At 35.8% G+C, this 57,671-nt stretch carries 48 protein-coding genes and 1 riboswitch (2 of these 49 running past the window's edge); of the genes, 7 read left to right on the forward strand and 41 right to left on the reverse strand.

Annotated features, from left to right (window positions below; genetic code table 11):
- From T323_RS0105450 to T323_RS0105535, 18 genes are all read right to left on the reverse strand, one after another.
- Positions 1-63 carry the 5' portion of a LegC family aminotransferase gene (locus T323_RS0105450; RefSeq protein WP_026672367.1) on the reverse strand. Its footprint begins 1,107 nt before the window's first position, so the window shows 63 of its 1,170 coding nt (coding positions 1-63); it begins with the start codon at positions 61-63; its stop codon lies beyond the left edge, outside the window.
- 10 nt (positions 64-73) lie between these two features.
- Positions 74-1,054, reverse strand: a complete 981-nt coding sequence (locus T323_RS0105455) for an NAD-dependent 4,6-dehydratase LegB (RefSeq protein WP_026672368.1) — start codon at positions 1,052-1,054, stop codon at positions 74-76.
- Between the two features lie 49 nt (positions 1,055-1,103).
- Entirely contained in the window at positions 1,104-1,457 is a 354-nt protein-coding gene (locus T323_RS26050; protein WP_051556387.1) for a DUF8042 domain-containing protein, read from the reverse strand.
- Positions 1,458-1,475: 18 nt separating this feature from the next.
- Positions 1,476-3,395 carry a motility associated factor glycosyltransferase family protein gene (locus T323_RS0105465; RefSeq protein ID WP_026672369.1) on the reverse strand — a complete coding sequence of 640 codons (1,920 nt, stop codon included), beginning with the start codon at positions 3,393-3,395 and terminating at the stop codon, positions 1,476-1,478.
- Positions 3,396-3,475: 80 nt separating this feature from the next.
- Entirely contained in the window at positions 3,476-4,633 is a 1,158-nt protein-coding gene (locus tag T323_RS0105470) for a flagellin N-terminal helical domain-containing protein (RefSeq protein WP_026672370.1), read from the reverse strand.
- 231 nt (positions 4,634-4,864) lie between these two features.
- Positions 4,865-5,104 (reverse strand): carbon storage regulator CsrA, encoded by a 240-nt coding sequence (gene csrA / locus T323_RS0105475; RefSeq protein ID WP_026672371.1) that lies wholly within the window; start codon positions 5,102-5,104, stop codon positions 4,865-4,867.
- On the reverse strand, positions 5,104-5,553 hold the full coding sequence (gene fliW, locus T323_RS0105480) for a flagellar assembly protein FliW (protein WP_026672372.1): 450 nt from the start codon (positions 5,551-5,553) through the stop codon (positions 5,104-5,106). Before fliW ends, csrA begins: the two co-directional genes overlap by 1 nt.
- Before the next feature lie 72 nt (positions 5,554-5,625).
- Positions 5,626-6,207 carry a DUF6470 family protein gene (locus T323_RS0105485; RefSeq protein ID WP_026672373.1) on the reverse strand — a complete coding sequence of 194 codons (582 nt, stop codon included), beginning with the start codon at positions 6,205-6,207 and terminating at the stop codon, positions 5,626-5,628.
- A 19-nt stretch (positions 6,208-6,226) separates the two neighbouring features.
- The gene (gene flgL / locus T323_RS0105490) at positions 6,227-7,318 is read right to left on the reverse strand and encodes a flagellar hook-associated protein FlgL (RefSeq protein ID WP_026672374.1); all 1,092 of its coding nucleotides are present in this window, start codon (positions 7,316-7,318) and stop codon (positions 6,227-6,229) included.
- A gap of 21 nt (positions 7,319-7,339) precedes the next feature.
- Positions 7,340-8,950, reverse strand: a complete 1,611-nt coding sequence (gene flgK / locus T323_RS0105495; protein ID WP_026672375.1) for a flagellar hook-associated protein FlgK — start codon at positions 8,948-8,950, stop codon at positions 7,340-7,342.
- Between the two features lie 25 nt (positions 8,951-8,975).
- A complete protein-coding gene (locus T323_RS0105500; protein WP_026672376.1) occupies positions 8,976-9,473 on the reverse strand; it encodes a flagellar protein FlgN in 498 nt (165 codons plus the stop codon).
- An 18-nt stretch (positions 9,474-9,491) separates the two neighbouring features.
- Positions 9,492-9,749, reverse strand: a complete 258-nt coding sequence (flgM, locus tag T323_RS0105505) for a flagellar biosynthesis anti-sigma factor FlgM (protein WP_026672377.1) — start codon at positions 9,747-9,749, stop codon at positions 9,492-9,494.
- 79 nt (positions 9,750-9,828) lie between these two features.
- Positions 9,829-10,257, reverse strand: coding sequence for a TIGR03826 family flagellar region protein (locus T323_RS0105510; protein ID WP_026672378.1), 429 nt, complete (start codon positions 10,255-10,257; stop codon positions 9,829-9,831).
- 16 nt (positions 10,258-10,273) lie between these two features.
- Entirely contained in the window at positions 10,274-10,987 is a 714-nt protein-coding gene (locus tag T323_RS0105515) for a ComFC family protein (RefSeq protein ID WP_026672379.1), read from the reverse strand.
- A 3-nt stretch (positions 10,988-10,990) separates the two neighbouring features.
- The gene (locus T323_RS0105520; protein ID WP_026672380.1) at positions 10,991-12,463 is read right to left on the reverse strand and encodes an ATP-dependent helicase ComFA; all 1,473 of its coding nucleotides are present in this window, start codon (positions 12,461-12,463) and stop codon (positions 10,991-10,993) included.
- A 314-nt stretch (positions 12,464-12,777) separates the two neighbouring features.
- Entirely contained in the window at positions 12,778-13,626 is an 849-nt protein-coding gene (fakB, locus tag T323_RS0105525; protein WP_026672381.1) for a DegV family protein, read from the reverse strand.
- 198 nt (positions 13,627-13,824) lie between these two features.
- Positions 13,825-14,526, reverse strand: coding sequence for a response regulator (locus tag T323_RS0105530; RefSeq protein ID WP_026672382.1), 702 nt, complete (start codon positions 14,524-14,526; stop codon positions 13,825-13,827).
- A gap of 82 nt (positions 14,527-14,608) precedes the next feature.
- Entirely contained in the window at positions 14,609-15,739 is a 1,131-nt protein-coding gene (locus T323_RS0105535; protein ID WP_026672383.1) for a sensor histidine kinase, read from the reverse strand.
- Between the two features lie 241 nt (positions 15,740-15,980).
- On the opposite strand from T323_RS0105535, the gene T323_RS0105540 reads away from it, so the two are divergent.
- Together T323_RS0105540 and T323_RS0105545 are read left to right on the forward strand one after the other, a co-directional pair.
- Positions 15,981-16,613 carry a YigZ family protein gene (locus T323_RS0105540; RefSeq protein ID WP_026672384.1) on the forward strand — a complete coding sequence of 211 codons (633 nt, stop codon included), beginning with the start codon at positions 15,981-15,983 and terminating at the stop codon, positions 16,611-16,613.
- 171 nt (positions 16,614-16,784) lie between these two features.
- Complete coding sequence (locus T323_RS0105545) at positions 16,785-17,807, forward strand: LCP family glycopolymer transferase (protein WP_026672385.1); 1,023 nt, start codon at positions 16,785-16,787, stop codon at positions 17,805-17,807.
- A 47-nt stretch (positions 17,808-17,854) separates the two neighbouring features.
- Here the strand turns inward: T323_RS0105545 and T323_RS0105550 are convergent, their stop codons facing one another.
- The 11 genes from T323_RS0105550 to T323_RS0105600 all read right to left on the reverse strand — a co-directional run bounded on the left by T323_RS0105550 (position 17,855) and on the right by T323_RS0105600 (position 41,040).
- Positions 17,855-18,958, reverse strand: a complete 1,104-nt coding sequence (locus T323_RS0105550; protein ID WP_051556388.1) for a glycosyltransferase family 4 protein — start codon at positions 18,956-18,958, stop codon at positions 17,855-17,857.
- A gap of 900 nt (positions 18,959-19,858) precedes the next feature.
- Entirely contained in the window at positions 19,859-20,797 is a 939-nt protein-coding gene (locus T323_RS0105555; protein WP_026672387.1) for a GDP-mannose 4,6-dehydratase, read from the reverse strand.
- Between the two features lie 23 nt (positions 20,798-20,820).
- Complete coding sequence (locus T323_RS0105560) at positions 20,821-22,203, reverse strand: sugar transferase (protein ID WP_026672388.1); 1,383 nt, start codon at positions 22,201-22,203, stop codon at positions 20,821-20,823.
- Positions 22,204-23,384: 1,181 nt separating this feature from the next.
- Positions 23,385-27,050, reverse strand: coding sequence for an N-acetylglucosaminidase (locus T323_RS27820; protein WP_169737874.1), 3,666 nt, complete (start codon positions 27,048-27,050; stop codon positions 23,385-23,387).
- A gap of 231 nt (positions 27,051-27,281) precedes the next feature.
- On the reverse strand, positions 27,282-30,158 hold the full coding sequence (locus T323_RS27825; protein ID WP_051556390.1) for a M14 family metallopeptidase: 2,877 nt from the start codon (positions 30,156-30,158) through the stop codon (positions 27,282-27,284).
- A gap of 287 nt (positions 30,159-30,445) precedes the next feature.
- Positions 30,446-32,809 (reverse strand): glycosyltransferase family A protein, encoded by a 2,364-nt coding sequence (locus tag T323_RS26065; RefSeq protein WP_169737875.1) that lies wholly within the window; start codon positions 32,807-32,809, stop codon positions 30,446-30,448.
- 230 nt (positions 32,810-33,039) lie between these two features.
- Entirely contained in the window at positions 33,040-36,585 is a 3,546-nt protein-coding gene (locus T323_RS0105580; protein WP_026672389.1) for a glycosyltransferase, read from the reverse strand.
- A gap of 28 nt (positions 36,586-36,613) precedes the next feature.
- Positions 36,614-38,158: an ABC transporter ATP-binding protein gene (locus tag T323_RS0105585; RefSeq protein ID WP_026672390.1), complete on the reverse strand. Its 1,545-nt coding sequence runs from the start codon at positions 38,156-38,158 to the stop codon at positions 36,614-36,616.
- 33 nt (positions 38,159-38,191) lie between these two features.
- A complete protein-coding gene (locus tag T323_RS0105590) occupies positions 38,192-38,974 on the reverse strand; it encodes an ABC transporter permease (protein ID WP_026672391.1) in 783 nt (260 codons plus the stop codon).
- 144 nt (positions 38,975-39,118) lie between these two features.
- The gene (locus tag T323_RS0105595) at positions 39,119-39,916 is read right to left on the reverse strand and encodes a glycosyltransferase family 2 protein (RefSeq protein WP_245613689.1); all 798 of its coding nucleotides are present in this window, start codon (positions 39,914-39,916) and stop codon (positions 39,119-39,121) included.
- Positions 39,916-41,040: a glycosyltransferase gene (locus tag T323_RS0105600; protein ID WP_035177823.1), complete on the reverse strand. Its 1,125-nt coding sequence runs from the start codon at positions 41,038-41,040 to the stop codon at positions 39,916-39,918. Before T323_RS0105600 ends, T323_RS0105595 begins: the two co-directional genes overlap by 1 nt.
- A gap of 196 nt (positions 41,041-41,236) precedes the next feature.
- On the opposite strand from T323_RS0105600, the gene T323_RS27830 reads away from it, so the two are divergent.
- Positions 41,237-43,210 (forward strand): S8 family peptidase, encoded by a 1,974-nt coding sequence (locus T323_RS27830; protein ID WP_051556392.1) that lies wholly within the window; start codon positions 41,237-41,239, stop codon positions 43,208-43,210.
- Between the two features lie 47 nt (positions 43,211-43,257).
- Here T323_RS27830 and T323_RS0105610 read toward each other — a convergent pair whose 3' ends face one another.
- The 3 genes from T323_RS0105610 to T323_RS0105620 all read right to left on the reverse strand — a co-directional run bounded on the left by T323_RS0105610 (position 43,258) and on the right by T323_RS0105620 (position 45,586).
- On the reverse strand, positions 43,258-44,130 hold the full coding sequence (locus tag T323_RS0105610) for a glycosyltransferase (protein WP_026672394.1): 873 nt from the start codon (positions 44,128-44,130) through the stop codon (positions 43,258-43,260).
- Positions 44,131-44,305: 175 nt separating this feature from the next.
- Positions 44,306-45,142 carry a glycosyltransferase gene (locus T323_RS0105615; protein WP_026672395.1) on the reverse strand — a complete coding sequence of 279 codons (837 nt, stop codon included), beginning with the start codon at positions 45,140-45,142 and terminating at the stop codon, positions 44,306-44,308.
- A 195-nt stretch (positions 45,143-45,337) separates the two neighbouring features.
- The gene (locus T323_RS0105620) at positions 45,338-45,586 is read right to left on the reverse strand and encodes a glycosyltransferase (RefSeq protein ID WP_026672396.1); all 249 of its coding nucleotides are present in this window, start codon (positions 45,584-45,586) and stop codon (positions 45,338-45,340) included.
- 210 nt (positions 45,587-45,796) lie between these two features.
- Between T323_RS0105620 and T323_RS0105625 the strand changes: the two genes are divergently transcribed.
- The 3 genes from T323_RS0105625 to T323_RS0105635 all read left to right on the forward strand — a co-directional run bounded on the left by T323_RS0105625 (position 45,797) and on the right by T323_RS0105635 (position 49,514).
- The gene (locus T323_RS0105625; protein ID WP_026672397.1) at positions 45,797-47,758 is read left to right on the forward strand and encodes an InlB B-repeat-containing protein; all 1,962 of its coding nucleotides are present in this window, start codon (positions 45,797-45,799) and stop codon (positions 47,756-47,758) included.
- A gap of 138 nt (positions 47,759-47,896) precedes the next feature.
- Positions 47,897-48,676, forward strand: coding sequence for an SGNH/GDSL hydrolase family protein (locus T323_RS27835; RefSeq protein WP_026672398.1), 780 nt, complete (start codon positions 47,897-47,899; stop codon positions 48,674-48,676).
- Positions 48,677-49,055: 379 nt separating this feature from the next.
- Entirely contained in the window at positions 49,056-49,514 is a 459-nt protein-coding gene (locus tag T323_RS0105635; RefSeq protein ID WP_051556393.1) for a hypothetical protein, read from the forward strand.
- A 58-nt stretch (positions 49,515-49,572) separates the two neighbouring features.
- On the opposite strand, the gene T323_RS0105640 is transcribed toward T323_RS0105635, so the two are convergent.
- Together T323_RS0105640 and T323_RS28725 are read right to left on the reverse strand one after the other, a co-directional pair.
- Positions 49,573-50,463 carry a hypothetical protein gene (locus T323_RS0105640; RefSeq protein WP_026672400.1) on the reverse strand — a complete coding sequence of 297 codons (891 nt, stop codon included), beginning with the start codon at positions 50,461-50,463 and terminating at the stop codon, positions 49,573-49,575.
- A gap of 762 nt (positions 50,464-51,225) precedes the next feature.
- Positions 51,226-51,393 (reverse strand): hypothetical protein, encoded by a 168-nt coding sequence (locus T323_RS28725; RefSeq protein ID WP_156942399.1) that lies wholly within the window; start codon positions 51,391-51,393, stop codon positions 51,226-51,228.
- A 41-nt stretch (positions 51,394-51,434) separates the two neighbouring features.
- Positions 51,435-51,519: riboswitch (cyclic di-GMP riboswitch) on the reverse strand.
- 192 nt (positions 51,520-51,711) lie between these two features.
- Between T323_RS28725 and gloA2 the strand changes: the two genes are divergently transcribed.
- Positions 51,712-52,098: an SMU1112c/YaeR family gloxylase I-like metalloprotein gene (gloA2, locus tag T323_RS0105655; RefSeq protein ID WP_026672401.1), complete on the forward strand. Its 387-nt coding sequence runs from the start codon at positions 51,712-51,714 to the stop codon at positions 52,096-52,098.
- A gap of 45 nt (positions 52,099-52,143) precedes the next feature.
- Here gloA2 and T323_RS0105660 read toward each other — a convergent pair whose 3' ends face one another.
- The 7 genes from T323_RS0105660 to T323_RS0105680 all read right to left on the reverse strand — a co-directional run.
- Positions 52,144-53,652, reverse strand: a complete 1,509-nt coding sequence (locus tag T323_RS0105660) for a DUF5050 domain-containing protein (RefSeq protein WP_026672402.1) — start codon at positions 53,650-53,652, stop codon at positions 52,144-52,146.
- Positions 53,653-53,718: 66 nt separating this feature from the next.
- A complete protein-coding gene (locus T323_RS0105665; protein ID WP_026672403.1) occupies positions 53,719-54,513 on the reverse strand; it encodes a hypothetical protein in 795 nt (264 codons plus the stop codon).
- Positions 54,514-54,846: 333 nt separating this feature from the next.
- Positions 54,847-55,512, reverse strand: coding sequence for a plasmid pRiA4b ORF-3 family protein (locus T323_RS27840; RefSeq protein ID WP_051556394.1), 666 nt, complete (start codon positions 55,510-55,512; stop codon positions 54,847-54,849).
- Positions 55,484-55,834: a DUF6933 domain-containing protein gene (locus tag T323_RS27845; protein ID WP_051556395.1), complete on the reverse strand. Its 351-nt coding sequence runs from the start codon at positions 55,832-55,834 to the stop codon at positions 55,484-55,486. Before T323_RS27845 ends, T323_RS27840 begins: the two co-directional genes overlap by 29 nt.
- Complete coding sequence (locus T323_RS28730; protein WP_156942400.1) at positions 55,827-55,976, reverse strand: DUF6933 domain-containing protein; 150 nt, start codon at positions 55,974-55,976, stop codon at positions 55,827-55,829. Before T323_RS28730 ends, T323_RS27845 begins: the two co-directional genes overlap by 8 nt.
- 245 nt (positions 55,977-56,221) lie before the next feature.
- A complete protein-coding gene (locus T323_RS0105675) occupies positions 56,222-57,217 on the reverse strand; it encodes a plasmid pRiA4b ORF-3 family protein (protein ID WP_026672404.1) in 996 nt (331 codons plus the stop codon).
- A 272-nt stretch (positions 57,218-57,489) separates the two neighbouring features.
- A protein-coding gene (locus T323_RS0105680) for an HAAS domain-containing protein (RefSeq protein WP_026672405.1) crosses the window boundary here: on the reverse strand, positions 57,490-57,671 show its final stretch. The gene runs 577 nt beyond the window's last position; 182 of the gene's 759 nt are visible here — the last part of the coding sequence; its start codon lies off the right edge, out of view — the gene reads right to left on this strand; it ends in the stop codon at positions 57,490-57,492.

Below are 57,671 nucleotides of genomic sequence, written 5' to 3' on the forward strand. Positions count from 1 at the left end.
TACATATTCAAGCTCTCTCCCTTTTAAATTAGGAACTGAAAGCGGGATAAACTTTTGACTCATTTTGACACTCCTAAATATTATAAATATCGGATTTGTATTTATCTAAATTTTGCTTAAAGAATTCGATAGTCTCAGCTATCCCTTGCTCAAACGTATAACTCGGTTTCCAATTTGTCATTTTTTTAATTTTTGTATTTGACCCTAATAACCTATTCACTTCACTATTTTCTGGTCTTAACCTTTGCTCATCACAAACAATTGCTGCATTTGGATTTATTTGCTTAATTAATTCTTCAGCTAATTGTCCAATTGATATTTCTTCTTGCGTTGCAATATTGATTTCTTCCCCTATTGTTTGTTGAGCTTTTGAGATTTCTATAAAGCCATCCGCTGTATCTTTTACATAGTTAAAGTCTCTAGTAGGTGTTAATGATCCTAGCTCAATTTCTTCTTTTCCAGATAGTAACTGAGTAATAATCGTCGGTATTACAGCACGGGCTGATTGACGTGGCCCATACGTATTAAATGGTCTTACAATCGTAATAGGCATATCAAAACTTCGGTAAAATGATTCAGCTAGTCGATCTGCTCCTATTTTTGTTGCAGAATATGGCGATTGACCTTGGTAAGGATGCTTCTCATCGATTGGTACATATTGTGCTGTACCATAAACTTCAGATGTTGACGTAATCAAAACTCTTTTTGTATTAAATTCTCGGGCTGCCTGAAGCACGTTTAAAGTCCCTTTAATATTTGTATCAACATAGGTGTCTGGTGAATGGTAACTAAATGGAATAGCAATCAAAGCTGCCAGGTGATAAACCTCTTCCATATCCTTTAAAGATGTTTTAACTCCATTTGGATCCCTTATATCTCCTGTAAACACTTCAACTTCATTCATAATTTCTTTTGGAACAGTCTCTAACCATCCCCAAGAATTGAACGAGTTATAATACACAAATGCTCTTACTTGCTTTCCTTGCTTTACTAACTGTTCCGTTAAATGACTTCCGATAAATCCATCTGCACCTGTAACCAAAACCTTTGACATCTAAACCACCCTTACCATTTAAAGATTACTTACTTATATGATATTCCTACTAATTTGAAAAATTTGCCGCTCTCCACATCTCAATCTTTTCGGCAATTTCATATTGCATTATATCTGATAGCAAAATATAATCTGTATGTTCAAGCGCTTCATTTATTTCATTTAAAATTTTATTCATCGATTCAATTTCTAATTTTTCTTTCTGTAAACTCTCTGTTAACACAGAAGCTTTTAACAACCATTCTAACCCATCGATAATTGCTGGTAACAAATTTATACCTTCTTCATATTTCGAAGCTGCAAACTTTTCAATAAAAGTACCTATGCCGTTATGCAGTGTCTTACTATATTCTTTTGCAGATTCAAATGTTTCTTTCAACAACTCTTCTCTAGTTTGTTCCATCCCTGTTATTCCCCCATTTTAATCTTCAAACATTTCATTCATTAAAGGTGTATCAATCGATTTCACTTTACCAGTTGTTAAAATCTCAATTCCCCGGATGTATTCTTCCTTAATTTTATCTAGTGTGTTTTTCAACTCATCTGCTTTATTTCCACTTCCTTTTAAAAGCGAAATGAAAGAACCTACATCTTCAATATGGCTGTATTTATGAACAATTTGTCTAAATCTCGCCTGCATAGCTTGAGTGATAAACGATACATTGTCATTCATAATATAAGATTTTTCAAGCTTTGTTATCCCAGAAACTAGAACTTTAAAATTCTTCTCGGTTATTAAATCATCTTTATTTTTTAGCTGTACATATTTGGTGTGTAGTTTTTCAAAACTTGATAACACACTTGATATTATTTTTTCAATTTCGTCCAATTGCTTTAATTCGCTTTGAAAAAATGCAAGGGCTCCTTTCTTTACTTCATCCAGATTTTGAGTAGGTCTGACAGATTCCATCACTTGTCTAAACTCGGGTTTTTCATCTAAGTCGTTCATATAAGTTTCGATAACCTCTTGTAATGGTATTGGTGTTGCCCCTTCTATATTGGCACCACCCTCAGTAGCATTGATATAAGTTATTCCTGGGTTTGTAGCGATTACTTCTTCAAACCATCTACGGAAAGTATCCCAAATTGAGGTTGTCAATACTTTATCTTTTTTATTATAAGACAATATTTCATATTTTATTTGGTTTACATCGTCATCCACGGTATTGTTCTCATGTTGGGTACTTTTTGCATGAGACTTCCCATCATTTCCATAAGCTAAGTCTTGCCCAATCATCACAATAGGATTACACCCTAGTAAAATGGCCGTTGCAAAACTTAAATGTGCACAACTTAACCCATTAGGAAAATTATTCAATGTTGGTATATGCTCGCTCGCTAATTGCTCAAACCGTAATTCTTTTTTACTACACACCACTTTAGTTCCAGGGTATTCCTGAAAAATTTTCGGATAAGCAACTACTTGCGATAACAAACAAGTTTTTTCATCATATAAATGTGTTTTATCTTTAAAAAAGTAATTATAAATAATCTTTGGTCTTTCCATTACAGAAGTAACATCCGAGATTATTCCTTTTTTCAATAGTTTCTCATAAGCTGAATCTGCACAAAAGATTAGTGCTTTATCTTTTACTTGATGGAGTAAATCGACATTTTTATCTAGAGATGGACCAGATGCTACACAAATCGCCGGCCTTCCTTCATAATATTTTCTTGCTTCTCTTAGTTGTGGATTGTCAAACGTGTATAAAACATTAGAAAAAAAGTGATTTATGCCTAATAACGTATCTTCTACACTATTACCAATTCGCATTGTTCTTGAAACAATTGCTTCCCGAAACTCTTTTAAAATACTCTTTAAATACTCTTGTTCATACAAACGATTAATATATGTTAATTGAATTAACTCTGCATTTACTGAAGAATACACGACTAAACGGTCAGAATATAATTGCAATTGTTTATTAATATCCTCAATGCTTCCACCCATTAAATATACATCATTAGATTGGAGAATTTCTTGATTTCCCTCTATATTTAACGTTTGTATAAGCAAGTCTAGATTAGGTTCAATAACAACAACCTTTGCCGCTTTAATCTTCTTTTTTAATAAATACTTCACTTCACTTCCTGCACCGATACCTAATATAATAAATAGGCGACTTTTTAAATCTATATTATGAAAATGCTTTACAACATCATTGTGTGCATTGTATTTGCTATGTGAATAAAATAATTTCCCTTCATTATCAACAAGACGATACACCGTTATGTTATCTTTTGAAATTACCGTTTCAATTTCCCTGGTAACTTTATGGCTACTTATTTTTTCATACAAAAAATAATTTTTTTCTTTTACTAATTCAAGTATGTTTTTCATCATATACCACCAATCACCAATTGTATTTAGAATTGACAAAAGCGACCAAGTTGGCCGCTTTTGCAATTTCACTATCTATATTATCCTAATAATTGAAGAACTGATTGAGGTTTTTGGTTAGCTTGTGCAAGCATAGCTTGAGAAGCTTGACCTAAGATGTTAGCACGAGTCATTTCCATTACCTCACGAGCCATATCAACGTCACGTACACGAGACTCAGCTGCTTGTAAGTTCTCAGACGCATTGTCTAAGTTAGCAATTGTGTGCTCTAAACGGTTTTGGTATGCACCAAGTTGAGAACGTTGTGCAGATACTTTTTCAATTGCATTGTTGATTGTTGTTACAGCTGTAGAAGCTTTGTCATGAGCTTTAATATCTAATGGGTCGCCAGAAGTTGAGCGTAAACCTAGTGCGTCAGCTTTCATGTCATTAATTCCAACTTGGATTGATTGTCCACTGTTTGCACCGATTTGGAAGTTAAGTGCAGATGAAATGCTTGTTTGAGCAGCTTCTGCTTTTTTGAAGCTTAGTGTCACACTCTCACCAACAGCCATATTCTGTAAACCACTAATTGTTAATGTACCCGCCCCAGAAAGAACACCGCCTAAGGTAGCAGCCGCTGAAGTAAGAGCGTTTAACGTTATTCCTGATTGAGCTGGGTCACTTAATTTAAACAATGTACCTGCAGATGCATCATTTATTCTTGTAATTGTGATTGTTCCAGTAGTAGCTGCAGCAGAAACATTACCTAAATTAATAGTAGCTTTTGAGTTGTTTTGCACATCTACGCTACCATCGATTTTCTTAGCAAGACCTTTTTTGTCGCCATTTAATAATTTTTGAGTATTGAACTCAGTAGTGTTAGCGATACGATCGATTTCACTTGTTAACTGATCGATTTCTTTTTGAAGCTCTTCACGGTCAGTTTCAGTGTTCGTGTCGTTTGAAGATTGAACAGCTAGTTCACGCATACGTTGAAGGATAGAGTGTGTTTCGTTTAAAGCACCCTCAGCTGTTTGAATTAAAGAGATACCGTCTTGAGCATTACGAGAAGCTTGGTCTAAACCACGGATTTGTCCACGCATTTTTTCAGAGATTGCTAAACCTGCAGCGTCATCTCCTGCACGGTTAATACGAAGACCTGAAGATAATTTCTCCATTGCCTTAGAACCCGCTGTGTTGTTAACTCCCATTTGACGGAAAGTGTTTAATGCTGAAATATTGTTGTTGATAATCATTGATATTTCCTCCTTGAAATTAGATGTTTTTTTTAACCACATCCATGTGGTTATTTAGTATGTTCAGCAGGTCTGCTACCCGGCCGTGGTAACAACCCCTGCCTTACACTAGTTATATCGTCATGGAAGCGAAGAGTTTAATAGTTTTTATAAATTTTTTATACTTTTTTTAATAGAAATTTTTAACATAAAATCATATACCGTACAAAAAACAGCGGAAAGCCCTTAGTATCAGGCTTTTCCGCTGTTTTGATTTCCTCCTAACAATTGTTGAATTGCATCTAAAGAAACATTTCCAGCTTGGCTATTTTCTTGTTGGATTGATAAATATACTTCTTTTCGATGAATTTCTATATGTTTCGGTGCCTTTATTCCTACTTTCACTTGTTCGCCTTCAACAGACAGGATTGTCATTTCAATGTCATCACCAATTTTTATCACTTGGTTTGTTTTTCTTGTTAAAACGAGCATCATTTTTCCTCCTTTGCTGTTGTTAACAAAGGAAACAGTAAATGTTTCGTTGTATAATCGCTATCTGACAATACAATTTGCTTCCCTTTATTTTGTTTTAAATTGATAACAATCGGTCCTTGAAGGTTCGCTGTCGTTTCATTAAAGGGAGCATGTACCGTAAGTAAAACAAAAATCGCAGCATCGCCTTCTGATTCAAGTTCTAATTGTTCAATTGTCGATTCCGATAATTGAACTTTATAATCACTGTAAAAGCTAAACGGATCTGCTATAACAAAAGCACAATCAACAGTATGTAGCGATTGTAATGTTAAAAATTTTGAATCCTCACTAAAAGGAAGGACAATAAATTCATGTTCCTCTTCAAACGCTGGCAAGCCTTTTTCAAACGTAATAATATGTTGCTTGTCCACTTCTACTTCTCCTAAAAACTTTGTATTTATTTTCATTTTTTTCACCACTCACTTTTATTTTTATTTATTGTAACAAAAAAAGTCACTAAAACACAGTTAGTGACTTTTTTACATTCCTCTATTCACATGTTGACCTACTACACTAAAAGAAATTGATTCTTTTTGTTTCAGATAAACCCCCGTTTTCCAATCAGCCACTTGATACTTCGGCTTATTTGTCTTTACTTGTATATCAAACCGATTAGGAGAATGATATATGTTAAGATCAGAAGGGATATAGGAAAACTTTACCTTTTCTGTTCCTTTTGGAACTTGCGTATATTTAAAGTCAAAATCAAAAATCTTACCGTGTTCCACAGCAAGTCGTGGAATCACATTAGAACCATTTTCTATTTTCATCATGGCATCACCATCGCGCATTTTTTTTGCCATGTATTCATAAATTTTTGACGTTGTTTGTTGTGCATGCTCTGTCGCTTTTCGTAAAGGACTTTTGAGCCCTGCATCTGCAAATGCTTCAGTTTGATCAATAAATAATTGTGATGCCGTTCGGCTAATTGAAATATTCTCAACCGCATTACCCTTGATGTTCATATTGGCAGATTCTTGTGTGATTTTCATTGGAGGGGTATAGGATTTAAGGCCAATTTTTGCATCTTTCGTTGATATATCCAAATATGGTACAGTCATTTACCCTTCCCCCATTAAGCTATCTTAAGAAATCTAATAACGTCGGTTGCATGATACGTGCCCCCGCTGATAATGCTGCACGGTGAACACTTTCTTGTGTAATGAGCTCCATAATAACCCGCTCGATATCAATATCTTCATTGTCCGACATGACACGTCTCGCTACAATTTCCTGCTCCATGACACGTTGATCAATCATTTCAACCCGGTTAACACGTGCCCCTAGCTCTGCTCGTTCAGAGACGACATTATCAATCGATTTATCTAGTTTGTTTAAAAACCCGCTTAATTCTTCTGAAGATATATTCGGGTTATTTAAATCAGTGACAAGTTTATTTAAATCTGCAAACATTTCCGCAGAAAATACATTTTGCGGTCGGATGTTAACAGGCATATGAATCCCTTTCATCACTTCAATCGCAACATTTTCATTATTTGTTGATAATGCCGCTTTTCTTGATAAGATGACTTCGTTATGCTGAAGAGTTTCTGGTGCATTATCCCCTTGTTGATAGTTTAAAGCAAACTCAGGTCCTTCCCCTACAGTAATCGTTTCATCCCCATTAACAAACGCCGTGCCGTTAAACGTAAATTGTTTATTATTATGATTAATCACAAAGTCTTGTTGTGCTGCTGTATTAAAATTACCAAATGGAATATTAATATTATTTAAATCAACCGGTTTATTTGTTGTGTTTGTACCGTTAAAAATATACTTCCCATTTACACTCGTATTTGCTAATGAAGCAATATGTTCATTGATTTGTTGGACTTCTTTTGCAATATTTGCTCGCTGAGAGGCATCATACGTGTCATTTGATGCTTGAACAACAAGCTCACGAACGCGGTGTAGCGCTTGTGTCACTTTATCCAACCCAGAATCAGCATTATCCATCCAAGAGTACACTTCACTTAAATTCCGTTTAAATTGCTCAACTTCTACTACTTCTGTACGGTAACGCATTCCTTTCATCGCAACCACTGGGTCTTGTGAAGCTCTCGTAATTTTTTTCTGAGAAGCTAATTGATCCTGAAGTCTTCCAAGGCGTTCATATCCTTGATTAATATGGCGTAGCGTGTTTTGCGATAACATTGATTGTGTGATTCTCATCTATTCATTCACCCTACCTTATTATCTTCCTACAATACCCATTCCGTTAATAATACGGTCTAGCATTTCATCGACTAACGTAATGTTTCTTGCTGCGGCGTTATATGCATGTTGAAACTGAATCATATTTGTTAACTCTTCATCTAACGATACACTGCTAACGGAATCTTTACGCATTTGAATACTTGTTAATAATGTTTGCGAATTCCCTTGGCGTCTCGCAGCTTCAGCTGTATCAACTGCCATTTCACCAATAACACTTCGGTAAAACCCTTGGATATTTGTTGTAGCTCCATTTATGTTAAAACGTACATCTTTCATATTGGCCAACAATACTGCATTACTTCCATCACCAGCAAAAGCTTCATTTCTAACTTGACCATTTACCGGAGCACCTGATGCTGCGATATTATCAGGTGATTGGCGAATTTCATCAGAAACTCGAATTCTTGAAGCATATCCTTCGACATTTACAACCGCTCCGTTGTTTGTATCACTAAAAAATTGATAGCCGACATGTTGGCCACTATTAATCTCTGAAAGACTCCAGCCAGATTCATGGATTTTATTAAATTCTGATGCAAAAGTAAAAGCCATTATATCCAAATCACTTAACATTTCAGGGTAAATCCCTTTTACGACTAAATTGCCATCTGCTCCTGGTACCGCATAGCCATACGCTTCAATTAATCCTTTTAATTTCCCAAATGTCTTAAACTCATCACCATTGAATTCTTCATGTAGTGTAACAATTTCATTTCTATCGTTTAACTCACCGACTTGAATTTTATCGACGACACCATTCGTTTGTGTAACATTGATTCCATTCACTAGATTCGGGTCACTACCATTTACTAATGGAGGATTAATACGATTGCCACTGTTATCTACTAAATAAACGGTCATACGTCCTTCAGCAACGGGACTTGCTTTTCCACCGCTTCTTACATTCTCAGTTTGTACACTTACTAATCCGGACAAGCGGTCTACTAATCTATCACGCTCATCATACAAATCATTTGGTACATACCCATGTGGTTCTGTTTCACCAATTTTTTTATTTAAATCATTAATTTGTTGTAATAATGAATTGACTTCATTTTGCACTTCGCCAATTTCATGACCGATATCACGACGAAGGGCCGATAAGGAGTCATGTGCATAACGGAATGTATCTGCTACCGCTTCCCCACGTTGAACAACAACAGATCTAGCTCCAGCATCTTCTGGGTTAACCGCTAAATCTTGAAGGGATTGCCAAAAGCGGTCAATTGTATTCGCTAACCCATGTTCAGATGGTTCATTCATAATGTCTTCCATTCGTTGTAATGACTCAAAACGGCCAGCCCAATAGCCAAACTTAGATGATTCTTCACGAAATTGCAAATCTAAAAATGACTCTCTCACCCGTTGAACAGATCCCGCTTGTACCCCAGTCCCTAACTGCCCAGGCATCATCGGACTATTTACAGATGGTGTTGGAAATCCTTGTGTTTGTTCAAAATTTACCCGTTGTCTCGTATAGCCAGGTGTATTGGCATTGGCTATATTATGTCCTGTCGTATGAAGGGCATATTGTTGTGTTGTCATTGCACGGCGTGCCGTTTCTAATGCATGAAAAGTTGATGTCACTCTTTATTCCTCCACTCATTTTCGATTATGCTCTTGAATCAAAGATAGAACGGCTCGCTCCGCCTTCATACTGATTCGATTTTGGACGTTTGTAATTTACATCTTCATCTTGTTGCGGTGATAACATATCAAGGGAAAGGTTCACAAACCGCAACGAATCTTGAATTAATTGTTGGTTAAGTTCATTTTCTGCTTTTAATCCTTCAATTTCTTCCAATAATTCTTGTTGCAGTTTTTCCAACACCTCTTGTTCTTCTGGAGATGTCATTTGAATTAACTGTGCCATCGTTACGCCTTCTGTTACCAATCCCTTGCTATGCAAATACTGCTCAACAACAAACAATCGGTCTTGCTCTAATTTTTTTAGCTGTTGAATGACAACTGCCTCTTTTTTAATAAGCTGGTCAAGAGCCGGCATATCACCTTTTTTTAACACTTCGGCTTTTTCTTTTGCTAGTTTCCGAAACGCTTGATGTACCGAGAGTAATTCTTGCAACACTTCAGCAATGTTCTTTGTTGACATACCGGTTCCTCCTTTTGCTTATTTCACCCAAAAATCAACGAATTTACTTGCTACTTTTTTCGGGTCAACATGATAGTCACCTGAAGCAAGTTGTTCTTTAATTTGTTTCACTTTCTCTTCTCTTTCTAGTTCAATTCTTGAGCCTTTTTGCATCTCAATCGCTTCTTTCGAAATCTCTAGCTTGTCTGATTTTTTTGTTGCTTCGACAGCGGCTTGTTTTTCAATTTGTTTTTTATATGGATTGTTGTGTACGGGTTGAAAAGGATTAATTTTCATGAGTATCACCTCGTCTATGCCTTTTTTTCATTTTCCTCTTATTGATATTATCGGCTAAAACTTAGGAAATGTTAACTTTTTATTTGTTAAGCCGGTCATTTAATGCTTCATATGTCCGATATTTCGCATTTTCTTGTTGACGATTTCGTTCACGAACATCTTTCTCTGTTTGTTCAAGCTTTAATCCATCATTAATCGATTTTTTGCAACCCGAACAAATTTTTCCTTCTTTAATCATTGTGCCACAAGTTGAACAAGGATATGAAAGGTTTGGAAAGTGGTTCACTTTTAAACGACCTTCACGGATAAATCGATAAATATATTCTGCCTCTACATCCGTCGCTTGTGTAATTTCAACAACAGATGCCATCCGATTTTCTTTTTTTCGAATGTACGTATACACCGTTTGAAACATGACTTCAACTTCTTTATAACACTTATCACAAACAGAACGAAAAGCTTTCACAAATACATTTCCACATTTTGGACAATTCTCGATATTATTCATGTCTTTCTCCCCTTCTTTATCCTCTTGCTATCGTTATGGAACGAATGGAGTTTGCTCCATAATGCTTTAACACTTTTCCAGCTTGTCTTACGGTTGAACCCGTTGTATATATATCATCTACAATAATAATATCGGCACTATGAATCAAAGTTTCCACTCCTTTTTTTATGGTAAATGGTGTTGTTTTTCCTAGTCGTTCATTTCTCGACTTCTTACTTTGCTTTTCTTCATCAATCAAGCGTTCAAGCAAGCGATGGCATTCCGGTAAAATACGTGCCACTTCTTCTGCTTGATTAAATCCGCGCTCCCATAATCGTTCTTGACTTAAAGGGATAAAGGTGATGATATCGGCTTGAAAGTGTTTATCATACATGCTTTGTATACCATGATGAAACAATGTCGCTAATTCAACATCACCACGATATTTATAACGGGCAATGACTTCTTTTAAAAACTCGTTATATTCATACAAAGAGCGGTTTTGTTGTAATACCCCCGACCATACTGCAGATTCATCCCAACGTTCGCAGTCATGGCAAAGATTCTCTTTGTAGTAACGTTCCTCTAACGTTGTAAGCATCCGTCCACATACTGTACAGATGTCGCCGCTTATCTTGTTAAGCTTGTTTACACAAGCAGAACAAAGCTGTTCTTCCTCCCCTAACCCACAAACTGTACTCCAGCTGACCTGTTGCAGAAATGGGGTATCACAATAGAGGCAGTAATTCATTTTCTATTCTCCTTTATTCATATATTCGATATGTTTTTTTGCCGCCACCATGGCTTTCGTTTTCCCATAATGAAATAAACAAATATCACCCGTAGGATATGTTGCACTTCTCCCGACGCGTCCCGCGATTTGAACAATCGCTGCTTCTGTAAATACTTCATCTTCTGCACCAAGAATAGCCACATCAATATTTGGTACAGTAACACCCCTCTCTAAAATCGTTGTCGTAATTAAAAGTTGAATTTCATTCGCTCGAAATTTCTTCACTTTTTCATGACGGTCTGGGTCTTCTGCATACACTCCTTCACAATCAATGTTTTTGACTTTTAAAATATGAGTGACATCAAACACGTGTTGGATAGACGGGACAAATAAAAACATTTGCTTTTGTTTTTGGATTCGTTGTTCACACCAGGACACAACGTTTTTTGGGAGTTTTTGTTTTTGTAGTTGTTTTTGCCAATGACCACACCATTGAAATCTCGGTACAGATAAGGGGAACCCATGATAGCGCCGTTTTATTGTTATTGCTTTTAATGAGTGTTGTTTTACTTGTTGTTTTAAAGAGCGTGAAGGAGTAGCTGTTAATAAAATTTGAGAAGAGGAAGGCTTTTTTGCTTTTTCAACAGCATAGGAAAGGCTTTTATCAAAAGAGAAAGGGAAAGCATCAACTTCATCAATAATCATGACATCAAACATGTGATAAAAACGCAGAAGTTGATGTGTCGTTGTAAGGTAAAGTCGGCCGCTCTCTGATTTTTGTGGACTTCCTCCATATAAGGAAACGAGGTTTGTTTTTGGAAAAGCTGATTTAAATCTAGGAGTTAACTCAAGAACAACATCTGTCCTTGGGGTGGCAAGCGCGATTCGTTTACCCGCTTGTAAGGCGGTTTTGATCCCTTGAAAAAGGAGTTCGGTTTTCCCCGCCCCACAAACAGCCCAAATGAGAATGTTGTCATTTTCTTGTATTGTTTGTTCAATCGCAGCTGATGCGTGTTCTTGGCGAGGAGATAATGTCCCTTGCCAGTCTAATATGTCTTCCATTTTTGCATCTGGGGGCGGACCTGTCCATGAGAAAAGCGGCGTACATTGTGAGATTCGGCCGAGCATAATACAGTGGCGACAATATATACATTTGCACTCGCACCTAGCACACTGGAATGTGGCAAACTTTCTTTTTTCACGATTCCCACAACGGTTACATACCGTTTGGTTGTTTTGTGGAGTGATGCCACGGTGATATTGGATATAGCCGTTTTCATAGTGGAGTTGTAATTCTTCGATGGAGAAAGGGAGTTCATCAAATGTGAGTTGTTTTCCATAGAGGATTTGTTGTAATTGCTCGTTACATGAAAACGAAAGATTGAGTTGGTGTGGCTTAATCGAATCGATATGTGAGATTGGTACAGCCTGTGAGTGAAATGGAGAAAAAAAAGAGGGAGTAAGGAAACCTTCCGGTGAGGAGATGAAGCGCAAAGGGAAAACTCCTTTCAAATTAATGTATTAGGTGAGCAAGTGAAAATCTAACGGACCTCCGATCCGCTATTTTAGTCATTTATCCTATTTTTCAGAAGCTATCAGACATCTGTTCCGTTATCTCTGGAAAAAACAAGGATTCAGGCGCCATTTTGGCCAAATAAGAGAACTGATGTCCGATACGACAAGAAAACACCCCGATTTTCATAAAATAAACGGTACATATGTCCGCACGGCCTCACCCTAGACCCCAACGCCAAACACACAAAAAGAAAAGCACACAAACTAATCGTTGCATGCTCCTCTTAGGATGATTATTTAACTGTGTTCCAACCGATGCCAATACTACCTTCACCAAGATGTGTTCCAATAACCGGGCCGAAATAGCTTAATGATACTTTTGCATTCGGATATTTTTCTTGTAATTCGGTTACAATCTCTTGGCCTTTTTCTTCACAGTTTGCGTGAATCACTGAAATCTGCCATGAACCATTAGAAACATCTTCGTCTAACATTGTATAAATTTTGCCGAGTGCTTTTTTCGCTGTTCTCACTTTTTCAAACGGCACGATTTTTCCTTCAACGAAATGTAAAATCGGTTTAATTTTTAATAAGCTTCCAACAACAAGCTGAGCAGCATTTAAACGGCCACCACGGTGCAAATGATTTAAATCATCAACAACAAAATATGCTTTTCCTGTTGTTTTCATTTCTTCAAGCCTTTCTAAAATAGCATTCACTGGCTTCCCTTCTTTTGCAAGGGATGCTGCTTCTACTACAAAAAAGCCTTGTGGTGAACAGCTAATTTCAGAATCAAACACGTGAACATTGATGCCTTCTACCATTCCTGTTGCGCTAACTGCTGTTTGGAATGTACCACTAATGCCACTTGATAAGTGAATCGAAATGACATCCTCATAACCTTCTGTTTTTAATTGTTCAAACAAATTCACGAATAAACCGATCGCAGGTTGAGAAGTTTTCGGAAACTTATCTTCCGCTTTCATCATCGCATAGAACTCATCAGTCGTCATATCGACGCCTTCTTGGTAAGACTCTTCGCCGATGACGACATTTAACGGTACAACGTGAATATCGAGCTCATCAATGACTTGTTGTGGTAAATAAGCGGTACTGTCGGTGATAACGGCAATTTTACTCATATGCATTTCCTCTCTTTTCTCTATATACTTGTCCCTTATTCATTACTATTACATTCTAGTGTACTGTATTCACCAAAAGATTGCGATTATCCTCTCTCATTTTTACAAATGCTTACACTATTGTAAAATACCTTCTGTCAGAAACTTTTGTACCAAAACAAAAAGGACAAACAGAATGTCTGCCCTTTTGCTGTCAGCTTAATTTACTTTAACCCATCCATTTTTAATAGACTCGACAACTGCTTGTGTTCGATCGTTTACATTCATTTTTTGTAAAATATTACTTACATGGTTTTTAACTGTTTTTTCACTAATATATAATGCTTCTCCGATCATTCGGTTGCTATGTCCATCCGTCATAAGCTGTAATACTTCACACTCACGACGAGTTAAAATATGTAGAGGTTTACGGTACTCAACCTCTTTAAATCCAATTTCTGTTTCGTCATTTTCATCTTCTTGAGCAAGACGTCTATATTCATTAATTAAATTGTGAGTGACTTTTGGATGAATGTACGCTCCGCCAGCACCAACAACTTTTACAGCCTCAATTAAAGCATCCGCATCCATTTCTTTTAAAAGGTATCCAGCTGCCCCTGTTTTTAATACATGTGTTACATATGTTTCATCATCATGAATCGATAAAATAAGAACTTTTACATCTGGGTAACGGTCAATAAGCTCACGAGTCGCTTCTACTCCATTAACTTGTGGCATATTAATGTCCATTAAAATTACGTCAGGTTGGTATTCTTCCACAAGATCGACCGCTACTGCTCCATCTTCACCTTCTGCAACAACTTCAAAACCTGCTTCCATCGCTAAAATCCGTTTTACACCTTCACGGAATAATTGATGGTCATCAATAATTACAATACGAATGATATCTTGTTCATTCATTTCTTTCACCTCTTCACCTTAGTCATCAACTTTATCTTTTTTCTTATTTACTTACTGTTACTACCATATATATCGACAAGCTTTACTCGGTAATCAATGGGACTGAAATAAAAATTGTAGTACCGACATTTAACTTGGAACTAATTTTAATTTCGCCTTTTAACATATTCACTCTTTCTTTCATACCTATAATGCCAAATGAACCTTCTTTCTTTTCATTTAAATCAAACCCACTGCCATCATCTTTAATAAAAATCACAGCACGCTTTTCTGAGATTTCAATTTTCACTTCAATTTCAGTAGGGTTAGCGTGTTTACTAGCATTTTGTACAGATTCCTGCACTAGGCGAAACAGGGCAACTTCAAGCTGCTGAGAAAGCCTTTGTTCTTTCCCAATATTCCGGAAACGAACTTTAATTTTTGTATGCTCGGCAAATGTTTTTAAATACTTTGATAATGTAGGTACAAGTCCTAAATCATCTAACGCCATTGGCCGCAAGTCATAAATAATTCGACGAACTTCAGCCAATGAAGCTTTTACCATAATCCGCAAATCACGAATTTCTCGTAAGGCCTCTTCAATTCCTTTTTCATTATAAATCCGTTCGACAATTTCAGAACGTAAAAGAATATTGGCCATCATTTGAGCTGGACCATCATGAATTTCTCTCGATAGTCTTTTTCTTTCATCCTCTTGAGCCTCAATGATTTTTAGACCAAATTCTTGCTTTTCCTTTGCGTCCTCAACAATTTCGCCAAATTGTCGCAAATCTCCTGCTAGAAAATTGTAAACGACTGACATTTGTGTCGATAATGTTTCTGAACGCTCAATCGTGTCTTTTAACGTGAGCAATCTTCTTTCTATTGTATCTCTACGATCACGTAATTGTTTTTCCTCTTGACGTAATATCGCTAACTGGACTTGATATTCATTTGCTTGTTCGTATGCTGTACGCACCTCTTCGTTTGTGAATTTATTGAAATTCTTACTTACTTCCACTAATCGAGATCTCGCTAATTTAGCATGAACATCTGTACGATCGGCTCTATCAATTAATTCGCCTACTTTCAGACGAACCTCGACAAGTTCCTTCTCAAGCTCTTGATATTCATTCCGTGAATGTTCCCCAATTTTAAAAATTTCTTCACGACTAGCTCCAACCGTATCAATCGTCTTTGTAATTATCTGTTCCAACATCTGCTTTTCCGACAAAGACAACCACCACCCTCTATAGTTACATTCATTATCATATATAAAATCTATTAACATCCGAAAACCTTTCGAATCGATAATAAAATAATAGATTACATGGATTTGGTTTTTTCGATGTAATATGATAATTTTATCATAATTATTTGAGTGGTAAATTGACAAATTTAGCTTACCACTCTTATATTACATCTTTGTTTCTAATTTGTGTAAAAATATGAGACAGAATTTGGAGGGTTTCCTAGTGCTTACATCCTATTATACAGTGAAAAAATCAGGGGAACACGAAATCAGCATTCAAAAATCACGCTTTATTACCTATATTAATCGAGTGAAAAATGAGCAAGAAGCCTTGGACTTTATTACAACAATAAAAAAGAAACATGCTGATGCCAATCATAACTGTTCTGCTTATGTTATTGGTGAACATGATGAAATCCAAAAAGCAAATGATGATGGTGAACCAACAGGAACAGCAGGTGTTCCGATTCTTGACGTATTAAAAAAACGGAAACTAAAAGATACGGTTGTTGTTGTGACAAGATATTTTGGTGGCATTAAATTAGGAGCAGGTGGGTTAATTCGCGCATATAGTGGTGCAACAAGCGAAGGGCTCCAAGCGATTGGTATTGTCGAACGGAAATTAATGCAAATCATGAAAACGTCAATCGACTATCACTGGTTAGGTAAAGTCGAAAACGAACTGCGTCACTCACAGTACCCCCTAAAGGAAATTCATTATTTAGATCAAGTTCATGTCGAAACATATGTGCCATTTGAGGAACAAGACTCATTTTTAGATTGGATGACGAATGTAACAAATGGTCAATGCATAATAGTGAAGGAAGACATCGACTATTTAGAGGAGGATATGTAACGGCTTTCTTTCTAGTTGATCCTAGTTTTTACTAAATCTACTGATTTCGATAGATAAAAACAAAAAATACAAATATATTACAATATCTATGTTTCTCTTTACGACAATGTAATTCTCCTTTAGAATAGTGGAAGGTTTTATTTTATATTAGCGAAAAGAGGAATTTATAAAATGAGTGAACCGATTACAAGAAGACAAGACAAAAAAACGACTTCAAAGCGAAAAACGTTTTTAAAAGTTTTACTTCTTATAGGAATGTTTTTATTTATAACAGTAGGTGGAACAACAGCCTACTTCGTTTGGAAACTAGATAATGTAGCAACCGGCTCTCAACAAGAACTAGAACGCGGTGACAAGTCAGAAAAGCGAACAGAAGCTGTTAATCCAAGTAAAGATAACATATCGATTCTCTTATTAGGTGAAGATGCTCGTCCAGGGGAAACTCGAGCACGTACTGATGCAATCGTTGTTGCAACGTTTAATAAAACAGAAGGCTCTGTCGTTTTAACAAGCATCCCTCGTGACTCGCGTGTGGAAATTGTAGGAAGAGACCATTTAGATAAAATTAATCATGCTCATGCATATGGCGGAGTCGATATGACAATCGATACCGTTGAACAATTTTTAGATATTCCGATTGATTATTTTGTGAAACTTAATTTTCAATCATTTGTTTCCGTCGTTGATGCATTAGGTGGCATCGAAGTGGAAGTACCATTCACATTTGAAGAAAAAGATACAAACAATAACTGGATTACACTACACGAAGGTGTTCAAACATTCAACGGTGAAGAAGCACTTGCTTATACCCGGATGAGAAAGCACCCTCAAGGAGGCGGTGACGTTGGTCGTGGTCAACGTCAACAACAAGTTATTGAAGCGATGATAACAAAAGCCGCCTCATTCTCATCGATTACTCGTTTTGATGATGTCATTGATGCTGTAGGTGAAAACTTACAAATGAACTTGTCGTTCGGAAACATCATTGCCCTTCATACGTATGCAGCATCATTAAATAATATTGAAATGCTTCAAATTGAAGGCGATAATTTAATGCTTGATGGAATATATTATTATGAACCAAAACAAGAGTCAGTTGAAGAAATTCGCCAACGGCTTCGTCAACATCTCCAATTAGACGCTCGTGTTGTTTATAATGACAAACCAGAAGAAATCATCACAACTCAAAATTAACAAATCAAGATGTATGAATGGATCTAATCTCTGTTCATACATCTTTTTTATCGTTTTGGATTAAACACACGTTTACTTCGAATCGGTGTTTCTTCGGACAGAAAAATGCGTTTCATCGCATTAATGAGCGGCTGCCGTTCTTGTCCCATTAAGCCGATAAACTCAGCATATACTTCCACAACAACAAGTAAAACAGTTAACAATAACAGCGATGCCCACAACGTCGTATTCGTAAACAATATCGCACACAGCCCGAAAAAGAAACTAAACCCGTACACAATAAGGACTGTCTTGCGATGACTATACCCCATTGATAATAAACAGTGGTGCAAATGCCCTTTATCTGCCATATAAATTTTTTGTTTATTCAAAGTACGCCGAATAATGGCAAACACCGTATCAAAAATAGGAACAGCCAATATTATAATCGGAATTAATAAACTAAATACCGTCACACTTTTAAATAAACCTAATATTGAAATAACGGCAATCGAATAACCAAGAAAAAGTGCACCTGTATCACCCATAAATATTTTTGCAGGGTGAAAATTAAACAATAAAAAACCTAGCGTACTGCCAATTAATAATACCGATAATGAAATAATAAACAAATGATTACCTGGATCAATAATCGCCATGACGACAATCGATGAAATCGCAATAACCGCAACACCACCGGCTAGTCCATCAAGTCCATCAATTAAATTGATGGAATTCGTCACACCGACTATCCATAGAACAGAGATAATATAACTGAAGATTCCTAATTCGACACCACCTACAAAAGGTAAATCAATCGAATTTATCATAATGCCTGAAGTGACAACAACCGAAGCCGCTACAAGCTGTAATGGAAATTTCAGCTTAGCAGAAACGTTATATTTATCATCTAAGATTCCTGTTAGAATAATGATGATGGCCCCAATAATGACAGGATATAAATACTGATTTTCAAGGTTAAGATATAAAAGTCCAGCTGCAGTACCTGCAATGATCGCCAATCCACCTAAACTCGGAACAGGCGTGTTATGAACATTGCGTTTATTCGGTTTATCGACAATCTCAAAGCGTTTGGCCAATTTTATAATCAAAGGAATGGAGAAAATTGAAGCGACCAAAGAAATTAAAAAAGCAATGAATAATGCCGTCATATTTCCACCTCCTAAGACGTACATAAACAATTCTTCCTCTATATCTTTACCTATTTTCCATTCTTTAAACAAGCGAACCATTTCCAACTGCTAAAGAAGAAATCAGTTACGCTTCTCGTATCGGACACCTGTTCCGTTAAATTATGAAATTCCAGCCTTTTGCGATTCTTATCGGACATCTGTTCCGCTAGTTATCCATATTAGTCAGAAAATCATTGCATTATCCTAACTTAACGGAACAGTTGTCCGATAGCATTTAAAAAAACAGGAAATATTGTATAAATAGAGGAACAGATGTCCGTTAATTTTTCTCGGAGCTTTACATAAGAAAAACGCGGAGCGTCTTTTCGTTTCAAGCGAGTGTATGATGAAACAACAAACACATCCCATGTCCCATTTTTGCGGTCAGAGCAGCCGTTATTTGTTAACATGATACGGGTTTCCGTTTTTTAGCGGCCACAGGAGCGCTTATTCACGCAAAAGCCAAACTATTTCTAGCGATATTTTATGAATAACGGCTCCTGTGTCCTCCAAAGTTCCAAAACGCTAGCCATGTTCACAGATAACGGTTTTCATGGCCGCTTTCTTACCATAAACAACAAAATTGCTAACGCGATAAACCCGTCCAAGTTTTGAATGATTCACTGGGGTCTTTTCTTGCTGTCTCATAGTACTCATTTATTAGAGCATTGTTATACACAAGTCGACTATTTTATAGTTTCCTACACAATAAGAAAAGTGCGAAGCCCTGCCCGCTTTTGACAGTGAACCACAAGTGCTCTTCTTGGGGTGAAACGAGCAAGTGCGCAGCCTTCGCTCTTCTTGAATAAGCTTTCAAAGCTTCGCTGCTAGACCAAAAATTTTCTTATTAAAAAAAAAACGATAACAGCACTCACACTGTTATCGTCGTTTAGACCATTCAATTGTTTTTTCAAGTCCTTGCTCTAATGATACCGTTGGCTTCCAACCTAGTGTACTCTTGAGCTTGTCATTAGCAAGGTAACTTACCTTTATATCACCTGGACGTTCCTCTTCAAATTGTGGGGTATACGAAACGCCAACCCCGTTACAAAGGATTTGTAATAAAGAAGCGATGCTTGTTTCTGTATTTGTACTAACATTAAAAACCATCTCATTTACGTTGCCTTCAGACAGTAAGCACCGTAAAACCGCTTGTGCAACATCTTCAACATAAACAAAATCTCGTGTTTGTTCACCATCACCATAAACGACAACTTGTTTACCTGCAAGAAGCTGGTCAATAAAAATGGTGATGACCCCAGCTTCCGTAGCTATACTTTGCCTTGGGCCATACACATTTGCAAATCGTAAAGCAAACACATCAAAACCATATAAGCGTCCATATGCTTTGATATATTCTTCAGCAGCTAATTTAGACACACCGTAAGGAGATAGTGGCTGCAGCTTTTCTTCTTCCTTAATAGGCAATGTATCGACTGGGCCATACACAGCTGCTGAAGATGCATATATAAATGTTTTTATTCCATATTGGCGAGCAAACTCTAACACATGAATCGTACCGTCAATATTAATCGTAGCATCCATAATTGGATTTTCCACTGAAGGTCCTACTTTGCTTTGGGCGGCTAGATGGATAATGTCTGTAATTCCTTGTTGAGTAAAAAACACATCTTCCAATTTTTCTTTTTCGGTAATATCAACTTCATAAAAGCTAACAAGTTCACTTTGATTTACATATTCGAGCTTTCCTGTGCTTAAATTATCGACAATGATAACTTCTTTGCCTTGCTCAACAAGTTGGTCAACGACATGAGAACCGATAAAACCAGCCCCGCCGGTTACAAGTACTTTGCCCATAGCTAAAGCCTCACTTTACCCCATTACACGATCGTAACATCTGTTTTAGTTTCGTCAGTAACGGAGTTGGTTTTTTTTACTTCTGTCCCTTCCGCTTTGGACTTATCAAAAAGGACGATAAATGTTTTTAATAAAATGACAATATCTAACCAAAAACTATAATTACGAATATAGTATAAATCGAAGCGTAGTTTATCATGTACTTCAGAGCTATATTTCCCCATAATTTGCGCATAGCCTGTAATTCCAGGTTGAACCGTATTTCGATACCCATAATGGTAAATTTCTTTCGATAATTGTTTGATAAAAAATCCGCGCTCTGGTCGTGGACCAACAAGCGACATATCACCTTTTAGTACATTAAACAGCTGTGGCAACTCGTCTAAACGTGTTGCTCTCATAAATTTTCCGACTTTTGTAATTCGGTCATCGTTTTCCGTTGCTAGCACAGGACCGGTTTTACTTTCTGCACCTTCAATCATCGAACGGAATTTATAAATCATAAACGGCTTATTGTTTTTCCCGTAACGCTCTTGTTTATAGATAATACTTCCTTTTGGGTCTTCTAATTTCACCAATAAAGCGGTAAGCAATAAAACCGGTGAAATGAGAATAAGGATAAAAACAGAGGAAACAATATCAAAGATTCGTTTCAGTACAGCTTGGTCCCATGTTAAACCAAACGGCTTTACTGACATCACTAACGTATCATCAAATGGTGTCACACTTGCTCGTTGCAACAATAGTTCATACAAACTTGGAATCGTGTAGACAAGTTTATTACATTCCATCGCATGATAAATAATTTTTGATTTTGTTTCTTTACTAATATTCGTACACAACATGACATAATCACTATGAGTAATATGCTGATGGATTTTATTCATCGGTGTTGTTGGTTGAATATGAGTAACATGAGTCCCTTTTAGCATCGGGTGTTTAATTTTCCCAATCATACGCTGGGCACTTTCATCATCCCCAATTAATAAAACACGTCCAACAACTTTCCCTCTTGTTAATTTAATGTACGTCCATTTAAACATAATCATAAGAAAAATCATGAAAAACATTGCAATTAAAATAACAGAACGTGGCATAGCAAATTCACGGAATAAATAAGATGCTGACATCGTTAAAAACGACATAAAAATAACCGCAATGACGATTTTCACACTTATATCCCATAATGTATTTTTACGATCTAATGCGTACAATTCATAAACAGAAATAAAAAACAATCCAATTAATAAAATCCAAGGCAATAAAGAAATAAAGGAATCCCAGTTTTTTTGTGGAAATCCATGATATCGAATGTAAAAAGCAGAAATATAAGCGACTAAGATACAAATAAGATCTCCAAGTATAATGATGGCTTTGTGGTTTTTCAATTCACTAATATTAGACATTATGAATTTCACCCCTTTTTCAGCTGACAAATCCCCCGCTAAATATGGTAGATTTTGTCTATTTATCTATTTATTAATAACAATTTCGACAAATACAAATCATAGATAACTATACTATAGAATAGCAAGGAAGAAAACAAAAAGATAGGTACTGGTAGGAAATTAGAGATTTTTACAAATAAAACCTTTATAAAAAAGCCACTGAATCGACCATTGTTTTGACCATTACAGTGACTTTTCACTTCTTTAATTAAACGTGTTAAGAACTAATGGTATTCTCAACAACTGACTTTTGAAGTTTGTCATTTTAACTTGTTCTTTTTCAAATCAAATTCAATCATCTACGACAAAATATAACATAATGATTTTTTATTTTATATTAAGTTTTGTTGTGAACCCTCCCTCGACAACCTGGATTTTATCATTATAGATAAACTTATTTTTGAAGTGTAATACTATTCAGGCACGATGACCTTAATTTCATGTTACAGCCTTATAAGTAATGATTTCAATTAATAGCCTGAGTGAATTGAACGAACGATTGGTTAGTATTTTTACCCATGTTTGAATTTTTGTTTTACGGATAATCATTGTTTTAAAATCTACTTCTAATGTAACTCCATCATATTATAACTTGCTTAAGAAACTAACCTTTTTTTGATAAAAGCGTCTGTTACTGAAGTTTTTTCTAAGCATTTAGAAGTAAATTGTCAAAAGAACGACTTTAAATAGAGATTTTCGGTTTTGCTTTAAATTTTGATGAAGATACTTTGTATTCTTATATGTTGCCATAATATGATTTACAGTTTTGAAATACAGTTGTCATAACCTCTTGGCACTAACCATAGATTTTTGTTTACGTAAACAACTGCTCTCATCATTTTATTTTTTTAATCAACTTGTTTGTCAACAGGACAACGCATCCATCTCTTTTATTTTCAACTATTAAAGAAAAACGCATGTCCTTCTTATCTTTTCAAGCGAAATGCGGGGCCCTACCCTCCTTTGACAGTGAACCCCAAGCGCTCTTCTTGGAGTGAAGCGCGCAGGTATGGAGCCTTCCATCTACTAGAGTAAGCTTTCGCAACTTCACTGCTATACCAAAACTTTTGTACTTTCTTATACGAAAAAAAAGCACTTAAGTTTCAGTATATTGAACAGAAACTTAAGTACTTTAAATCTTATCTATACTTAGGTATATCAAAGTGTAATATTGGATTATCCAATTGGTTGTAAAGATTTTTTATACTTGGAATTTGCTTAGTTGCCCATTCCATATCAGTAGCATATTGCTTTACCCCCGGCCTTGCAGGATTCCATCTCATTTTGTATAGTGTGTTTTGTTTATTAGCATTATGAATATAATCTTCACCAATAAACTTTGCTCCGCCTATTATAGCTGCTTCCGGGCTAAACCAACCTTGATTATAAGCATAAATTGCACCCATTTCTTTAGCAGCACTGTCAAATGCTCCAATACCAAACATGTTGTAAGTAGTTCTTACATTTGATAAATTATTCCTGTTTGACGAAGTGGCTAATACAAGGTTTCCATTAGAATTTCTTCCTACATCAATCCCAGTAGCTAATTCAGAATTTCCATTACCCGTTTCTAATAAAGCATGAGCAATCAAATATACTTCATTTACAGAGTGCTGACGTCCTGCATCTATAAATGCTTGACCTTTCCCATCTAAGATACCTCTCCCAGCAAGAATTCTATTCAACTGAGAAGAAGGAACACCAACACTTGATGATAGAACAAGATGTTGAAATATATCATTTTGGTTTGGATCCATGAAAGGTTCAAAATCAACAGTCTTAGCATTTCTCCACGTATCAAAGTTAATTTCATACCATTTATTGCTAGTGCCAACTGTTGTGCCAGTCACTTCCCTAACAATAGCAACTTGACGGTCTTTGGCAATTCGTCCAAAATTGTGGCTCGAATTAGAAGCTTGTTCTCTAACATTTCCATTTGTTGTTAGAACAGCCACTCGTCCAACATTAACAAGTGAGGTATGAACGTATAACGTTTGATTGTTATAAGTGACCCTATACCACTTGTTGCTAGTACCTACTGTCGTACCAGTCACTTCACCTTGTATTACTACTGTTGTCCCACTATTAACAGTAGCGGCAATATTATTATTGTTTGCTGTACTAGCTGAGGTGCGTAACCGTGTTCCATTCGTATTGACTACCCCACGTTCAACTACATTTGCTAATGAACTATGGATAAAGCCCGTTCGATTCCGATATCGGTCGGTTTGCGGAGGGGGATTTAATGATAATTGAATAGACAACGCATTTGCAAATGTTGAGCTTACTTGCGTATACGTAATAATTTCTCTGTCATTAATATAGCCCTTCTCTGCTAAATCTAACAATCTTCTTGCTTCATTTTTAATATTATTATGAACACCAATTGCGTTAATAATAAATTGATATCTACCAATCGCTGTATCAAAATTTCCTTTTTTGTGCTCTTGGCTAGCCCAATCTAATAAAGCTTGTGCACTTTCATTAATCCCGTTTATAAACCTTTGTTCTGAGGAATAAAGAAGGTGTGCATCAGTAAATAGCTCTAATCTTATTGAAGCAGTTGGTCCATTAGAAGCAATATTTTGCAATTGGCTAACAGTAGGGATACGATTTCTTTGTTTTGCATAACCTAAACGTAATTCCACTTCTCTTTTTAATAATTCAGGTAAAACAGGAGCTGATAAAATAAATTCAAAGCGTTCAACCGCAACACCATATCGTCCATTTTGGTGCTCTGTTTTAACCCAATTTAAAAGAGATTGTGCACTCGTTGCAATCCCTTCTTCAAAACGACTATCATCAGGGAAGTAGTTATACCCAACAATAAAGAAAGATAGTCTCTCAGACGCTGTGTTTTGCTGATTCGCTAACTCTGCTAAACGATTGGCTGTCACTTGCTCTCGGTTCTTTGCAAATGCGAACGCTACTTGAACTTCCATCGAAATATCATTTGACAGTGAAGGAGCAAGCAGAATTGTTTCATAACGATCAGCGGCCGTGCTAAAATTGCCTTGTTGATGCTGGCTTCTAGCCCAAGTATACAATGATTGAGCACTTGTATTAATACCATTCACAAACCTAGCATCATTAGGATACAATATGTGACCTGCACTAAAGCTTGATAATCTGTCTGATGCTGTTGATTGATTTCCTGCTATTTCGTGTAGCTGATTTGCAGAAGGAATTTGTACATTTCGCTTCGCATAGGAAAGTCTAATTTCCAACTCTTGTTTTAAAGAATTCGAAAGAACAGGTGCAGTTAAAATCAATTCAAAAGATTCTACTGCATTTGCATAGTTTCTTTGCTGGTGCTGTGAAACAGCAGACACTAATAATGCACTCGCTGTAGTCTCAATTCCTGATACAAATCTCGAATCACTTGGGTAAAACTCATAACCTTCAATTAAAAGACTCAATCTCTCTTTCAAATCCGTCTTCTTCATAGCAGAATCGTATATTGCATCTGGACTCCTTCTACCTGCCCTTGCATCAGCTAGATTTCTTTCTGCCTGCTGCCTCAAACTCGAACTTAACTTAGGTGCAGAAAGGATAAATTCATATCGTCCTATTGCAACATCAAAATGTCCTTGTTGGAGTTGAGTATTTGTCCAATTCATTAATGAACGAGCACTTGTATTAATTCCAGATTCAAATCGGTTATCACTTGGATATAGATAATACCCATCGATAAACATTTCAAGCCTTTCTGAAGCTGTTGATTTGTTTTTCGCCTGAGTATTAAATTGGTCTGCGTTAGGGACTTTTACTCTTTGCTGAGCAAACTTCCGTCTAACTTCTGCTTCTTTCTTAATACTATTTGAAAGAACTGGTGCAGCTAAAATATAATCATAGCGCCCAACTGCCACATTGTATTGCCCTTGTTGATGTTGTTGTCTAGACCAAACTAACAATGCTTGTGCACTCGTATTAATTCCTACTTCAAACCTTTTATCTGCCGGATACGTTTCGTAACCTGTTATAAAAGCAGCTAATCTTGCTGATGCAGAAGATTGCCTACTTGCAAAATCATGCAACATATCTGGAGAACGTTTCCCTTGTTTTGCATAATTAAGATTTGATTGCGTTTCATTTTTAATACTTGAGCTTAATGATGGTGACGCTAAAATATATTCATAGCGGTCTATCGCAATCGCAAACTGTCCTTCAATGTGTTGGGAGGCTGACCAATTTAACAAAGCTCTTGCACTTGTATTAATTCCATCGCTAAATCTTTTGTCAGTTGGATAAAGTCCAAACCCATCAATATACATGGCAAGACGCTCTGAAGCCGTTGATTGCGATCGCGCTACGGTATTCATGTCGTTAGCCGAAGGAATTCGTTTATTGGCTTTTGCATATTTCAACTTCACTTGAACTTCACGTTGAATTTCTTCAGTAAGAACTTGAATAGGTAACAAAGCTTCATAACGTTCAATAGCAACCGCAAACTGTTGTTGTTGATGTTGTTGTGTAGCCCACATTAACAATGACCTTGCACTGGAGTTGATGCCATCAATAAATCTTGCGTCATTTGGATACCGTTCAAAACCAGAAAGATACATTTCTAGGCGCTCAGTAGCCGTTGATTGCGAAGCAGCACGTTGTAGCCACTCATCAGCATTTCTAGGTTCAGAAGAAGCAAGTTGTACTGTTGTGCTCTCCTCTTCAACCATTGCCTCATCAACTTGAAAACTTTCTTCTTCTAGTAACTCTTCAACTACAATTTCCTCATTTAGAAACTCTTGGTTACTCTCATTCTCATAGGCATATATCACTTGAGAGTGTGATAGATTAGGAACCAACAATAAACTCACTATTAACTTTTTCATAAAGCGATTGTAGTTTCTCCCTCCTTTACTACCAATTTAGTAAAATTGATAGCATTATATATATTTCTTCTTTATAATAATTTATTTAATTTGCTATGTAAATGGTGAATTCTACAAAATTCCCCATATTTCTTTTAATATAAAGCTTTTTCACGCAAAAAAAGTCGACAAAGCGTAAACTTTGTCGATAGTAGTAATATTTCCTTATCTTCTATTTCGATTTGTATAAGCCTCATCTGCCACAATTAGTCCTACAGAATCATTTTGTCTCCATACACGGTCCCAATTTGATACTGGTACCGGTCTGTCACCAACATACGGAGAAATTTCCAGTGTAAAACCTGGCTTTTTATATTGAACTGCAAACCAACTTGCAAATCCACCACCACTAGTGCTTCTCGTAACATCAATTATTGGGTATCCAGTTTTATTAGACACTGTTCTCGTTAATGGACCTGGGTTTCTAGCAAAAATAACTTCACCAGAAGAATGATAGTCAATAATGGTTTTTAAATGTTGGTTTTCTTGAACAAAATTATACATAGTAATCGATTCAGGCTCACTAAGTGGTCTTGGACCTTTATACATACTTGGGCTCGGTCGACCAGGATTGTTTGTAATCGTGTTCCAAAAATGTGGAAACTGTCGATTCAAGTCTACTCCTCTAGCATTCGCTTTCCAAGGTGCAAAGTTATTGCTGCCACCATTAATTCTTACAGCCTCTTGAGCAATACGATTACTGTTTAGTGCATTAGCGCCTTGTTGAACTAAAGTTACTCCATCCGGATTTACCATCGGAACATACCAAATACTTGTCCGGTCGAGCACTTGCTTTACATCAAAACCACCAAAACGATTACCATTGGCATAAGCAAAAGCATATTCATCAATTTGCTTCATAATGACATTCGTTGTCATATGTTCTCTTGCATGATTAGAACCATTAATAAGAACTTCTGTGCTACCTCTACCTAATTTGACTGCGTAAATATTTCGGCCATCAAGTGATTTCCCAAGAACTTTCGTTTCAATTAATCCTGGGTACATTCTCTCTAATGCACGAATGTCATTTTCCATTTGTCGATAAGTGTAATTCTGTACTTTTGCATTTACGATTCTTTTTATTTCTACTAAACTACGTCGCTCTTCTGCTAAGTTTAAATTAAACCTTGCCTGGTCTCGAATTGATTTTGGAACTTCAGGAATTCCAATTAAATGCTTATAACGACCAATTGCCGCTTGGAAATCTCTCGCTCTATGTCTTGATTCAGCCCAGTCTAGTACACTACGTGAACTAGCTGCAATTCCATCAGCAAATCTTTTATCATTCGGATAAAACAAATGCCCCTCTAGATAATGAGCTAAACGTTCAGATGCTGTTGACTGATTTCTCGCTCTATCGTTTAGTTGGTTTGCAGTTGGTACACGTTGACCTCGCTTAGAATAACTAAGCCTTGCTTGTGTTTCTTTTTTAATCGCATTTGATAATACTGGCGCAGATAAGATAAACTCATACCTTCCAGTAGCAAGGGAAAATTGACCTTGTTGATGTTGCTGCCTTGTCCATGTTAATAAAGCATTTGCACTATCATTAATTCCTGTTTCAAACCTTTTATCATTTGGATATAATTGATAGCCTTCAATAAATTTTTCTAAGCGTTCAGTTGCTGTAGATTGACTTCTTGCTTCTTGATGTATTTCGTTTGGAGTTGGAACCTTTTTATTTGCTTTTGCATAGTCGAGTTTCATCGTAACCTCATCTTTAATCGACCTACTCACTTTCGAAAAAGATAAGATATACTCATATCGATCAACAGCAAGACTAAAATTTCCATTACCATGTTGTTGACTTGTCCAATTTAATAATGCTCTTGCACTATCGTTAATTCCTTTTTGAAAACGACTATCATTTGGAAAAAAGAAAGAACCGTCGTCAAAAGAAACTAGTCTTTCTGAAGCTGTTGCCTTATTACTAGCAATTTGAACGAATTCATTTGCTGTAGGAACTCTTTGTCCCTCTGATGCAAACCCCAATTGAATAGTGACCGTACGTCTTAACGAATTACCTAGAGCTGGAGAGGCTAAAATAACTTCATACCTTCCAATTGCTGTTTGAAATTGGCGCTGTTGATGTTGCTGTGTCGTCCAGTTCAACAAAGCTCTGGCGCTAGTGTTTATCCCTTCACCAAATCGAATATCGTTTGGGTATTTCTCATAACCATCAATAAATGCTTCTAATCTTTCTGATGCAGTTGATTGTCGTTGTGCATAATCGAACAACAAATCAGGTGTTAAAGTTTCTTGAACCGCGTAATTCAACTTTCTTTCTGTCTCTCTTCTTATTGTGTCAGATAAGAGAGGAGATAAAAGAATTTTTTGATATCTCTCTACAGCAACGTCAAAATGTCCATCTCGATGTTGTTGTGTGGCCCAGTTAAATAAAGCCAATGCACTATCATTTATTCCTTTTTCAAAACGATTGTCGTTTGAATATAAATAATACCCTTCAATATACAAATCTAATCTTTCTGAAGCTGTTGAGCCATTTTTTGCTATTGTGACAAATTGAGTTGCTGAAGGTATCTTTTTATTTTCCTTTGCATACCTAAGTCTAACCTCAGACTCATTTTTCAACAGCTCATTAAGACCTGGGGAATCAAGTATCGTTTCATAACGGTCAATTACAATCCCAAACTGGCCTTGGTTATGTTGTTGATTGGACCAATTTAGTAATGCTCTTGCACTGTCATTAATCCCCTTTACAAAACGTTGATCTGATGAATATTGCAGATAACCTGCTACAAATTCTTGTAATCTCTCAGATGCTGTTGTTCTAGATTGGGCAAAAGCCAACCAATCATCCGCTGACCGTAAGTCAACATTAGTTACAGATACTTCCTCTTCTTCTTCTTCATTTCCCTGTAAATCCTCAACTACCTGCTCTTCTGTTTGGTTTAGTTCTTCTCCTACCTGCTGCTCTGTTTCAAGTTGCCCACTACCGCCTTGATTTGTACTCATCGCATGGAATGAATGAGGATAAATCAAAACCCCAACCAAGAGTAATGTTATGATTCTTTTCACTATCTTCTCCTTCTGATCACACTCCATTTGTCATGATCGTAATTTTAGGTTTCATAGATTGACACAATTAAATAATAGTAGATTAATAACATAAAGTAAATCATAATTTTACATAAAAAATTACTTTTCTCCTAGAAAAATTGAAAATAACCTGTTCAACAAGACAAAAATTAGTACAAAGTATTCATCCTTTCTTCTGTACCTTCATAAATGAAAAAGAGAATGCACAGAAGAGCGTATAGAACTCTTGTAACATTCTCTAAGATACCAACGATAGTTTTTATTATTTACTCGTCTTCCACTGTTGATTGAGTAAATTGTATTTTGTTTGTTAAACATTCATTTAATCTAATGGCATGCCTCGTATAGCCGAAGTTCATTTCTACGTAACGCAGCGCTTTTCCTGATTGTTGTTTATAGAGTGTTTCATCTTCCATCAGTGCATCTATCTTTTTTAATACTTCAAATGGTTCTGCATAAATAGCGGCTTCACCAAATAATTTTTGGTAACTATGAGGTAAGATTACAGGTACACCAACTGCCATCGCCTCTATAATAACCCTTCCAAAGGATTCAACCCAGTCTGGATGCGTATAATAGACAAATACATCTAGTTTTGATAGAAACTCTTTCGGGTGTATTTCACCAAACTCGTATACATGCCAGTTATTTGGTTTATATCCAATAACTCTCGTTGGATTAATTGCTCCTCCTAGAATATACACTTCATACTTTTTTGAATCAGGATAAATCGCAAGTAACTCTGATTTTTTTACCGGCCATTTAACTTCATGGTCTCTTGAGTGTCGACCAATTTTGGTTTTACTTTCCCTCAAACTTAATTGTTCAGGGCGCTTCCACTCTTGCAAATGAATAACATTTGCCCAATCTTCATCGGAAAGAGTAATCGCGCTCAAATCTTCTTTATGATAATCGTACAAAGCTTCTCTAACCAATGGGCCTATCGGGTACCATATGCCCTTTTTTTCAAAATACCTAACTATATGTTCTTGACTTTGTTTTAAATCATACCGAAGAACCGCATTGGGACCGTAGTCACTCATAGGTGGTTGATTTATAATAATCCTTATATGATTGGCTTTAACATTAGGAACATATTTCTGCCACTCATGCAGAATTGGAGGATAGCGAATAATCAACACATCACAAGAAACTTTTTCTTCAAACACAAGCATTCGGACAGTGTCTCCGTCAATCTCTTCACGAACCTTCGGATTCACAGTTTTACTGGGATCAACATCATACCTTGCCATTTGGATTAAACCTGTTTTTATCCCCATAAGCTTTTGTGCCTTTATTTCTTCAATATTTGATATCGTGCTCCCACCAACAAGTCTAAAATCTGATGCTATAATCACATCAAAATGTTTTCTTTGACTCACAACATCATTTCCATTTAGTAAAGAAAAAGGAACAGGAATAACACGATTAGGATTTTCTTTGTTTAAGAATAACGAATCCGCATGTTCATGAAAATAAGTAAAGCTTTCTAAATATTCTTTTTGAACCCCTATTCGATATTTGTTTGAAAAGGTTACATTGTATTCACAAAAAAACGAGTTTCTTTCTAACTTAAAGGAAACCGGTCCTGTACTTAGAGGGACATACGCTTTCTCACCAAACAAATGTTGGATTCTTTTTATGTATTCATACTCAGCCCCGTGTAGGACTTCATCAAAAAATCCTATTTCTTTTAAAACGTTTTCCCGTCTAAACATCAGCGACAAAAGATTAGTATGAAGATAGTAGCCCGCATGCTTCCATCTATAAAAATGAAATTGTTTATTTGTCCAAACCATTTGTGATGTATTAGCCATTACAGAATTGTGATTTATCAAGTGTTCGGTTTGCTTTTTTATTCTCTCCGGGTGAACCCATTCATTATCCGTAACAATCGTTACAAATTCTCCATCTGCCATATCCAATCCAATGTTCAATAGTTCAAAAAAAGTCTTCTCAGCCTCTGTTTGATAAATCTTAATCCTATGATCATTATAGTTAGTTACAATATCCGTTAATTGTTGGTTATTGTTATCACTTAATAACACAACTTCAAAATTTGACCAAGACTGTTGCAGGATTGACTCTAAGGTTGAACAGATTTCTTCTTCCCCACCCCTTGTTGGAACAAGTATGGAAACTTTAGAAGCCTGTGGGGTGCTATCCTTTTTTACACCGTGTAGTAAAGTAAATATATTTTCATCTTCATCTTTCTTCACCGATAATGCATCTAGACCAAATAAATGTAGTGCTTTATTTACATGGTCGACTTTACAAGTGATGTCTTCTGTTATGTTCGAAGCGGAAAAAAGGAGGTTGACATTCTCTTCTCCTTTGATGCATTTTTCTAACATTTCAACAGCTTGTGTATTTTGTTTCAACTTAAGAAGGCAGTCTATCTCTACAACTGCCTTGTCATAAGCTAACTTTGCCTTTTTCTTAAGATTTATTTTTTGAAGGTATTCTAAGCTTTTTTTTACACTATGTTCATCTTTTGCTTCCGCATGCCATAATGCCAATTCCCAAAATGCTTTGTTTTTTACTTTTGGACCACTGTTTTCGCTAGCTAAGTTTTCAATTTCAACGAGTTCTTTTTCAATAAAACCAAGTGAAAAAAGTCGAGTTTTCATCTTTTCCAACCTTTGAAGAGTATAGCTTTTTGACGGAAAAAGAACTCGTTTTATTACTTCCTTTTGTCGCGTAGACAGTCTTTTAGAAATTTTCTTTTTATAATCGGAATCAAGTTTGCTTTCAACCCAACCTAGAAAAGATAGAAGAAGCTTTCCAAGGTAACTATTAAAGAAAATTCTATATATTTTTTTCAAAATATTTACCATAACTTTTCCTCCTGAGCGAGAGGTCACGCTTCATTTACATGATTTTTTCGTATTTCTTCCAACCGTTCTTTAAAGGAAGAAATACTACAATGATTTGCCACAAATCTTTTTGCAGCAGATACCTTTGCCATATACAGTTGTTCAGACCCCCAAATTTCTCTTACTACTTTTACTACATCGTCAGGGTTTGCATAGGTTGCTGCATTCCCAAAATGAATTTCAAACTCTGGTGGTAGTATCACAGGTAATCCCGATGCCATAGCCTTTAATATCGGGCGACCGAAATCATAGTTGTACTGTTTTGATGGGTAATATACATAAAAATCAATATTACTTAAAAAGTCTGTCTCTGCCACTTGGTCATCTGAACTAATCGTCCAATTTTCAGGTTTTTCACCTAACAAATTAATTGGTCTCTCCGCACTACCATAAATATGTACATCATATTCATTTGACATACCATATACCGATTGAATCGTTGTAGCAATTGATGACCACGCCAAATTATCGTCTTGTCCATGACGCCCTATGACCGCCTTCTTTCCACTGCCTCCTTGGAAACTTCGACTTCCCACATCATTTGATAACAATAGAAATGGAGACCAAATCTCATCGCTTACAAATAAATACCTTTCATCTTCTTTCAGATATTTTTGGACTAATGGAGAAAGTGAAATCCATTTCCCTTTACTATGGAAAGCTGCTTCTAAATGTTCTCTTGCTACCTCCGGACTAAAAGTTTCTTTATGTTCGATTGAACCAATAAGTACAAGAACATTATTACTTTTAACTTCAGGTACACTGTCTATTTGATGCTTTAAAATCATTGGATTTCCTACTATCAAAAATTCAGCCGACACACTTTCACCTGGAACAAGAATTTCAATATCATTATCTTGTGCCACTTGGTAAAACCTAGGATTAATCGGGTCATCACGATAATCATCATATCGATCCCAATGAAAGACTCCGACTTTCTTACCAGCTTGAACAGCAGCTACTATATAATCTATTGTTGTACTAAAGTAATCATCTTCAGCACTAAAGTCAGAAACATAAACAATATCATATTCCCTTACTTCAGGCCTTTTAAAATAATTCATAACCGGTGCTGGAAATGTGCGTTCACGGCTTTTGGTATTAACAAATAACGGCTCATTTGTACTATAATTTGTATGCCACCATTGTGCAGCATCTCTATACACTCTTCTTAAACCAAACTTCACTGTACGAATATGTGTTGCCTTCGACCTCGTCAATGAGGTGTCACTTGATAATGAGAAAGATAGCGGTAGTGTTGGTCTATGGACTAACACGCTACCTTTACCATACACCGTTTCAATTCTCCAAAAGAACTCTGTATCACCAGTTACTCGTACAACATCCCACCCTCCCATTTTCTCAATAACCTCTCTTGGAAAAAGGAGCGATGATAAATTCCGTTCAAAGTATGTACCTTTTGGAAACCAAGGGCCAACAAAAGTCATATCATCATACACACGTGCCCAATATGAAACAACAGCGACATATTCAGGCTTATTCAAGAGCGCACGGATTTGACTTTCAATTTTTTGAGGGTGTGACCAATCATCACTATCGTGGACTGTTACATAATCACCGGTAATATAATCAAGTGCGGTATTCCTAGCTGAGTATGCCCCTTCATTTTTCTCTTTCCTAATAAGCTTTACCCTATTATCTTTTGCAGCATAAGAAGAAATAACCTCACAAGTATTGTCTGGGCTACAGTCATCTACAACTATAATTTCTATGTTTTTCCAAGTCTGATTTAATAAACTATCTAGTGTTACACCAATCATATCTTCAGCACTATACGCTGGAATGATAATCGATACTTTCTCTTTTTGTGATTGTTCAAACTCAACTGAACTATTTTCAAGAATAGAGTTGTCAGCGGTAATATTAGAAAGACTTAATGGTTCTTGATTATTTTTCTTAATAATCGGCAAATACCCTGAGTTCTCAAAAACGTAGTTAACCCATTTCAGCTTTTCTTCCTCAGTGTCTTTCGTATTCGCTACGGCTAAACACAAATCAGGATTATATCCATGAATTTCTATTGCTTCCTCAAGCAATGCTTTTGCATCATCAATTCTCTTAAGCTTCATGAAACATTTTACTTTCATCACTATACGCTCTATATCATTCACTTTACTAGGGTCCAATTTATTAATTAACTCTAAGTTCGCCAAAGCATTATCGTATTTTTCATTAGCAAATTCCCATCTCATAAGTGCCCAAGAAGCTTTAATTCTTTCACGGTTTGTTTTCTTCTCGGATAGCATAATTTGCTCGAGCTCCTCTTTTGCATAAGTCGAGAATCCGCCCCATAACTTTTTGTCTAACGTTGTTGCTTTAATTTGTTTCTTTTTTACCGCACTATTTCCCTTTTTCAAAGAATTTCTTTTCTTCCTTTTAAGCCCTATACCCGTTTTTATTGTGTCGACAACTGTTCTAACCGGGTTTAAATATCTCCATGTTCGACTAGAAAGAATATTATTATATCGCTTTTCGAGTTGGCGGTATTCAGCAACTAATGTTTCATATTTTTCTTTCTCATCCATCATGTCAAATTGATATTGCCTAATTTGACTTTGATATTTACGGATCTCATCTTTAAGAGAATCTTTTTCGCCTTTCAATAAATTTATTTCATCATTTAATATTTTTTGTCTTTCTTTACTTTCTTCATAATTCTTTCTTACTCCAGCTAATTTATTTTTTAACTGTTTCCATTCAGGATGAGCTTTAGCTACTGTTAAAGACCGTTCAGTTAAAGCGTAAATCCCCTCGTCACCTTCTAGAACACCAAATTCAGTTGAATGTAGATCTTTTATAAGCTTATGAAAATCTTCCACAACATAAATAGAAGTTTGGAATGTATGTGAGGTTAACTTATATCCTACACTTCTTAAATAATTGTAAATTTCGCTCTTTTCTATCCCAACCGATTGTAAAGAATAATCTTCAACGAGGATCATTAAAGGCCGATATAAAGACCAATCATTAGACTTTAACGCTTGAAGATCTTGCCCTTCAATATCAACGTTTAATAAGTCAATTGTTTTACCCTTTTCCACATGAGTAAAAAAAATATCTTTTAAAGAAATAACTTGCACCTTTTCTTCCCCTACTATTTCTTTACCTCTGTTTAGTTGTCTCTTTAAGTTTTCTTCAGATATTGTATTAATCGTCTTTTCCTTAAATTTATAGAACGTCGCTTCTCCTGCACTCTCACCGACTGCAGCGTTAATATTTATATCACCAGGTCGCTCCTCTTTAAATAAATCGATTGCTTCAGATGAAGCATCGACATTTATACCACTCCAGCCAAAAAATCGATGGAGTAAATATGTATTTGAATATTTTCTTGGACGAAAAGCTCCTACATCAATGTAAAATCCATTTCTTTTCTTATTAAATAATTTTATGACAGTTGCATCTTCACCTGCCTCACTAAAGTAAAACGAAACATCTTCTGTAGATGCTACCGATAAATATTCTTTTGGTGTTAGCTTACTCCCATAAAACTTAAACATATTAGACATTATTACACCCCTTTACTCATGATTTCCACTAACTTCTAGATTTCACCTTTCTATTTGAACGGACATGCTCCCTATATTTTTCAACCGCTTCTTTTGGATCGCCATCATACATTATCTGGCCTTGATTTACCCAAATCACTCGAGTACAAATGGTTTCAACAAAACTCATATTATGGGATACAATTAAAACAGCTTTTGCCTCTTCCATAATTTCTTGGATTTTTTGGCTAGCCTTTTGTTTAAAGGCCATATCTCCGGTAGATAATGCCTCGTCAATAATAAAAATATCCGGTTGAAGTGTAGCCGCAATACTAAAGCCTAGTCTAGCTTGCATTCCACTTGAATATTGCTTCACAGGCTTGTCCATGTATTTTTCTAAGCCAGAAAAGTCTACAATATAATCATAATTCTGTTCAACTTTTTTCTTAGGGATACCGAGTAGTAATCCATTTAAAAACACGTTGTCTTTCCCTGTTAATTGTGCATTAAATCCAGTCCCATAACCGAGAAGAGCCGTTGTTTCACCATTTACTGTTAACGTACCTTCATCAGGCGTAAGAATGTTTGTTAATACTCGACAAAGGGTGCTTTTACCAGCACCATTATGGCCAATAACACCAACAACTTCCCCTTGATTAATTTCAAAATTTATATCTTTTAATGCCCAATGGACTTTTTTATTCATTTTATACTTCACACTTACATGTTCAGCTTTTACAATCGTAGTATCAGTTATATCAGCATTCGTCTTTTCTATGTCTAACCTTTTTTTCCGGGCTTTTGGCCTTGGTGGAACGGTTGCCCGATATTGTTCAATAATTTCTTCAGGTTCACCGACTGCTAATACTTCTCCTTTTTCTAGCCAAATTAATCGGTCACAATTTCGTTGAGCGTAACCTAAGCTATGGGTGACAACAATAACCATTTTCGCCTTTTTCACTAATTCTTTCATTTTTGCCGTTGCTTTTTGACTAAAATCTGCATCACCCGTATTTAAAGCTTCATCGAGAATTAAAATTTCAGGTTCAAGAAATGCAGCTACACTAAAACCTAGCCTTGCTCTCATTCCGCTTGAATATGTTTTTACAGGGAAATCAATAAAGTCTCCGATCCCTGAAAACTCATGAATATCATCAATAAATTGTTGGATTTTTGCTTTCTGTATCCCTAACATCATTCCATTTAAATATACATTTTCTCGCCCTGTTAACTCTTTATTAAAACCCATTCCTAATGAAAAGAGTGCTGACACTCGACCATCTACTTCAACCTTACCTTCATCAGGTTTTAATATTCCAGAAAGTACCTTACATAACGTCGTTTTTCCAGATCCATTAGAACCAACGATCCCTAAAATTTCCCCTTTATATCCTTCAATATTAACGCCTCTTATTGGCCAAAACAGTTCCTTTTGCTTTTTATCTTCCTTTTTTTTAAATAAATTAAACAAATGAGACTTGTAATCGTCAGAACGTTGGCCTGGAATGAAAGCAACACCTAAATCTTTTGCACTAAGGACAACTTCTCTATTTCCATTTTCCGCTACTTTTGTTTTCTCGAAATTTTTCAGCATAAAATAAAAACCTCTTAATCGAATTTATTTGTATTATAATGCTTTAATAATCTTATGTTCATTCTTGCTATAATACCATGTTAACAAAACTACAATACCAAGAGAAACTATACCGATCATTAACAGTCCACTTAAATCAGGGGTTCTATGAAACATGAGTATATCTCTATATGAGTTAATCACAATAGCGACAGGATTCATTGCTACAACCCATTGGTATTCAGCAGGTAAACGCCCACCCTCCCAAATGATAGGAGAAGCATAAAACATTACTCGCACAACATGATTTATAACATTATCAATATCTCTAACAAAAACACATACGTAAGAAACAAACATACTGACAGCCATTAATAACAGTAATTGTACAATGATAATAACTGGCAAATAAACAATATGCCAACCAGGTATCACATTATTAAAAGCTAAAAAGATAGCAACAACAATAAGCCCAAATGAAAAATTGACCATTTGAGTCAATGTTGTCGTTAGTGGAAACATCGCTTTCGGTAAATAAACTTGATTTATAATTGAAGAATATCTAGTGATCGCTTTTGCTGAGCTGTTAAACGTCGTACTAATCCAGCGCCAAGCAACTAGACCTATAACTAAAAACACTCCGTAATTAAACTCATCCGACCCTCGATGTAAAATAATAACCACTAGAAAATAATAAACAAGAACATTAAGTAATGGGTCAAGCAACCACCAAAAGTAACCTAAATAACTATTTCGATGTTCAGCCTTAAGCCCAGATTTTACTAAATAAGAAATTAAATCTTTCCGTTTTAACATTTCTTTCATATATTCACGCATATATAAATTGCACCGCCTAGTCCTTTATAAAGGTAGTTCAAACTCGCCATAACTTCTATTATCACACATTGAATGAATATGTCTAGTATTTACAATGATACATCATAATTTCTCTAAATTTATCACAAAGCAACTAAGGAAACACTAAGAATACTTTCTTAGTTTAGAGAAGACATACTGTAAGAAATACCACGTACTTTTGAAAAAACTGAGTTGTTCTATTTGTCGATAAACCTTCCAATTCTGTTTTGCCATCTTAAATTTATTACTTGAAACAGAATGTTGAACATTTCTATACTTCGCTAGAACTTCCTGTAACCCATACGCAGTAAAGCCTCTTTTCGTTAAACTTAGCCATAACACATAATCTTGCCTTGTCCTTATATTTATCATTTCAACATCTTTAATTTGGTCTCTATCCAACATTACAGTTAGACACCCAATAACATTATTTTTCAACAGTTGTTTATACGTTACTTTTTCAGGAATATCCTCTACAGTACCTTTCTTTGTCCCACTTTCATTTATATTTTCATATTTCGAAAATGAGAAAGCCACTTTTGAATTTTCCATAAACTGAAGCTGTCTTTCAAGTTTTTCAGGATACCATACATCATCGCTATCTAAAAAGGCAATATATCTTCCTTTGGCATTTTTTATTGCCGTATTTCTAGCAACAGCGGGTCCACTATTAATGGATAGCTGTATGAGTCGTATTCTTCCATCTGTTTTTATATAGTCATTGATTATATCAATTGTATTATCACTTGAACAATCATCAACGATAATCATTTCCCAATTCTCAAATGTTTGATTTAAGACTGAATCAATCGTCTCTTTAATAAACCTTCCTGAATTATAAGTAGGTGTAATAACAGAAATTGATGGATAATCCTTTTTTACATCTTTCATATACTCACCACCAATAACAATTTTAACCATTAATTAGCCATCTTTTCATACCATTCTAAGAGATGCCTTTCTTGAACAGTCCAATTTAATTTCTTTATTATAGCCTTCTTACCATTCTGCCCCAATTGTATAGCCTCATCCTTATTCATTCGAAGAAATTCTAAAGCTTCTTTAATTTCTTTATCATTATAAGGGTTAACCGTAATTCCACAAGAATAAGTCTCAATAAACTCATTCCACACTGGAAAATCGGAGCAAACAATTGGAATTCCCGCTGTCATATACTCAAAAAACTTTGTTAATTCCTTTTTCATATAATGATCTGTCGGAGGAAATAAAGCCAGCCCAGCCAGCCAACATTGACTACTATAACCCTCATCTATTATATCCTTTGGTACATATTGTTCAATACCTTCAATAACTAACTTATCTTTATTCGGGGAAACAACGGCAAACATTTCATTAGCTAGCGCTTCACTACATTTCCCATAAATATATACGGTCAATAAAGGATCAATTTTCGGCAATTTTGCATGATATAAAGCCCCTCTATCTTTTGTAACGTTCCCCGTATAAATTACTTTGTCCTCAATCTCACTTGCAATTGGTTCCCGATTCACTAATTTTTCATTAATTATCGGATAGTTTAATATACAAACACCTTGGGGGTATTTTTCTGCATAATATTTTTCCGCTAAACAAATCTCCATTTTTCTTGTTAAAACCTTCTCCACAAAACGATATGCTTTTGCAATGAATGTTCGAAGAGGTTTTGCAATGTACGTTTTTTGCAAAATACTCGTCTCATAGTCTTCATGAATGTCATATATGACGACATTACTTTTTCGCTTCAATAGGAATCCAACTAATAATAACTCTGGGTCATGAAAGTGATAATAATCCGCCTTAATTTTTTTTGCCATTTTAAATGCTTGGAAGGTTGTCCCTAACATCCTAAATAATCTATTCTTGCTTTTTTTTATTGAGATGACTTCAACACCTAAATTAGGGATATCATCCTCACTTTCCGGCGCAATCAAAGTAATATCATATCCAGCTTTAGCTAACGATTGACATTGTTTATAATAAATTCTCGGATCTAACGGGTGGTGTACTGTTGTGATATGCACCACTTTCTTTCTATGCTTTCTCACGTCTATTCCTCCTGTGGATAAAACAATAGAATCTATCCTTATTTTACCTTATTACTAACCATCTTATAACACTACTAAAAATGGTTGTTTTTTCATAGTCCTCATTTTTAAAGTAATGGTATAATAGTATAAAATTTTTATTTTAAAAATAATAAAATGAAAAGCTTTTAGTATAAAATCACTATAGGAGGTTCATATGACGAAAAAGTGTTTTTTATTATGCATCTTAGCACTATTCTCACTTTCACAAATCGTTCACGCTGACCAAAGTGGGGAAGACTATCTCATCTTATTCAATGACGAAATAAATGTAAACGATATCGTTAATAGTAATGACGAAATTACCCATGAGTTTTCTAGCATCCCTGCTATAACCGCTACACTATCAGATTCCTCTTTTGAAGAGTTGGAAAACCACCCTAATGTTATATCCATTACGAAAGCAGTAAACGTATTTGCACTACAAACCATAGGATGGGGGCCTACCAAAATACAAGCACCACTGTCATGGGAGTCTGGTCTAACAGGTAAAGGGGTAAAAATTGCTGTTATCGATACTGGCATAGCCTCCCACCCTGACTTAGTTATTAAAGGTGGTACATCTACCGTCAACTACACCAATTCATATACAGATGATAATGGACACGGCACTCATGTTGCTGGAATTATCGGTGCTAGAAATAATAATATTGGTATTATTGGTGTTGCCCCAGAATCAGATTTATACGCAGTCAAAGTATTAAACAAGGATGGAGAGGGTACCGACTTCGATGTATGTAAAGGGATTGATTGGGCCATAGACAATAACATGGATATTATTAATTTAAGTTTAGGTTCTTCTAGCCCATCCCCTTGCATGGAAACGGCAGTGAATAAAGCCTATGAACAGGGAATACTTGTTGTTGGTGCAGCAGGTAATTCTGGAAATTCTAACGGCACAGGCGATACAACGACATTTCCTGCAAGGTTTCCAGCCGTTATTTCTGTATCGGCTATAAATAATAATAACGTACGAGGCTCATTTTCATCTACTGGAAACTCCGTCGAAATAGCAGCACCAGGTGTCAGCATTGAAAGTACACACTTAAATCGAAACTACCGAACATTAGATGGAACTTCTATGGCAGCTGGCTTTGTGTCAGGTACTTTAGCATTATTAAAAGAGAATAACCCCTCACTCTCTAATCAAGAATTAAGATTTAAAATGCGCGAGATGGCCGTTGATCTCGGTACACCTGGAAAAGATCCTTGGTATGGGTACGGATTAGTTCAAGCGCCGATTGCAGAAAGTAACGATGCAACTATTTTGTATCATCAAGCAAAAAACGGACAAACCGCTTCAATAAGATTAGAATTATTTATTGAAGGACATCTCCTTTATCCAAATGACAAAAGGTTTATCGACGGTATAAATTCTAGTGCTCAAGCTTTATTAAATTGGGCAACACAACAACACCAACAAGGGCATTACGAAACGGCTATCCAAAGATACGAATTTATATTATCAGCACCACAATTACTACGAACAATTAAAGAAGAGACTGAGTTTAAACTATCCTTTGCCAAAAATCATTCTTGGATCATTACAGCGGAAGCACTAATTCACGAAGCTAACCGAAAACAAACCGCTTCAGAACGTTTACATGCATTTGTTGAAGGGTACCATTTATTCCCTACTGACAGTAGATTTATTGATGGAATAAATCGTAACGCACAAGCATTATTGAATTGGACAAGTCAACAACACCACAGCGGAAACTTCGTAACAGCAGTCGACCGCTATGAATTCATCCTTAATGCACCAAAACTTCAAGACAGAATAAGCAGAGAGATTGCCGTTCGTCTTTCTTACGCAAAACAAAGAGCAAGAGTACCAACAGCCAATACTATTCATCAGAGAGCAACTAACGGGACCACTGCGTCCGCAAGGCTAGAACTGTTTTATGAAGGAAATCTACTTTATGCTAATGATAATCGTTTTGTTACAGGCATTAACAATAATGCTCGCTCTCTATTAACATGGGCTCGACAACAACACCAGCAAGGAAATTATAATACCGCTATACAAAGATATGAATTTATACTCCAAGCACCTGTCTTAAACAGAAATATTCAACAAGAGACAGAGTCTTATTTAACCTTTGCAAAACGCGGCGTAAAAATTCCGTAAAAAAATAAAGAAAAAAGGAAACCATGACTTTTGGTTTCCTTTTTTCTTTAATTATTATATACATCTTCACTAATGATGGATTCGCCATCATTAGTCATGAGGAAAGGGAATTCCTTACAAACGTCGATAGGGTTCGCAACCTTACCTGATTTTATTTTATCAATTTTCTTTTGATTCCCTCTAGTGTCGCTCTCAGCATGCAATGTTCGGATAAACAATGGTTTCCTTGAATCAATTAGTGTAGGACTTTGTATGTCAGCATTTACATGATTCCCTCGGAAGAAAACAGATATCTCGCTTTCTTGAAAAGAATCTGTAACCGGATTATAAATATTAATATATGTCATTCCTAATGCAATTTTTGGATAATAATATTCATGGAAAGTCTCCATCTTGCCTGTATTATCATTATACACTCCCGCATACCCTTTACCAAAGCTAATAAAATTCCCAGCGTACATTGGGCTAATATATTTGTTTAATTCTTCAAAAAAATCATAACCTAACGCATCATCATCATCTAGTCTTGTTGTACTATAACATACTTCTTCTTCAAACTTACTCAACTCTTGGTACATTACATTTCCAATTAATTTTGATTGGGAACCGTTTGAAGGCACTTGTACTACTTTAGCCCAAGGATATGGAGCGATTATCTCTTGTAGATTCCTTACATTTTTTTCGGGTAGTTGGTCAGATGTAATAATGAGGTGAGTGTAATTTCTTTCATTTAATGGTTGACTTTGATTTAATAAAGAAGGTAATGTTACATCTTGAAAAAGTCGTTCGTGAAGTTCTAAACGTTCGGGGTTAAATAATTTCTCTTTGTATTTTTCAGGATTTTTACTACCAATCTTCCAACTAGATCCACTTTCTGTTAACATGCTGTATCTTGTAATAATATATTGATGTGTTCTCAATGGTTTACCTCCTAGTTTAATAAAAATTTATTGTTATTGTACCCTATGTAAATTTATTTCAAACTACGGTTAGTATACCCAGCATTTTAAAGTTAAAACGCAAATAACTATCGACTCCGAAAAAAAATAGGGTAGCTTTTTTAGCGCTAGCCTATTTTCCACAATCCATTTATTTTTACAACTGACTTGAAAGGAAAGGAAACTTCTTCAATACCTCTTCAGGTTCAGCGAGTTCCCCTGATTTAATCTTTTCAATCTTTTTATAATCCTTATTTGTATCACTTGCAAGATGAAGAGTTCTCATAAACATTTCAGTTCGCGAATCTACAATTGTTCGATAATGTTTATCTGAACTCATATGTCTTCCTTGGCGAAAAAAGATAGTCGCTTCTTCTTCTCTAACCGTTTTAGTAAAAGCATCATACACGTTAATAAAGGTCATGCCTAATGCGATTTTCGGATAGTAATACTTGTGAAAATTTGAAAACTTACCTTGCTCAGTGTAAACCCCTGCGTAACCCTTTCCAAAGCTTATGACAAATCCACTATAAGCAGGATTAATATAATTATTTAACTTTTCTAAGAAATCTATACTTAATGCATCATCATCATCTAGTCTTATTGTTGCGTAACATACGTCTTCTGTAAACTTAGTTAATTCATTTTTCACAACAGCACTTATTAAACTAGATTGAAAATCGTTCCCTGGTGTTTGAACGACTTTTGCCCAAGAATAAGGAGCAAGAAGGTCTTCTAAACGATCAAGATATAACTTTGGTAATTCATCAGATGTTACAACTAACAATGTAACATCCTTTGAATCAAAATGAACTCTTTGATTTAGCAAAGAAGGAAGAGTGATTTCTCGAAATAACTTTTCATGCATTTCTAGACGTTCATTTGAAAAAAGTATTTCCTTGTATGAGCGGCCCTCTAACTCACCAATTCTCCAACCCATTCCACCTTTAGTAATCATACTGTAACGCACAATAATAAACCGGTGTGTATCCAATGGCTTTCCTCCTCTGATATTATTAAGGACGAACTCTATCGTTGAATAGAACATGGTGTAATCTGAATATACAGTGTATTTCTCTCCTATTCTACAAAAGCCATGACTTCACACAATTTCACACTAACAAACTGAGATTTAACGAACTTCTTTTATGATTTTTTCCCTTTGTCATAGGTTTGCATGAATATTGTTTCATATTCTTTCACTGATTTTTTGCATTAAAAAATCCCGCCCGCTCATACCCCTTTTTATGTTACTATCCAATTCGTCTTCCGAAAGTGTTAGAATTTCCAACATCGCGTTTGCCATACCATTAATATTTCCAACCTTACACAATTTACCGTACTCTCCTTTATGTAAAACCTCAGCTAGACCTGATTTACAATCTGTTGATACAACAGATGTACCTGATGCCGATGCTTCCGCAATCGCATGGCTCAATCCTTTAATACTTTTATTTTCTTCTCCAACGCTTGTCCCTCTTTCTTTATTTCCATTTCTTCATATCTATATTTAATAATAATTCTATCATAACAAAAACTATACTTTTTTCTTATAACAATATACCTAATTTATCTTCCAATTTCAGTTTTGTTCAATATAATGGAAATAGCACTTATTTTTTTAGTTAGATAGATAGGAGATTACATTATGAAACCAAATCGATTGGTACTCATGTCAGTTACAGTTATTTCTATAAGCATTTTTTTAATACTTTTTGGTTACGCGGTATCCAAACCAAAAGACGATTTATCACAATTAGAGTTATTAGCTTTACAATCGTTTGATAAAGGTGCATTTGAAAAAAGTCGGGATTACTATCTTGATTTGTTATCAAAAAATCCTATTAATGTTGAGGCTAGATTAAAATTATCTGAGTGTTATATTGCATTAGCACAGCTTGATTTAGCTGAAGAAACTCTTCAAGAAGGAATTACACTCATCCCTTCTGAAGCACTTTTTTATACTTACCTGTCAACTTTATACTTAAACCAATCAAAAATCATAGAGACATTAGAGACATTAGAACTGGGGCTTTCTCATACGAGTTCTTTAAACCTCCAAGAAACCTATAACAATTTTCTTGAACAAATTGAAATTGATACTGAACGAAACTTAGTTCAACTTAACCATGAAAGGATACTTTCCTTAGTATGGAAGGATGAATACAATCGAAAAATCCCACTTCATGCCGACTGGGAAAACACGAATTCTCATGTTGGAAATATTGAAGAGACAGATTCAGAAGCTGTTATTTTCCATGGAAACTCCATCGGAAAAACCATTGTTACCGCTAAAATACTAAATATAGAACGTGAGATTGAGATAATTGTAAAAGACCAGGTCGTAGAATCAATTACTTTCATTAATCATGACTTATATCCATTAGCACTAGGAGAAGAAATAGAAATACAAATTCAAGCTCATGATGCAAATGGGGAATTAATGGATATTCAAGCTGAATGGACACTTGAACATCGACTTGGAAAAATCAATCATTCTCTTGGAATGAATACGACATTTACAGCAGAAAAAGAAGGCGTCGAAGTCATTTTTGTTTCCTTCGACCAAATACAGGAATTTATTGAAATACAAATTGGTCACGACAACAAAACAGTCTTAACCCAAATTGATGGCCAAGGAACCATTTCAATATTACCCGAGGGGAACTCTTATCCGATAGGAACTGAAGTCACAATAGAAGCAATTCCTGCTACAGGCTGGACATTTAGCCATTGGGATGGCGATATTCAAGCTACGCATTCGAGCTATACATTTATAATTCAAGATCATGTGAATATAAGAGCAGTTTTCGAAAATGACTTAGAAAGCTTTACTTTATCTACCGCAGTAACAGGAGACGGAGATATCACTAAAAATCCCTCTCGGACCACATTCAAAGCTGGAGAACTCGTTACGCTTACAGCAAAGGAAAAGTCTGGATGGAATTTTTCTCATTGGATTGGTGATGTATCAAGTTCCAGGTCAACCATTACTATAGAAATGAATAAAAACTATACTGTGCGAGCAGTATTCAAAAAAAGTAACGATTCAGACGTAATTGTTGAAAAGCCAACTGCCACTTCCCCTATTAAGGAAAAAGAGAACAAGGAGGAGGAAACACCCAAAAAGGAAACTAGTAAATATACATTAAATACTTCAACAACAGGAGAAGGAAGCATAACTAAAAGTCATTCTAGTCATGAGTTAACTGAAGGAACAATCGTTACGTTATCAGCAAAACCAGCTAAAGGCTGGACATTTGTAAGATGGAGTGGAGATGCTTCCGGTACTTCCACAACAACACAAGTGAATATGAATAGCAATAAACAAATACAAGCGATTTTTGAAAAAGTAGAAGAGAAACCCAAACAAGTCACGTTATTCACAACTGTCCATGGCGAAGGCTCGGTAAGACAAAGTCCTACTGGTCAAACCTTTCCAGTCGGAACGACCATTACGTTAACTGCAGTACCAGCGGAAGGCTTTCAATTTATTGGTTGGAGGGGTTCTGTTACGAGTACAAGTCGTGAATTAACGATTACATTACAAAATGATATGATTATTAGCGCCCACTTTCAAAAAGAAAATTCTGGACATAACGAAGACTAGTATCCCGAAGAATGGTGTGTCGAAAGACAACTTTACGTTTCACTTTTCCTATTTTTACAAATTCACCTTGCACACCGTTGGAGGTTTCAGTAGAATATATTACAGAGATCTGTTTTTAGAAAGGTGGAAGTTTTTAAGTTGAAAAATCTTTTTTTAATCATAACAATCATTGTATGTGTTTCCATACTCGGGCTCAGCCACTATCAATACAATCAAAAGCTAAAAAACATTGCAGCAGAAGCACACCAATTTGAACAACCTGTAATTGAGCGATTATCAAATACCCAATCAACTAAAACTTCTAATAACGAAAGTGATGATACGGACCTTTCTGGAATAGTTGGAAATCTTATTTCTAACCAAGAAGAAGAAGAAAATATCTCTGTTACTTTTTTTGGTTCTCTTTCCTTAGGAGCCCCCGAAAGTGATAAAGGGTGGCCAATGTTGGTCATTTCTGAAATAAATGGAATGTTAGAAAAAGAAAAGCTTAAACCTACAATTGTTAATGTAAACAGGTCGTCTTCGCTTGATGTATACAACAGTAATTATTTTGATACTGTTATCGAGAGTAATCCCGACCTTTTAATTGTAGAACCATTCATATTAAATGATAACGGGATTGTACGAATAGAAGATACACTATATGTGCTTGAACAATTTCTTAATAAAGTATCCGATAAACTACCGGAGACAGAAGTGTTAATCATACCACCTAACCCAGTGGAAGGAGCGGTCTATTATATATCACAAGTAGAATCAGTAGCTGAATTTGCTCAGTCTTCTGGATACAGTTTCGTTGACCATTGGACGGCCTGGCCAATAGACGACAATCTTTCTGATTATCTTGAAAATAACAGACCGAACCAACAAGGACATTCAATATGGGCAGAATTCATGGTCAATTATTTAACAAATTAATCAAAACCACCCGTTCACACGGGTGGTTTGTTCTTGGCTGAAAGCTTTATTACTGACCAATCGACAAAAACTAATAAAAAGTTCGCAAATTGTACTATTTTCAACCGCCAGACTCAAAGGCCTATCACATTCCGGTGTTCCGACTATATCATTATTTCTTGAACAAATAAGTTATGATACTTACAATTGCTAAACTCTAGTGTCTTTACAGATCATAACTCCTCCGTTTGCTTTTTATATTAGTTGCCGAACCAATTAATATTTTGCACCTGGGTGGAGTTTTTTCTTACCTCGCTAGAAGCTTTTTCGTTGTCGTAATAATACAAGGGAAAGAAGAATACCATGAAGTACTACCCTTTAGAAAAGGAGTGAGTACATTGTGAGAAGAACAACACCATTTCCACCTCAAATGTTTCTTATTATTCTTGCGGTTGTGACTGTAATTGGTCTCATTTTACTATTTTTACCTTCTGAAGCTAATCAAGCAAAGAAAACTGTACAACAATTTTATAAACACGAACAAAATTGGGATTTTATTTCTGCTTGGGAACTATTTCATCCTGATATGCAGGCAAAGTTCACTAAACCAAGTTATTTACAGAACCGCTCCCATATTTTTATGGACCACTTTGGAGTCGATTCTTTTTCTTTCACTTTAGAAAAGCCAAAAAAGAGAACAAATTGGAGAATGAACGAAGACCAAGAACCCTTTGATACAGCTTATGAAATAACAGTTACAAAAGAATATAATGGCACCTATGGCAGATTCAAACTTGTCCAAGATGTTTTTGTTGTAAGGGATGAAAAAGCTTGGAAAATATTATGGGATTATAATTAATAACAGTAAAGCTAGGGTTCAAAGAAAAACACCTCGTTTATACGAGGTGTTTCTAATATTAAGTAATTCTATTCATAATTAAATCAAACACCTCTACTGGTTCTTGCATGCTATGACCATCTGGATGCGCAAAGAAGAATACCTCAATATCATTGTTTTTAAAGTCATTCATTTCATTTAGATTTAATTCAGAAGTGAATAGTGGCAAGTGAACTTCATAATGATGTTTATCAAGAGTATTTTGTATATAGAATATTCTTCTCTCTTTTAAACGGTCACTATATGGAATAAGACTAAATCTCTCTTTAAATTGTTCAAGCGCTTCATCACGTGTAACACCACCAAAACAACGCTTTAATAGCTTTAGTACACTTCCATTATCATATTTGGTAACATCAATTTGTGGATTTATAACTACAGCACTTGATTCTGGTAACAGAGCCGTTAATTTTAATGAAGCAAATCCCCCACCTGATGAACCATAAAAGATAACATTTTCATAAGAAACCCCTATATTATCAGCTACCTTTTTTACTAAGCCTAATATTGTAGGAATCACCTCAGCCTCTTGTGTCCCACAATACCAAGCAATCCCCATATCACTATGTGGCTTAATTGTAGGGTCAGCTATATACAAGCAATGACCTGGAAATAAATGAGACCATGACCATCTTTGGAAGACTGGCGGCTCTAACTTTCCTCTATCAGCATACCCACTAAGCAATACGAACAAACGGTTCTCCTCAGACGATTTATAGATGAAATCATATTCAAAGGATTCATCTGAAAAGGTATAAAGCCCCTCATCTAAATGATTAAGTTCATTATAATCATTTATCTTATACTTAGATAAACTATCAAAAGAGCTTTTGCCTGATTTATATCCTGTTTTCGGACGGGCACTTTCCTTTTTCTTTATATTTCTATCAATTGAAATTAGTTCTTTCATAATCATTTCTCCTTACATAGATGATATTAATTCTTCTTATCGGTTTTAGACTATTAATAATGTAGACAAGTCTGCTTGTCTAACAATCCCTCCACCCATTAAGGAAATTGACTGACTATCTTAAATTTTACTTGGTTTTCATTAAATAGTCTATTTAATTTTTTTGGTGATATATAGAATTATCCGCCACTTACTATCGCGTACGTTTACTCGAAGTTTTCTCACCTATTTCAGAAAAAAAGAAGAGAGGCTTTGTAAGAACCACTCCTTTTATGACTATGATTTAGTATTAATATTTGTAGTATTTATGTATGGACTCATGTTTCGTATCATTTGGTTAATTACAGTTTTTGCATCGATTGTAGGATTTTTATTAACTAGTTGTTTTGCTTGTTGTAGTATCTGCAGTAACTCTTTTTCAGTAAAACCGTTCTTCATATTAATCTCCTTTAAGTAGGAATGATATTGTTAAAATTGTAAGTATCATACAATTCCACTTTACTATAGTACTACAAAAACTTGTAGATGTGAAGAAATATAAAATGTCATAAATTATTTACTTTCATAAGAAAAACGCGGGAGCGTCTTTTCGTTTCAAGCGAAGTGCGGAGCCCTGCCCGCTTTTGAAAGTGAACCCCAAGTACTCTTCTTGGGGTGAAACAAACGCACAGGTGCGAAGCCTTCGCTGTTCTAGAATAAGCTTTCAAAGCTTCTCTGCTACACCAAAATTTTTCTTTTCATTTAAAAAAGCAAAAGTTTCCGTTAGCGGGAAGCCTTTGCTTTATTTATTTCGATATGCAGTAACTTTTTTTGATGATTATATGCATTTTTAAAATAAGAACCTTTGTTTTTTGTAAATAGATCCTGATTATATAAATACAAATTTATATGAATAAATAAAGAATGCCATATTTTCTTAATCGTTTTCATAATCATAACCTCCCGAATTCAACTAGGAATTTACAAGGCTTTCTGGCAACTGGCTGGCATACCTCTAAAGGCTTAGCCCCTATAGTTTTGCGTCACCATTTTTCAATAGCTTTGCCCTTATCTATTCCACTAGTATGATTGAATTTATTTTATAATACCAAACAAATTTCCACACGTTACTTTTGAACTATTTTGGCGCTTTTTGTCGAAAGTTGTCTGTCGAGCAAGTTTAATAGCTGAGTTGCTATGAAAATGTTAGTAATGTTATATACCCGCTGGTAAAATAAAGTAAACTACATTTCATAGAAAGGATCTTTTATGAAACTAACTAAAATTCACCACATCGCCATCATTTGTTCGGATTATGAAACATCGAAAACGTTTTACACCGAGATATTAGGACTTTCCATAATTCAAGAAAAATATCGCAAAGACCGCGACTCTTACAAACTCGATTTAGCCGTAAATGGAGAGTATCAAATCGAACTTTTTTCCTTTCCAGGTAGTCCGAATCGACTATCGTATCCAGAGGCTGTTGGACTACGTCACTTAGCGTTTGAAGTCGATTCAGTGGAGGAAACAAAACAAGAATTAGAGGAAAAAGGTATCGGTGTAGAAGTGATTCGAACAGATGAAACGACAGGTAAGCGATTTACGTTTTTCTCCGATCCGGATGGATTGCCAATTGAATTGTATGAGAAATAAGAAAAAACCCCAAAAGGCCTGTTATAAAACCTTTTGGGGTATCCTCTATCGTTGAACATAATAATCATAATAAAACTTCCCATTTATCTCTTCAAAATACAATGTAAACCGGAAATCACCATCATCACGGCTCACATCTACACTTCGCTCTGATGCCAAGCGAATCTCAAATTCATAGAACCCTTTCATATGCTCATCATCTTTATCAAACTCATAATTGAAATTCCAGATTGGATACATATCATTTGCCGGATTGCGCAGTAACAACGAAAAATAATCTTGGTCCTTAAACGTCATCGAGTAGAGGAACATTTTCGTCGCCCCAACAAGATGCTCCTGAGCAAAAATTTCATCCATTGGATATAACTTAGACTCATAATTATTTAGTAAATCACCTAACGTAATTGACCGTCCTTCTGAAAACACTTCATCATATATCGCAAATAACCCAGTAAAGTCTTCATCATAACCGACTCCACCTGTATTCGCATATTGTTCCTCATACAGCTGTTTTTCTGTCGCCACATCATCAAGTTCAGAAATACCAAGCCAATATTGACCCTCATTAAAGGTAAAACTATATAATTGATTTCCAATAATACTATAGTAACTATCTACTCGAATTCCGGTCTCCACAGGCTGACCACCAGTCGTTGGAATCCGATACAACCAATGGTCACCGTATTCACTATAATAAATAAACTCCCCCGCTACATTTGGAGTGGAATACCCATATACATCAACTTCTTGTTGAGGTGTCAAATTCAGTTCACCATATCCATCAAGCGTCATGGAGCGAATTTGATTAGACTGAATGTAAAAAATTGTATCATCCACCATTTGCATCGTTAACAAATCATATTGAACATCGAGAAATCGTTCTGTTTCATATCCCGGCAATGACAAGGTCGCCTTCATCAACCAATCTTTATACCGTGGATCGTGGGTAACATAATATAACTGTCCATCTTTAAACGTAAATTGGTCAACCATATTCGCTATTTCTGTGACATGTTCACCAGCGGTATTCATCACATACAAAGTATAATATTGGCTTTCCATATTATAAACTCGAAATGCAATCACATCGTCATAGACGAGCATTTGCCCTAAATTTTCATTTCCTTTATAAAGAAGCTCTTTCTCTTCTCCATTCGCTTTGCTTTTCCATATATCCATTTGTTTCTGATAAAAAACCCAATCACCAACAGCATTCAACTGACTAATAACACCGTCATCAATGATTTTCGGCTCAGACTCTCCTTGTTTGTGAGAATACAAGTGCTGAAAATCGCTATAGTACACGTACTCCCCACTTGCTGCGGCGATCCCACCATTCATAAGATTGCCAACTGTATTGCCAAGTAAGTTGATTACTTCACTACTTTCTTCTGTTTCTGCGGATTCAACTTCTTCCTCAATAGGAATGACTTCGACTGATTCAATCGCTGTTTCTGGTTGTTCTGCCTGTTCCACTGTTCGTTCTGTTTTCTCATCACTACATGCTGCTAGGAGTAACAAAAAAGCTGTGATAAGTATGGGTGTTTGTTTCATAAAAGCCTTCCCCTTCTACATCTATTGAAGGCCCGTTGAATATGTTCAACAACGAGCTCATTTTTATTATTGTGTTTCATTTTCTTGAAAATCAGCTAATGCTTCTCTAGCCCTTTCAATTAATTCCATCGCTTCATTTAATTCATCAACATCTCCACTTGGTTGCCCTGTTGCAAAACCATCCATAATAGCCATTTGTCGTTCAACAGATAAATCAATGGATGTCAAAGCTTTCACTAATAAGTCATAGTCGGTTTCTGGTAATGAAGCTTTGTAGTGATTCAACAAAATAATAATTTTATCACTAGGGTATTTTTCTAATGTCGCTAATTGCTCTACTGCTGTAGTTGCGGTTTCTTTTACAGCATTGATATCATCAATATTTTGACCCATTGATGAAAAGTAAAGATTAAATATAGAGTCCGATCCATTTTTGATATCTGCATGATTTAAATAATACGTAAAGTACTCCTCAAATGCTGCAGTATAAATAATTGCAGGTGAATCTATATTCGATTGAACAGCTAACAGTTCATCATCAGACATACTTTCAATATGTTGCTTTAACATCTCAATCGATTCTTCAATATGCTCTGTGTTATTATACTGAATTTGAATATTCGCATTAATGGCCATAGACAAACTGTTAGTTTCTGATGCAAAAACAATATAGGTCTCTGGCGTTAGAATCCCGTTTTCCTCAAACGGATCCTCAATTTCTGCTACCTTTGTCCAAATTACTTCCTTTATGCCTTGAACTACTTCATTTTGTACTACTTCTTCCTCTACTTTTGCTTTTGCACCGCTACACCCCGTTATAAAAATTAAAACTATCATTACTACTAGTATCCATTTGTACACTGATGCTCTTCCTCTCTAAGATGTCTATTCACTTCGAAGTTTACTTTTTACCTACTACTATTTTACTATAAAACTATTATTGTAAGCTACTATATTTTAGACCGGTAAAATCTGGTTTCTTCCTTAACAAGGGATTTCCCATTTTATTGTTACGGACATACGTTACGCTATTTTAATAAAATCCTCTCTTTTCAATATCCGTTCAGACATCTATTCCGTTATATAAGCTAAACTCAAAGATAATCACCCAATTTTCAAAGAGTAAAGGAACAGATGTCCGTTCGCACACATAACAAAAACCACTAAAGTATACACCCCTAGTGGTTTTTCCATTTACCTTAACGACGCCCTGCTTAAGTCGCTATTTATCATTTTTATATTAAAATCACTATATCCCTGTTCTTCAGCCCATTCCTTCATATATTTGTGATCTGGGTGGCTCGGATCTGACATAATTGCTAAGAACGACTCATAACCAGGTTCTCCTCCAACATCTTCAGGAGGTGTTTTTCCCTCACCATCAAGGCACATCGCATGGTTGTATTCATAATCATCAACAAACTTTTCCACTACGATATGATGCTCCCATCCGTCTCCGAAATCGTAAATGTACACAATATCAGCTGGTAAGTAGTCAGCAAGAATTTCATTTGTCTCCATTTTTTGCGGGGCTCCCACATCATAACGCAACGCTTCTTCTGTACATACGAGATTAACCGTTGAATTTCGATTTTGCTTCTGCACTGTTTTTGTGATTGCTGTTGGCTGGCTTTTGAAAATTTGAAATTCATGGAGATGATAATCGCTCCAGTCAAACACCTTTTGAAGGACACTATGTAGTTCCGAAAAAGAAATCTTTCGTGGAACAACGACTCGCCTCCACACTTTATGATTTTCTAAATTCAATGTCACATGTAACACAACAGCTTGTCCGTCAAAAATAGGAACACCTACAAGCTCTTTTAAATCGCTAGCTATACAGTTCTTTGTATGGATCAATGAAGTCCTTCCCATCCCCTGCTAACACACGACTCGCCTTTTTACCAACTGCAGGTTGTACAATAGTATTTGGAATAAGTAACTGCTCAAAATAGCCTGCATATTCACATGCTTTATTTAATCTTGCAACCGACTTTCGATCTTTTGTTGTTGTAAACGTGATTTCTGTTGAGCGAGAAAGATACTCTTCAATGACTTCTTTTTTTATGCTTTCTCCAAGCCAAGTTTCTCGAATCGCTTGAACAATGAATTCCCCAATTTTCGATAAGTCTTTTGCTTTTAAACCATGTAACACAATGACATAGCGGTTGCTATCATTCATGAGAACTACCGTTTTTTTTTCTTGCCATCGTAACTAGATTGGCATGCCACGAAAGCAATGGCTGCTGTTGTTCTTCCTCTGTGACAGGGGTTGGCTTTATTTTTAATTCAGTTAATAGTTTTTTTGTACATTGAATGAGCAAATCCCTAACCTCCAATTATCGTATCGGACATATATTCCGCTATTTTACTAAAATCGTGCCATTTCACGATCGTAACGGACACCTGTTCCGTTATACCCGTTATTTAAGCTTAAAATCATTGAAAATCACATTTTTTCGCGAATTAACGGAACTGATGTCCGATAAAATTCTGAATCAGGCCTTTTTTAGCCTAATAACGGAACAGGTGTCCGCTAACACACAACCCATTCGCCAAATTCGCATTGTTACAACGCTAATTCTATCAGTTGCTCATTGACGCTAGTAATATTAAATCTTCTTACCTTTCCTCTTGGGTCCAGCAACAACTCTATAGAACAATCCATTGGAGACCCGCCTTTTCCTCCGGTGCAAGTTGGGTAGTTCACATCATAATCATCTATCCAATTCTCAACAGTAATATGAACCTTCCATGTTGTTTTATCGGCATAATAATGATAAAGCATATCACCGCCGACTAAGCAATCAGACAATCTAACTTCTCTTTCTTCATCTACTCCAGAAACAACAGACTCTTCGTTTCCATCACTTGATTTTCGCTTAAACTCATGCTTATAAAAATTTTCCCAACTAAACAATATTTGGATGACTTTATGTAATGTTCTTAGCGTCATTTTTTCAGGAACGACTACAGTTCTCGAAATCGCAGCCTGTCCCTTCTGCATCGTCAACTGAAGGGTCACGGCTTCTTGATTGAAGATTGAATGCTCCACTAATTCTTCCAAATCAGCATATAATTCTTCATTTGGATAGATGAATTCACCATCTTCATGTTCGACACCATACTGATTCACTGCTTGGGTGATTTCAGTTTGGTGAATTGACGGGGCTATCATCTGCCTGTCACCAAATTGAGCCTTTGCATAATGACAAGCATTTGTTAGCATGATATCCTCCTTTTCATCATGTATCGGAGCAAGTTGAATATTTTTTGTTTTTGAAAAATAAGCTTCGATGACTTCTTTTCTAATATTTTCTTCAAAAAATGCTTTCTGAATCGCATCTGTTATTGTATTGTTGAAAGAATTCAATTGTTTCGCTTTAACCCCATAAAGTACAATGACATAGTGATTACTTTCATTCACTAAAATGATCGTGTTTCTCCGCTCGATTTTTACTAAAGTAGCTCGCCAAGTAAACAACGGATGTTCCTCTTCTACGATAACTTGTTCCTCTGGTTCTTTTAATTGTGATAATAGTTTTGTTGCGCAATGAATGAGCATCTCGGTCTCTCCCCTACCCGTTCGGACATATATTCCGCTATTTTACTAAAATCGTGCCATTTCACGATCGTAACGGACACCTGTTCCGTTATACCCGTTATTTAAGCTAAAAATCATTGAAAATCACATTTTTTCGTGAATTAACGGAACTGATGTCCGATAACATTCTGAATCGGGCCTTTTTTAGCCTAATAACGGAACAGGTGTCCGCTAGCCCCAATCCTATACCATGTCATGATACAACAATTCACACTATTTTTCCCCTAGTATTCTTACTTCCCCGTTGCAGCCTTCTTGTTTTCAAGCCTCATCATGATTAAAAACACCACCAAAACAGCAACCATCTTAGCCCCACTAAGCATAATCTTCGTATCCTCATGAAAGTCAGAGTGAGTAATAATAAATTCCGGCAAAAATAAAAGGGTTGGTAAAATCACCGCGATCCACGATTTAC

It is taken from the genome of Alkalihalobacillus bogoriensis ATCC BAA-922, assembly GCF_000621445.1.
In the GTDB taxonomy this organism is placed as follows: domain Bacteria; phylum Bacillota; class Bacilli; order Bacillales; family Bacillaceae_F; genus Bacillus_AO; species Bacillus_AO bogoriense.

Coding starts and splice junctions, on each gene's coding strand:
- T323_RS0105465 (WP_026672369.1), bottom strand. CDS start 3,395: ATGAAAAACATACTTGAATTAGTAAAAGAAAAAAATTATTTTTTGTAT.
- T323_RS0105470 (WP_026672370.1), bottom strand. CDS start 4,633: ATGATTATCAACAACAATATTTCAGCATTAAACACTTTCCGTCAAATG.
- fakB (WP_026672381.1), bottom strand. CDS start 13,626: ATGAGTAAAATTGCCGTTATCACCGACAGTACCGCTTATTTACCACAA.
- T323_RS26050 (WP_051556387.1), bottom strand. CDS start 1,457: ATGGAACAAACTAGAGAAGAGTTGTTGAAAGAAACATTTGAATCTGCA.
- T323_RS0105660 (WP_026672402.1), bottom strand. CDS start 53,652: ATGAAACAAACACCCATACTTATCACAGCTTTTTTGTTACTCCTAGCA.
- T323_RS0105545 (WP_026672385.1), top strand. CDS start 16,785: ATGAGTGAACCGATTACAAGAAGACAAGACAAAAAAACGACTTCAAAG.
- csrA (WP_026672371.1), bottom strand. CDS start 5,104: ATGCTCGTTTTAACAAGAAAAACAAACCAAGTGATAAAAATTGGTGAT.
- T323_RS0105485 (WP_026672373.1), bottom strand. CDS start 6,207: ATGACTGTACCATATTTGGATATATCAACGAAAGATGCAAAAATTGGC.
- T323_RS27845 (WP_051556395.1), bottom strand. CDS start 55,834: ATGAATGATAGCAACCGCTATGTCATTGTGTTACATGGTTTAAAAGCA.
- fliW (WP_026672372.1), bottom strand. CDS start 5,553: ATGAAAATAAATACAAAGTTTTTAGGAGAAGTAGAAGTGGACAAGCAA.
- T323_RS0105560 (WP_026672388.1), bottom strand. CDS start 22,203: ATGTCTAATATTAGTGAATTGAAAAACCACAAAGCCATCATTATACTT.
- gloA2 (WP_026672401.1), top strand. CDS start 51,712: ATGAAACTAACTAAAATTCACCACATCGCCATCATTTGTTCGGATTAT.
- T323_RS0105510 (WP_026672378.1), bottom strand. CDS start 10,257: ATGAATAATATCGAGAATTGTCCAAAATGTGGAAATGTATTTGTGAAA.
- T323_RS0105595 (WP_245613689.1), bottom strand. CDS start 39,916: ATGGTTAAAATTGTTATTGGTGGTGAGTATATGAAAGATGTAAAAAAG.
- T323_RS27830 (WP_051556392.1), top strand. CDS start 41,237: ATGACGAAAAAGTGTTTTTTATTATGCATCTTAGCACTATTCTCACTT.
- T323_RS0105640 (WP_026672400.1), bottom strand. CDS start 50,463: ATGAAAGAACTAATTTCAATTGATAGAAATATAAAGAAAAAGGAAAGT.
- T323_RS0105530 (WP_026672382.1), bottom strand. CDS start 14,526: ATGAATGAACAAGATATCATTCGTATTGTAATTATTGATGACCATCAA.
- T323_RS28725 (WP_156942399.1), bottom strand. CDS start 51,393: ATGAAAACGATTAAGAAAATATGGCATTCTTTATTTATTCATATAAAT.
- T323_RS0105590 (WP_026672391.1), bottom strand. CDS start 38,974: ATGCGTGAATATATGAAAGAAATGTTAAAACGGAAAGATTTAATTTCT.
- flgL (WP_026672374.1), bottom strand. CDS start 7,318: ATGAGAATCACACAATCAATGTTATCGCAAAACACGCTACGCCATATT.
- flgM (WP_026672377.1), bottom strand. CDS start 9,749: ATGAAAATTAATCCTTTTCAACCCGTACACAACAATCCATATAAAAAA.
- T323_RS26065 (WP_169737875.1), bottom strand. CDS start 32,809: ATGAAAACTCGACTTTTTTCACTTGGTTTTATTGAAAAAGAACTCGTT.
- T323_RS0105515 (WP_026672379.1), bottom strand. CDS start 10,987: ATGAATTACTGCCTCTATTGTGATACCCCATTTCTGCAACAGGTCAGC.
- T323_RS0105580 (WP_026672389.1), bottom strand. CDS start 36,585: ATGTCTAATATGTTTAAGTTTTATGGGAGTAAGCTAACACCAAAAGAA.
- T323_RS0105585 (WP_026672390.1), bottom strand. CDS start 38,158: ATGCTGAAAAATTTCGAGAAAACAAAAGTAGCGGAAAATGGAAATAGA.
- T323_RS0105455 (WP_026672368.1), bottom strand. CDS start 1,054: ATGTCAAAGGTTTTGGTTACAGGTGCAGATGGATTTATCGGAAGTCAT.
- T323_RS0105675 (WP_026672404.1), bottom strand. CDS start 57,217: ATGCTCATTCATTGCGCAACAAAACTATTATCACAATTAAAAGAACCA.
- T323_RS0105550 (WP_051556388.1), bottom strand. CDS start 18,958: ATGACGGCATTATTCATTGCTTTTTTAATTTCTTTGGTCGCTTCAATT.
- T323_RS0105500 (WP_026672376.1), bottom strand. CDS start 9,473: ATGTCAACAAAGAACATTGCTGAAGTGTTGCAAGAATTACTCTCGGTA.
- T323_RS0105625 (WP_026672397.1), top strand. CDS start 45,797: ATGAAACCAAATCGATTGGTACTCATGTCAGTTACAGTTATTTCTATA.
- T323_RS0105555 (WP_026672387.1), bottom strand. CDS start 20,797: ATGGGCAAAGTACTTGTAACCGGCGGGGCTGGTTTTATCGGTTCTCAT.